This window comes from Vibrio sp. 10N.286.52.F8 (genome assembly GCF_041468745.1).
GTDB lineage: Bacteria > Pseudomonadota > Gammaproteobacteria > Enterobacterales > Vibrionaceae > Vibrio > Vibrio crassostreae_C.
In genome coordinates this window covers 117,371-175,041 of sequence record NZ_JBFRJF010000003.1, presented here as the reverse complement: position 1 = coordinate 175,041, position 57,671 = coordinate 117,371, and the positions used below count along the sequence as shown (strand labels likewise).

48 protein-coding genes, 1 tRNA gene and 1 riboswitch are annotated in these 57,671 nt (G+C 43.7%); of the genes, 25 read left to right on the top strand and 24 right to left on the bottom strand.

The genetic code is table 11. The features are described from left to right. Positions 1–4: 4 nt before the first annotated feature. Entirely contained in the window at positions 5–610 is a 606-nt protein-coding gene (gene cobO / locus AB4133_RS01105; RefSeq protein ID WP_017062158.1) for a cob(I)yrinic acid a,c-diamide adenosyltransferase, read from the top strand. Between the two features lie 223 nt (positions 611–833). Here the strand turns inward: cobO and AB4133_RS01100 are convergent, their stop codons facing one another. The 3 genes from AB4133_RS01100 to apbC form a co-directional block, all read right to left on the bottom strand. After that, positions 834–2,972, bottom strand: coding sequence for an AsmA family protein (locus AB4133_RS01100; RefSeq protein ID WP_102427874.1), 2,139 nt, complete (start codon positions 2,970–2,972; stop codon positions 834–836). 106 nt (positions 2,973–3,078) lie between these two features. After that, positions 3,079–3,720: a uridine kinase gene (gene udk / locus AB4133_RS01095; protein WP_004734002.1), complete on the bottom strand. Its 642-nt coding sequence runs from the start codon at positions 3,718–3,720 to the stop codon at positions 3,079–3,081. Between the two features lie 257 nt (positions 3,721–3,977). After that, positions 3,978–5,054, bottom strand: coding sequence for an iron-sulfur cluster carrier protein ApbC (gene apbC, locus AB4133_RS01090; protein WP_048613198.1), 1,077 nt, complete (start codon positions 5,052–5,054; stop codon positions 3,978–3,980). Between the two features lie 157 nt (positions 5,055–5,211). Here apbC and metG point away from each other — a divergent pair, with 157 nt between their 5' ends. Both metG and AB4133_RS01080 read left to right on the top strand, forming a co-directional pair. Then, positions 5,212–7,272: a methionine--tRNA ligase gene (gene metG, locus AB4133_RS01085; protein ID WP_017062160.1), complete on the top strand. Its 2,061-nt coding sequence runs from the start codon at positions 5,212–5,214 to the stop codon at positions 7,270–7,272. Between the two features lie 221 nt (positions 7,273–7,493). Continuing rightward, positions 7,494–7,973: a DUF1456 family protein gene (locus AB4133_RS01080; RefSeq protein ID WP_016783812.1), complete on the top strand. Its 480-nt coding sequence runs from the start codon at positions 7,494–7,496 to the stop codon at positions 7,971–7,973. A 194-nt stretch (positions 7,974–8,167) separates the two neighbouring features. Here AB4133_RS01080 and fadR read toward each other — a convergent pair whose 3' ends face one another. Beyond that, complete coding sequence (gene fadR, locus AB4133_RS01075; RefSeq protein ID WP_017062161.1) at positions 8,168–9,007, bottom strand: fatty acid metabolism transcriptional regulator FadR; 840 nt, start codon at positions 9,005–9,007, stop codon at positions 8,168–8,170. 640 nt (positions 9,008–9,647) lie between these two features. Between fadR and nhaB the strand changes: the two genes are divergently transcribed. Beyond that, entirely contained in the window at positions 9,648–11,240 is a 1,593-nt protein-coding gene (gene nhaB / locus AB4133_RS01070; RefSeq protein ID WP_136973544.1) for a Na(+)/H(+) antiporter NhaB, read from the top strand. A gap of 146 nt (positions 11,241–11,386) precedes the next feature. Further along, entirely contained in the window at positions 11,387–11,902 is a 516-nt protein-coding gene (dsbB, locus tag AB4133_RS01065; protein ID WP_029235613.1) for a disulfide bond formation protein DsbB, read from the top strand. A gap of 121 nt (positions 11,903–12,023) precedes the next feature. Here dsbB and AB4133_RS01060 read toward each other — a convergent pair whose 3' ends face one another. Then, on the bottom strand, positions 12,024–12,644 hold the full coding sequence (locus tag AB4133_RS01060; protein WP_372122663.1) for a YecA family protein: 621 nt from the start codon (positions 12,642–12,644) through the stop codon (positions 12,024–12,026). Positions 12,645–12,819: 175 nt separating this feature from the next. Here AB4133_RS01060 and dusC point away from each other — a divergent pair, with 175 nt between their 5' ends. After that, positions 12,820–13,776 carry a tRNA dihydrouridine(16) synthase DusC gene (gene dusC, locus AB4133_RS01055; RefSeq protein ID WP_017069187.1) on the top strand — a complete coding sequence of 319 codons (957 nt, stop codon included), beginning with the start codon at positions 12,820–12,822 and terminating at the stop codon, positions 13,774–13,776. Positions 13,777–13,914: 138 nt separating this feature from the next. Here dusC and AB4133_RS01050 read toward each other — a convergent pair whose 3' ends face one another. The 3 genes from AB4133_RS01050 to yfbV all read right to left on the bottom strand — a co-directional run bounded on the left by AB4133_RS01050 (position 13,915) and on the right by yfbV (position 17,353). Continuing rightward, complete coding sequence (locus tag AB4133_RS01050) at positions 13,915–15,381, bottom strand: sensor domain-containing diguanylate cyclase (RefSeq protein ID WP_017062166.1); 1,467 nt, start codon at positions 15,379–15,381, stop codon at positions 13,915–13,917. A 251-nt stretch (positions 15,382–15,632) separates the two neighbouring features. Beyond that, the gene (locus tag AB4133_RS01045) at positions 15,633–16,598 is read right to left on the bottom strand and encodes an ABC transporter substrate-binding protein (RefSeq protein ID WP_017062167.1); all 966 of its coding nucleotides are present in this window, start codon (positions 16,596–16,598) and stop codon (positions 15,633–15,635) included. 302 nt (positions 16,599–16,900) lie between these two features. Then, positions 16,901–17,353, bottom strand: coding sequence for a terminus macrodomain insulation protein YfbV (gene yfbV / locus AB4133_RS01040; RefSeq protein ID WP_017062168.1), 453 nt, complete (start codon positions 17,351–17,353; stop codon positions 16,901–16,903). Positions 17,354–17,694: 341 nt separating this feature from the next. On the opposite strand from yfbV, the gene AB4133_RS01035 reads away from it, so the two are divergent. Together AB4133_RS01035 and pta are read left to right on the top strand one after the other, a co-directional pair. Continuing rightward, entirely contained in the window at positions 17,695–18,891 is a 1,197-nt protein-coding gene (locus AB4133_RS01035; protein ID WP_372223795.1) for an acetate kinase, read from the top strand. A gap of 147 nt (positions 18,892–19,038) precedes the next feature. After that, positions 19,039–21,204, top strand: a complete 2,166-nt coding sequence (gene pta, locus AB4133_RS01030; protein ID WP_017069189.1) for a phosphate acetyltransferase — start codon at positions 19,039–19,041, stop codon at positions 21,202–21,204. Between the two features lie 82 nt (positions 21,205–21,286). Here pta and AB4133_RS01025 read toward each other — a convergent pair whose 3' ends face one another. From AB4133_RS01025 to moaA, 11 genes are all read right to left on the bottom strand, one after another. Beyond that, positions 21,287–22,225, bottom strand: coding sequence for a glutathione S-transferase family protein (locus tag AB4133_RS01025; protein WP_065583982.1), 939 nt, complete (start codon positions 22,223–22,225; stop codon positions 21,287–21,289). A 198-nt stretch (positions 22,226–22,423) separates the two neighbouring features. Continuing rightward, complete coding sequence (gene oppF / locus AB4133_RS01020) at positions 22,424–23,410, bottom strand: murein tripeptide/oligopeptide ABC transporter ATP binding protein OppF (protein ID WP_017062172.1); 987 nt, start codon at positions 23,408–23,410, stop codon at positions 22,424–22,426. Further along, positions 23,407–24,378, bottom strand: coding sequence for an ABC transporter ATP-binding protein (locus AB4133_RS01015; RefSeq protein WP_012603544.1), 972 nt, complete (start codon positions 24,376–24,378; stop codon positions 23,407–23,409). The genes oppF and AB4133_RS01015 overlap by 4 nt, the downstream gene beginning before the upstream one ends. Positions 24,379–24,420: 42 nt before the next feature. Continuing rightward, on the bottom strand, positions 24,421–25,323 hold the full coding sequence (oppC, locus tag AB4133_RS01010) for an oligopeptide ABC transporter permease OppC (RefSeq protein ID WP_019823598.1): 903 nt from the start codon (positions 25,321–25,323) through the stop codon (positions 24,421–24,423). 15 nt (positions 25,324–25,338) lie between these two features. Then, a complete protein-coding gene (oppB, locus tag AB4133_RS01005) occupies positions 25,339–26,259 on the bottom strand; it encodes an oligopeptide ABC transporter permease OppB (protein WP_017067676.1) in 921 nt (306 codons plus the stop codon). Positions 26,260–26,362: 103 nt separating this feature from the next. After that, positions 26,363–27,994, bottom strand: a complete 1,632-nt coding sequence (locus AB4133_RS01000; protein WP_372223794.1) for an ABC transporter substrate-binding protein — start codon at positions 27,992–27,994, stop codon at positions 26,363–26,365. Positions 27,995–28,646: 652 nt separating this feature from the next. Next, positions 28,647–29,102 carry a molybdopterin synthase catalytic subunit MoaE gene (gene moaE / locus AB4133_RS00995; RefSeq protein ID WP_102321131.1) on the bottom strand — a complete coding sequence of 152 codons (456 nt, stop codon included), beginning with the start codon at positions 29,100–29,102 and terminating at the stop codon, positions 28,647–28,649. A 2-nt stretch (positions 29,103–29,104) separates the two neighbouring features. Next, positions 29,105–29,350, bottom strand: coding sequence for a molybdopterin synthase sulfur carrier subunit (gene moaD, locus AB4133_RS00990; RefSeq protein ID WP_055319720.1), 246 nt, complete (start codon positions 29,348–29,350; stop codon positions 29,105–29,107). Continuing rightward, positions 29,347–29,826 (bottom strand): cyclic pyranopterin monophosphate synthase MoaC, encoded by a 480-nt coding sequence (gene moaC / locus AB4133_RS00985; RefSeq protein ID WP_004734026.1) that lies wholly within the window; start codon positions 29,824–29,826, stop codon positions 29,347–29,349. Before moaC ends, moaD begins: the two co-directional genes overlap by 4 nt. A gap of 12 nt (positions 29,827–29,838) precedes the next feature. Then, positions 29,839–30,351, bottom strand: coding sequence for a molybdenum cofactor biosynthesis protein B (moaB, locus tag AB4133_RS00980; RefSeq protein ID WP_004734027.1), 513 nt, complete (start codon positions 30,349–30,351; stop codon positions 29,839–29,841). Positions 30,352–30,437: 86 nt separating this feature from the next. Next, on the bottom strand, positions 30,438–31,427 hold the full coding sequence (gene moaA / locus AB4133_RS00975) for a GTP 3',8-cyclase MoaA (RefSeq protein WP_009848642.1): 990 nt from the start codon (positions 31,425–31,427) through the stop codon (positions 30,438–30,440). Continuing rightward, positions 31,416–31,568, bottom strand: a riboswitch (molybdenum cofactor riboswitch). (Overlaps the previous gene by 12 nt.) A 194-nt stretch (positions 31,569–31,762) precedes the next feature. On the opposite strand from moaA, the gene AB4133_RS00970 reads away from it, so the two are divergent. Beyond that, complete coding sequence (locus AB4133_RS00970; protein WP_017062178.1) at positions 31,763–32,650, top strand: YvcK family protein; 888 nt, start codon at positions 31,763–31,765, stop codon at positions 32,648–32,650. Between the two features lie 74 nt (positions 32,651–32,724). Here the strand turns inward: AB4133_RS00970 and luxU are convergent, their stop codons facing one another. From luxU to uvrB, 3 genes are all read right to left on the bottom strand, one after another. Further along, positions 32,725–33,069, bottom strand: coding sequence for a quorum-sensing phosphorelay protein LuxU (luxU, locus tag AB4133_RS00965; protein WP_017062179.1), 345 nt, complete (start codon positions 33,067–33,069; stop codon positions 32,725–32,727). Between the two features lie 24 nt (positions 33,070–33,093). Beyond that, on the bottom strand, positions 33,094–34,482 hold the full coding sequence (gene luxO / locus AB4133_RS00960) for a quorum-sensing sigma-54 dependent transcriptional regulator LuxO (protein WP_004734031.1): 1,389 nt from the start codon (positions 34,480–34,482) through the stop codon (positions 33,094–33,096). A gap of 302 nt (positions 34,483–34,784) precedes the next feature. Further along, on the bottom strand, positions 34,785–36,815 hold the full coding sequence (gene uvrB, locus AB4133_RS00955; RefSeq protein ID WP_372223793.1) for an excinuclease ABC subunit UvrB: 2,031 nt from the start codon (positions 36,813–36,815) through the stop codon (positions 34,785–34,787). Between the two features lie 508 nt (positions 36,816–37,323). Here uvrB and AB4133_RS00950 point away from each other — a divergent pair. The 16 genes from AB4133_RS00950 (at position 37,324) to AB4133_RS00875 (ending at position 55,027) form a co-directional block, all read left to right on the top strand. After that, a tRNA-Asn gene (locus AB4133_RS00950) sits at positions 37,324–37,399 on the top strand. A 487-nt stretch (positions 37,400–37,886) separates the two neighbouring features. Further along, positions 37,887–38,465, top strand: coding sequence for an electron transport complex subunit RsxA (rsxA, locus tag AB4133_RS00945; RefSeq protein WP_004734039.1), 579 nt, complete (start codon positions 37,887–37,889; stop codon positions 38,463–38,465). 2 nt (positions 38,466–38,467) lie between these two features. Then, complete coding sequence (gene rsxB, locus AB4133_RS00940; protein ID WP_102398539.1) at positions 38,468–39,061, top strand: electron transport complex subunit RsxB; 594 nt, start codon at positions 38,468–38,470, stop codon at positions 39,059–39,061. A gap of 7 nt (positions 39,062–39,068) precedes the next feature. Then, positions 39,069–41,504, top strand: coding sequence for an electron transport complex subunit RsxC (gene rsxC, locus AB4133_RS00935; protein ID WP_372223792.1), 2,436 nt, complete (start codon positions 39,069–39,071; stop codon positions 41,502–41,504). Beyond that, positions 41,504–42,550: an electron transport complex subunit RsxD gene (rsxD, locus tag AB4133_RS00930; RefSeq protein WP_017063459.1), complete on the top strand. Its 1,047-nt coding sequence runs from the start codon at positions 41,504–41,506 to the stop codon at positions 42,548–42,550. Before rsxC ends, rsxD begins: the two co-directional genes overlap by 1 nt. Positions 42,551–42,563: 13 nt before the next feature. After that, positions 42,564–43,193, top strand: coding sequence for an electron transport complex subunit RsxG (rsxG, locus tag AB4133_RS00925; protein ID WP_017061171.1), 630 nt, complete (start codon positions 42,564–42,566; stop codon positions 43,191–43,193). Then, positions 43,193–43,885, top strand: coding sequence for an electron transport complex subunit E (locus tag AB4133_RS00920; RefSeq protein WP_012603531.1), 693 nt, complete (start codon positions 43,193–43,195; stop codon positions 43,883–43,885). The genes rsxG and AB4133_RS00920 overlap by 1 nt, the downstream gene beginning before the upstream one ends. Positions 43,886–44,049: 164 nt before the next feature. Continuing rightward, positions 44,050–44,703 (top strand): endonuclease III, encoded by a 654-nt coding sequence (nth, locus tag AB4133_RS00915; protein WP_136973534.1) that lies wholly within the window; start codon positions 44,050–44,052, stop codon positions 44,701–44,703. Between the two features lie 107 nt (positions 44,704–44,810). Next, positions 44,811–46,136, top strand: coding sequence for a site-specific integrase (locus AB4133_RS00910; protein WP_136973533.1), 1,326 nt, complete (start codon positions 44,811–44,813; stop codon positions 46,134–46,136). After that, positions 46,126–47,778, top strand: coding sequence for a hypothetical protein (locus AB4133_RS00905; RefSeq protein ID WP_136973532.1), 1,653 nt, complete (start codon positions 46,126–46,128; stop codon positions 47,776–47,778). Before AB4133_RS00910 ends, AB4133_RS00905 begins: the two co-directional genes overlap by 11 nt. Further along, positions 47,775–50,096, top strand: a complete 2,322-nt coding sequence (locus tag AB4133_RS00900; protein ID WP_136973531.1) for a hypothetical protein — start codon at positions 47,775–47,777, stop codon at positions 50,094–50,096. The genes AB4133_RS00905 and AB4133_RS00900 overlap by 4 nt, the downstream gene beginning before the upstream one ends. A 10-nt stretch (positions 50,097–50,106) precedes the next feature. Further along, complete coding sequence (locus tag AB4133_RS00895) at positions 50,107–50,526, top strand: hypothetical protein (RefSeq protein WP_064354197.1); 420 nt, start codon at positions 50,107–50,109, stop codon at positions 50,524–50,526. A gap of 49 nt (positions 50,527–50,575) precedes the next feature. After that, a complete protein-coding gene (locus AB4133_RS00890; protein ID WP_045062732.1) occupies positions 50,576–51,013 on the top strand; it encodes a VPA1267 family protein in 438 nt (145 codons plus the stop codon). Continuing rightward, complete coding sequence (locus tag AB4133_RS00885) at positions 51,010–53,175, top strand: AAA family ATPase (RefSeq protein ID WP_136973530.1); 2,166 nt, start codon at positions 51,010–51,012, stop codon at positions 53,173–53,175. Before AB4133_RS00890 ends, AB4133_RS00885 begins: the two co-directional genes overlap by 4 nt. Positions 53,176–53,258: 83 nt before the next feature. Then, on the top strand, positions 53,259–54,275 hold the full coding sequence (locus AB4133_RS00880; protein ID WP_136973529.1) for an IS110 family transposase: 1,017 nt from the start codon (positions 53,259–53,261) through the stop codon (positions 54,273–54,275). 443 nt (positions 54,276–54,718) lie between these two features. Next, the gene (locus tag AB4133_RS00875; protein ID WP_016767808.1) at positions 54,719–55,027 is read left to right on the top strand and encodes a helix-turn-helix transcriptional regulator; all 309 of its coding nucleotides are present in this window, start codon (positions 54,719–54,721) and stop codon (positions 55,025–55,027) included. A gap of 1,205 nt (positions 55,028–56,232) precedes the next feature. Here AB4133_RS00875 and AB4133_RS00870 read toward each other — a convergent pair. After that, complete coding sequence (locus tag AB4133_RS00870) at positions 56,233–56,790, bottom strand: carboxymuconolactone decarboxylase family protein (protein WP_102366903.1); 558 nt, start codon at positions 56,788–56,790, stop codon at positions 56,233–56,235. Between the two features lie 18 nt (positions 56,791–56,808). Continuing rightward, a partial coding sequence (locus AB4133_RS00865) for a peroxiredoxin family protein (protein ID WP_206747370.1) occupies positions 56,809–57,671 on the bottom strand: 863 nt, incomplete at its 5' end.

Here is a 57,671-nt window from a genome sequence, read left to right as displayed (position 1 = left end):
TGTTATGTCGACTGAAGACAACAAAGAACAACGCCACAAAGCAAGACAACAGAAAGTAAAAGAACAAGTCGATGCACGTGTCGCTGCAGCACAAGAAGTAAAAGGCCTATTGCTGGTCATCACGGGTAACGGTAAAGGTAAATCAACATCCGGTTTTGGTACGATTACACGTGCAGTTGGTCATGGTAAGAAATGCGCCGTTGCTCAGTTTGTTAAAGGTACCTGGGATAACGGCGAAAAAAACGTTCTGCAAAAGCTTGATGTCGAGTTCCAAGTCATGGGCACAGGCTTTACTTGGGAAACTCAGAACAAAGCGCAAGATATTGAAGCTGCGCAGCGTGTATGGAAAGAGTGCCAACGCATGCTGGCTGATGAGTCGATCGATGTGATTCTGTTTGATGAACTGACTTACATGGTTAGCTACGGTTACATCGAACTCGATGAAGTGGTTGAGGCGTTGAATAACCGCCCGAAGATGCAGTCTGTCATCATTACAGGTCGTGGCGCGCACCGTACTCTTACTGAGATAGCAGATACAGTATCTGAAGTTCGCAATGTGAAACACGCTTTTGAATCTGGTGTTAAAGCGCTACAAGGCGTTGACTGGTAATCACCTTCAACCAGAGATCCCCGACTCGGTCATTCTTCCCTCTCGAGGATGACGACCACTAGGCCGTTACGCTCTTGAACAAAGGACGACGGCCTATCGTCATTCCCTAGAGCGAGGGACGAGTGTCATAGGGAATCTCTCTTGAGTATTATCGAGCCAAAAATAAAAAGCGCCATTCCTACAACAGGAGTGGCGCTTTGTTCATTTTTAAATGAGATGAAGACTAGTTAAACAAACCTTTTAGTAGACCGTTTACTGCGTCTCTTGTTTTCTCATCTTTGATCTTGTCACCGTACTTTTCGTCTAACTTTTCTAAACCACGATCAATTTCTTTCTGTGCTTTCTGTTTCAATACATCATCAAAAACAAGTGCAAATTTCGGGGCTGCCCACTGACCTGTTACCTTAATTGGGATAGTCACATCTTTCAGGTCGTCGATGCTCTTACCGCCCTGACCTTCAAGTGAACCCACAATTGATGTACGCACAAGGAAGTCGACCGTTTCATTGATGAAGTTTGCTTTACCTTGACCTGTCACACGTAACAGTGGCGACTGTGCTGATAAGTCGTTAGTTGAAACCCAACCTTTATCCACTTTCAGCGTCGCTTTCATTGCACTGAAGTCCGTTTTTTGAGCTTCATTTGTGCTTTCAACTTTCTCGCCCTTGATCTTAGCGTAGTTTTCTCGAATCAGTTGAGCTACGTTGATGCCGTTAACTGCACCATCTTCAAAGTTAATCGCGATAGTACCGACTAGGTTTTTCTTGATACCCGTCGGAGTTAGACTCTTACCTTTCACGTTGACATCAATATTACCGGTACCTTCCAGCATATCGTTATCTGCAACATCAACCAGTAACGGTTGTACTTTCACGCCTTTGATTTTCTTCTTAGCCGTGTAAGTCGCTGGTGTTTTACGAGCGTCTAACTTTGCAGTAGCAGAAATAGAACCTTGGTAAAGATTCGAGGTGAATGAGGTTAGCTCTGCGATACCACGGTTAACCGAAAATGCGGTTTTAACATTCTGCATCTTCGCGTTGTTCGCCTTGAACTTATCAATCGTGATGTCACCTTTCACGTCTAACGTTTTCAGAGCCGACAGATCAGGTTCCACTTCTTTAGCTGGATCTGAACTACCAGAACTTGACGTTGAACCACCAGCAGAACCAGAAGGCGCTGTGCTCGCTGTTTCTGTTGTATTGCCTAAGCCTAAGAATTCATCTAAATCAATATTCGGGCTATGAAGAGAGAAACGAACCTTTGGTATTTCAGATAGGATTACGTCTGCTTTACCGTCTAATGCAATAGCGTTAGCTTGTAGCTTCTCTAACACAAAGCTCAGGTGGCTCTTGTTAAGATCGAAGCTTAAGTCAGACAGCATGTCGACTTTCATTGGAGACTGAGGAAGCGTGTCGCCTTTGAATGTTGAGTCTAACGTTAACTTGTTCAGCGTTACTTTTGAAATCGCGCTATCAACAGTAAGTTCACCGCCACCTTTAAGATCAAGGTCAAGGCCAGCTGCATTACCGATTACAGCGTAAGTCAGTTGGTTTACCTTATCGAACTCAAACGTATTCAAGCCAATTTTTGCTGACTCAATCGACGTCGCTGGATCATTGAACTTAGCGTTTAAGTCGATATTACGAAGTGCGTAACTTGCAAAGCCTTCAGCTAATTTGAATTCTGCACTGCCTTGTGCAGAGAACTTCTGTTGATTGTTCTCACCAGAAGCCGCAAATGTCGCGGTTGTCCATGTATCAACGGCAAACTCAGAAAGATTCAAAGACACATCGTATAGCTTAGTGAATGAACCCGCTTGCTTGTCGTCCATTTCAAACAATGCGTTTGATACAGTTACGCCTGCAAGGTTGATCGTCCAACCCGATGCGTCTGTGGTAGTTTGCTCTTGAGGGGCAGGCGCTGATTCAGAACTTGTGCCTGCTGCAGGCTCAGATTCTTGAGGCGCTGACGCTTGCGTTAGTGCATCAATGTTCTTGCGACCATCTTTAAGCGTTTCTAAATAGAATTCTGCACCATCTAGAGTAATGTTGCCGATCTCTAGTTGGTTGCTAAATAGCGGAGTAACCGAAACGTCAACGCCAACGGTATCAACCTTAAATAGGTTAGGTTGCGTAAAACCTTCAGGGTTGCGTAATTCAGTTTGACCAAGTTCAAAGCCAATGGATGGGAAGAATTGCCAGCTGATATCACCCTCGATCACTAGCTCTAGGCCTGTGTGTTTTTGGGCTTGTTCGACAATTAATGGCTTAAATTGGTTGGGATTCACTAACAGCACTAGTGCCAGAATTGCTGCAACGACAACAAACACTGGTACAGCTATGAAAATGAGTAGTTTCTTCATCCGCATATTCCTTGCTTAGATTCCAAAAGAAAGTGGCACTATAAAAGTGCCACTGATTCGGTAAAAAATAAAGCCAAGTGAGTCACTTAGGCAAAATTTTATTCGATTAAGACTTCAACAACTTCGCAATGTGCGCTTTTAGCACATCAATCGCAATACGGTTTTTACCACCACGAGGAACGATGATGTCTGCATGTTGTTTTGAAGGCTCGATAAACTGCATGAACATTGGACGTACTGTTTCTTGGTATTGCTTAAGTACAGTGTCCATTGTACGACCACGCTCTTCTACATCACGCTTAACACGGCGTAATAGACAGATGTCTAATGGTGTATCCATAAACACACTTGCGTGCATTAGTTTACGAAGACGCGGGTCTGTTAGAAGCAGAATACCCTCTAAAATGATCACTTTCTTTGGAGTAAGTGTAGTCGTTTCAGAAGTACGTGTGTGCTCTGTGTAGCTGTATTCAGGAACTTCTACGGCGTTGCCACTCATTAGCTGCTGTAGATGTTCACATAAAAGATCATGATCTAGTGCATTTGGGTGATCGTAGTTAGTTTTAACACGCTCTTCCATACTCAAGTGGCTTTGGTCGCTGTAATAGCAATCTTCCGTGATAACACCAATTTGATGGTCGCCTACTTTTTCGCGCAATTCATTATAAATTGTACTAGCAATCAGACTTTTTCCTGAAGCTGAAGCGCCAGCGATACCTACGATGACACATTGATTATTATCAGACATTAATTTTGCACCCGATATGGTTTGGTGGTGGGAAGAGATAAACCGCCTGATTATAGGGGCTAAAGCACATAGATTCTAGTCGCCATTTTAGCTAATTGCAGTCAAATTGATGATATCAATGCATTTAATGAATGCAATCGTTTGCTTTCAAATAACTTGCCTACAACTATTTGCACAACCCCAATGGCTATCAGCCTAAATCCAACCGCTATTTATCTAATCCAACATGATTAACACAACTTTTTGATTATCTTTCGCTATTCAACCAAAGAAAAGTTAATCGCTTCTGGTCTCGCCTTGCCGGTCCAGAACATCTTCGCAGCCACATTCTCTGCAAGCTCTAAGTAGTGACGTGTATGTTCACTATCTGGACGACGAATCACCGTCGGGCAACCTGCATCGATATCTTCTCGCACATCAATATGAAGAGGGATCTGTGCCAAAATATCGAGGTAAAACTCTTCTGACATAGCTTCGGCACCACCAGCACCAAAGATATGCTCTTTCTCACCACAGTGACTACAAATATGATAGCTCATGTTTTCAACTAAGCCTGCGACTGGCACACTCACCTTATCAAACATCGCTACGCCTTTACGTGCATCCGCTAGCGCCAAATCTTGAGGAGTGGTCACCACTACAGCCCCGGTCACTGGGATCTGTTGCGATAACGTCAGCTGAATATCGCCCGTGCCCGGTGGCATATCAATAACTAGATAATCCAACTCTGGCCATACGGTTTCGTTAACAAGCTGACCTAAAGCCTTGGCCGCCATTGGACCGCGCCAAATCGCAGCGTCATCTTTCGACACAAGATAACCGATAGAGTGAGTGAAAATACCGTGCGCTTCGATTGGCATCATCCACTTGTTATTCTGGACTTCTGGTTTCGCATCTAATTGGCCAAGCATCATAGGTACAGAAGGACCATAGATATCCGCATCCAACAAACCCACTTTTGAACCAGACTTAGATAAAGCCAAAGCAAGGTTGACTGAAGTGGTCGATTTACCCACCCCACCCTTTGCAGATGTCACGGCGATGATGTTCTTCACCCCCTTCAATGGTGTCGCAACCGTGGTTTCTAACGCAGACGGCTTCACCTTCACTTCAAACTGAAAAGCGCTAACAAGCTGTTGTTCAATCTGAGAGTGAATCCACTGTTCCAATTCAACCGCAAGCTGATTAGCGGCAAAAGGTAAGGTGATAACAAATGATCCACGCGGATCAACCGATACAATATTTTGGTGTAGCGCCCACTCTGGGATGAGGATTGGTGACTCGAACTCATTCAACCATGAACAGAAATCTTGCTTAGAAGTAAAGTTACGCATTGGGACTCCTTTTTTTATTTATGCTATCACCCACGAGATGAAGACTGAACCCCTAAAAAACTAGGGGAATCCTTAGTCTGATACCTTGGCGTATCACACGTTATAAAGTAGTATTACCTCTCAAATTTATACCTATCAAAAAAGCGAATTATTAAGTATGGCAACTGATCCAAGACAACTTTTGGTAACTTGTGCGCTTCCGTACGCTAACGGCTCTATTCACCTTGGCCATATGCTTGAGCATATCCAAGCTGATATCTGGGTTCGATACCAGCGTCTACGTGGCAACACTGTAAACTTCATCTGTGCTGACGATGCTCACGGCACGCCAATTATGCTTAAAGCTCAACAGATGGGTATCACGCCAGAAGAGATGATCGCTGCTGTTAGTGAAGAGCACCAAAAAGACTTCGCTGGCTTTGATATCAGCTTTGATAACTACCACAGCACACACAGCGAAGAGAACCGTGAACTGGCTTCTCACATCTACTTAGAACTTAAAAAGAACGGCTTCATTTCTAGCCGCACTATTTCTCAGCTTTTCGATCCTGAGAAAGAGATGTTCCTACCAGACCGCTTCGTAAAAGGTACTTGCCCTAAGTGTAAGTCAGAAGACCAGTATGGTGATAACTGTGATAACTGTGGTGAGACATACAGCCCAACTGAGCTAATTAACCCTAAATCAGCGGTTTCTGGCGCAACTCCAGTAATGAAAGACTCTGAGCACTTCTTCTTCGACCTACCTCAGTTCGAAAGCATGCTTAAAGAGTGGACTCGTTCTGGCTCTCTACAGAATGAAACTGCAAACAAAATGCAGGAATGGTTTGAGTCTGGTCTGCAACAGTGGGATATCTCACGTGATGCACCTTACTTCGGCTTTGAAATCCCAGGCGAAAAAGACAAGTTCTTCTACGTATGGCTAGACGCACCTGTTGGCTACATGGCTTCTTTCAAGAACCTATGTGACAAACGTGACGATCTAAACTTCGATGAATACTGGAAGAAAGACAGCACAACTGAGCTTTACCACTTCATCGGTAAAGACATTGTTTACTTCCACAGCCTATTCTGGCCAGCAATGCTAGACGGCGCAGGTTTCCGTAAGCCAAACAACGTATTCGTACACGGCTACGTAACAGTGAACGGTGCGAAGATGTCTAAGTCGAAAGGCACATTCATCAAAGCAAGCACGTACCTAAACCACCTAGACCCTGAGTGTCTACGTTACTACTACGCTGCGAAACTAAACAGCCGCATCGATGACTTAGATCTTAACCTTGAAGACTTCACTCAACGTGTAAACGCTGACGTAGTAAACAAGATTGTTAACCTAGCTTCTCGTAACGCTGGCTTCATTACTAAGCGTTTTGAAGGCAAGCTAGCTGCTGAATTTGCAGAGCCTGAGCTATACAACGAATTCGTTGCTGCTGCTGAGCGTATCGGTGAGCTATACGAAACTCGTGAATTCAGCCGTGCTATCCGTGAAATCACTGCACTAGCGGATAAAGCTAACCAGTACATCGACGAAAAAGCACCTTGGGTTCTTGCAAAAGAAGAAGGCAAAGAAGCTGAGCTTCAACAAGTTTCTTCTGTAGGTATTAACCTATTCCGCGTACTGATGGCTTACCTGAAACCAGTGATGCCAGAGCTTGCAGCTCGCACTGAAGCTTTCCTAAACGAAGAGCTAACGTGGGAAGCGATTGCTACTCCGCTAACTGATCACGAGATCACTAAGTTCAAAGCGCTATTCAACCGCATTGACCCTAAGAAAGTGGAAGCAATGGTTGAGTCTTCTAAAGAAGATGCAGCCGCTGAAGCAGCAGCGAAAGAAAAAGCAGAAGCTGAAAAAGAGCAAGCAAGCCAAACTGAGCTAGACAAAGAGCCAATCGCAGACGAGATTGAGTTCGATGCCTTTGCAGCAGTAGACATGCGTATCGCTCGTATCATCTCTTGTGAAGAAGTACCAAAAGCGAACAAACTACTGAAGTTCCAACTAGACATCGGTGGTGAGACTCGCCAAGTATTCTCTGGTATCAAATCAGCATACAAACCTGAAGAGCTAGAAGGCAAGCTAACTGTAATGGTAGCAAACCTAAAACCTCGTAAGATGAAGTTTGGTATGTCTGAAGGCATGATCCTAGCAGCGGGCCCTGGCGGCAGCGACCTATGGATCCTTGAGCCACACGAAGGTGCTCAACCTGGTATGCGTGTAATGTAATTCTGACTCCAGTCAGATAACAAGCACCCATCACTAAATCCCTAATGCATTTTTGACTTGAAAGAGTTAATCAGCATTGGGGATTTTTTATATCTACCGAAAATTAGCGTTCTCTGTTAGAGTCGCCGTCAACTATGCTATGTAGAGTAGAAATTGGTTCGTCGACAAAAATAGGCTAAACCAACACCTCTTTACTCTAAAACCCTTTTTAGGAATCCCCAGTGACTAACAACGAAATCTTGCGTCGTATTCAACACGCACTAAACCTTAAAAATGCACAAATCATCAAAGCTATCGAACAAGCTGATGTGACTGTTGCTCATGACCAAGTGATTAACTGGCTAAAAGATGACAACGACAAGTCATGCTCTAAGATGAAAGATAAAGAGTTAGCGGTATTCCTAAATGGTTTCATCAACCTTAAGCGTGGCAAAAAAGAAGGCGAGCAACCTAAACCTGAAGTTGCACTGACGAACAACATGATCTTCATGAAGCTTCGTATCGCATTAAACATGAAAGCAGAAGATGTTTTGGACGTACTAGAAGTGGTTGGCATTAGCTTGAGCAAGTACGAAATCGGCGCTTACTTCCGCAAGCCAGAAAACAAAAACTACAAAGTGTGTGAAGACCAACTACTTTGCGATTTTCTAAACGGTGTGCAATTTACCAACCGTCCAGACTCAGAAGAGTTTACGGGTTAAGTTACTACTCCTAGATAAATTTTAAGTTGCTACACATAGATAAATTACTCGTCATAGGTAAGTAACTGACCCACTGATAATTTTCTAGTAACGACAGATAAATAAAAAGCGGCGAGATAATTGAATTATCTCGCCGCTTTTTCGTTTTCTTTACGTCACTGACTAAACAGGAACAACAATAGTAAACCTATGGCTTAGCTGTCGTCTTCAGTGAAGTTCGTCGGCAATGTCGTTTTCATTTCATTCCAAACTTGTGCACTTGCGATACCGTAGTTACGAATCACTAATGGCAAAGTTTCGCGCTCGCCACTTTCACAGATAATGAACAACTCTTTATAAAAGTCCATCGCTAAACGTCGTGCTTCTGGGTTAGAGAAGTAGTAGCTACCGATACGGTCATAAAGTTTACGCACACCGTTAAAGATCAGGCCGTAAATCTGGTTGCCTGAGTGGAATGCCAAACGTTGGAAAAGCATGTAATCATAGAAGTTGAAAGTCTTCGCGATTAAGATCGTCTGACGTTTCGCTTCATCTTTTTCTGAATCTTCTTTTACCGCTTGTTTGATCTTGTCAGCGTATGGCGACGATTCTAGGAACTCATCCCAAGTTGGTGCCGCAAGTAGCGCTTCACAAGATTCAATCACGTTACTGATAGTACGCTCTGAAGCTTCTTTGTTTGCTTTGAATGCATAACGCATAAAGATCGGGCTAATATTAGTACGAGCAGCAAGCAGGTCTTCTACCATTTTGCTTGCGTTATCAACGTCCAACGTCATTAGCGTATCAAGGATATGAAGACCTGAGGTTTCCATAAACTGGTTAACTTTAGTTGGTTTGCCATGTTGGATTGTCAACCAACCATCACGAGCAAGACGTTGTAGTACTTCACGAAGCGTAGTACGTGTAACACCAATCAGCTCAGAAAGCTCACGCTCTGCGGGCAAGATAGAACCTGGAGGGAAACGGCCATTCCAAATACTTTCAATGATATACTTCTCTGCAAATCCTGCCGGGCTCTTCGCCTTAATGACCATCTACACTTCAATCCAATTTAATTATTCTGTTCTAATTTACTCATCATACCACTAGTTCACACCTAGCGGAAACACCCTCAAAAATTTTACTCACCCTAAACACCGTTAGAGTTATAACTCTAAAGTTCAGCACACGTTTGCACCTCAGGTTTGTAAAGCAAGCGACTCTAAACCACCATTTAAACAAACCGTTAACACAACAATTTTTCTTTAAAATCAATGGGATTGGTCATATTTTTAAAGCTATTAATTTGCAATATTAAGTTGTAATAATCATATATAAGCCGTCGTTATTCTGTAATTTTCAATCATTTCGCTGAAATATTGATTCTAGTCGGTTTTTATCACATTTTAAGTGGTATGCTTGCGCTACTTTGATCGCGTTTCTCAACAAAAAAGAGGTATTTTTAGGGCTACAGGGCTTTTCCTGTTGACTAAATGTTATCTAAGAGTAAAGTTGCGCTCAAAAATAAGCAGTGCTTGAGTTTCTAAGGGAGTGACTTGGCAAGACCACAGAACATTACATGGAATGTAGTTTTTCTAAGTCACTGTTAGTTATAGTTTTTAACAATTTCTATAGCTCGATTCTCAAAATGTTGTATTGCTTGTCTATTCATAATCAACATAAAAGAGTATTAACATGCCGATGTCTCTCGGAAACGCTTTTATCAAGAACTTCCTTGGTAAAGCTCCTGATTGGTATAAACTTGCCATCATTTCCTTTTTAATCATCAACCCGTTTGTTTTCTTCCTAGTTGACCCATTTGTTGCGGGCTGGCTATTGGTGGTTGAGTTTATTTTCACTCTAGCTATGGCTCTCAAATGCTACCCACTTCAACCGGGTGGTCTATTAGCTATTCAAGCAGTCGCCATTGGCATGACCAAACCAGAAATGGTTTATCACGAGCTGCAAGCAAACCTTCCTGTATTACTCTTGCTCGTATTCATGGTTGCTGGCATTTACTTCATGAAAGAACTGCTTTTGTTCATTTTCACGAAGATCTTGCTTGGCATCCAATCTAAAATTTTACTCTCCGTTGCCTTCTGTGTTGCTGCCGCTTTCTTATCAGCATTCCTAGATGCACTAACAGTAATCGCCGTAGTTATTAGCGTTGCGGTCGGCTTCTACTCTATCTACCACAAGGTTGCATCAGGCAAGGGCACAACGTCTTCGCACGATCATACTCATGATGAAGAGATCTCAGAGCTAACTCGTGATGACCTAGAAAACTACCGTGCTTTCCTACGTTCACTGCTAATGCACGCTGGTGTGGGTACAGCACTGGGTGGTGTAATGACCATGGTAGGAGAACCACAAAACTTGGTAATTGCTAAGCAAGCAGGTTGGGAGTTCGGTGAATTTATCATCCGTATGCTGCCAGTAACACTACCTGTTTTCTTCTGCGGTATTTTAACTTGTGCACTTGTCGAGAAATTCAAAGTGTTTGGTTACGGTGCTCAACTACCAATGAATGTTCGCCAAATCTTAGTTGAGTTTGACAACAAAGAACGTGCAAACCGCACAAAGCAAGACGTAGCAAAACTATGGGTTCAAAGTGCAATCGCAGTTTGGCTTATCGTCGGCCTTGCACTTCACGTTGCTGAAGTAGGTTTGATTGGCCTGTCTGTGATCATCTTAGCTACAGCATTTACGGGTGTTATTGAAGAACACTCTATGGGTAAAGCCTTTGAAGAAGCGCTGCCATTTACTGCACTTCTTGCCGTTTTCTTCGCTGTTGTTGCTGTGATCATCGACCAAGCTCTATTTAAGCCAGTCATCGATGCAGTACTTCACGTTGAAGATAAAGGCGCACAGCTCGCACTCTTCTATATTGCCAACGGTATTTTATCGATGGTTTCAGATAACGTGTTCGTCGGTACGGTTTACATTAACGAAGTGAAAACTGCACTGGTTGAAGGCATCATCACTCGTGATCAGTTCGACCTACTTGCTGTTGCTATCAACACTGGTACTAACCTACCTTCTGTTGCAACGCCAAACGGCCAGGCTGCATTCCTATTCCTATTAACATCAGCACTTGCTCCGTTAATTAGATTGTCTTACGGTCGCATGGTTATCATGGCGTTGCCATACACCATCGTATTGGCACTGGTTGGCCTTGCTGGTATCGTGTTCTTTGTTGAGCCGATGACCGCTTGGTTCTACGATGCAGGTTGGATCATTCAGCGTACTGGTGAGGTTGTCGCTCCAGTTATCTCTGGTGGTCACTAATCCGATTTTGTGTTGCGAAACACAATAAGTGTATCTAACTAATCAAAAATATTAGTTGATTAGGAAACTTATCCAAGATAAAAAGCTCTGAGTAATCAGGGCTTTTTTATTTTATAGACAGGATTCAATTCGTGAACTTTTTAGCAATGATCAAAGACTTCTCTAAGGGACGTTTATCTTGGCTTTTACTGCTGGCTTTTATTGTCTTTTTTGAAGCGTGCGCTCTCTTCTTCCAACACGTGATGATGCTTGGTCCTTGCGTGATGTGTATCTATGAGCGCGTTGCTATGCTCGCTATCGGTGTTGCCGCCATGATTGGTGCGATTGCCCCGAATAACCCAATATCACGCTGGTTAGGCCTTGCTAGCTGGGGATTTGGCGCATACAAAGGTTTGATGCTTGCTTTAGAGCACGTCGATTACCAGTTCAATCCGTCCCCTTTCGCAACCTGCGACTTATTCGTAACCTTCCCTAGCTGGGCGCCTTTAAACCAATGGGCTCCGTGGATGTTTGAGGCTTACGGCGATTGCAGCAAGGTTGTGTGGCAGTTCTTCGATCTTTCTATGCCTCAGTGGCTAGTAATTATCTTTGCAGGTAACTTGGTTGCTTTCGGTATTGTGGTTATTTCTCAATTTGTGAAGTCGAAAAAGGACTTGCAGTAAGCCGTTGACACTTGGACAACAAAAAAGTCGACCACGAGGTCGACTTTTTTATTACTTAAGCTTTTGAACATATTAAGAGAGTCTGTTATTCACACAAACTAAGTTGCTCAACAAGCCGTGATTAGCTGCTTTTACCGCAGCATTGTTTAAACTTCTTGCCGCTTTCACAAGGGCAAAGGTCGTTTCGACCAATATCTTTAAACGGGTTCACGCTCTGGGACTTATTGCCCAACATAGCTTCATCCGCTGCCATTGCCACTTCTGAGATCATCAGATCGACTTGACCCACTAAATCGGCAAGCGATGGTGGGTTAGTAAGCCCTGCAGCGATCATTTGTTGTTGAGTTTGCTCTTCATCAATCGCAAGCATCAAGGTGGTTAAGAGCGCTTGCAACATGCGCAGAGTACCATCCGCGACTGTCACGCTCTGCCACTGCTCTTCCACTGTTGGCCAAACCATCATGAAGCCTTCAGAAAAATCAGCGAACTGTTCGTTAAAGTCACCTTCAGCCAGTACTTCTGTTAATAGGTATTCATTACGCTGAATCAGGTTGTGCTGGCGATTAATCTGTTCTGTCACCGTTGTTACCAGCTCTTTACCCGCTTCAGGCGCAACGATAACCAGCCACTCTTCTGGATCGAGTGGTTTGGTCGCTAAGTTAGAGGCAAGGATTGCACCTTCCATAAACTGCGGAGTAATGTCAGTGATTGATTCTGGTAGGCTTAATAATTGATATGTCATGAAAGCTCTGGATATTGGGCATTTTCGATATTATAACGCCATCCTCCCAAAGATGTCGCTATTAAGAGACGAAACCATCATTAAGACATGCACCACACTCATAGTGACAATTCTGTAAGCACACCGTACAATCACGCCTCGAATTTTTCGGTTCATTCAGTTTTGGTAAAGCAACATGCGCGTAATACTTGGCCCTATGGAGGGCGTTCTAGACCACCTAATGCGTGAAATTCTCACAGAGATTAATGATTACGATCTCTGTGTGACAGAGTTTGTGCGCGTCGTAGATCAACTTCTTCCCCCGCATGTGTTCCACCGTATTTGCCCTGAGCTACATCAAGGCTCTCAGACCATGGCTGGTGTGCCAATCCATCTGCAACTTCTAGGGCAACACCCAAATTGGATGGCCGAGAATGCTTTTCAAGCTGCTAGCTTAGGCGCGAAAGGGATCGATCTTAATTTTGGTTGCCCAGCAAAAGCGGTCAACAAAAGTAATGGTGGCGCTTCATTGCTAAAAGAGCCAGAGCTCATCTATCAAGTGGTGAACGCCTGTCGAGAAGCGGTACCGGCACACATTCCTGTGTCCGCAAAGATTCGATTAGGTTGGGAGCATCCGGAAGAGTGCTTTGAAATCGTCGATGCCATCGAACAAGCCAAAGCTGACGAACTCACCGTGCATGCAAGAACCAAAGTTGGCGGCTATAAAGCCAGCGAAATCAAATGGGACTTCATCAATCAAATAAGAGAAAAAACATCTCTGCCGTTGATTGCTAATGGGGAGATCTGGAACTATCAAGATGGTCAAGATTGCATAGAAGCAACAGGCGTCGATTCATTAATGGTCTGCCGTGGTGCTTTCAATATTCCAAACCTTGGTAACGTCGTTAAGCACAACCACCAGAAAATGCCGTGGGATAAAGTCATTGAACTTTTGCTGCGCTATTCAGAGTTTCAAATTAAAGGGGACAAAGGCATGTACTACCCCAATAGAGTGAAGCAGTGGTTTGTTTATCTAAGTAAAGGCTACCCTGAAGCGAACGAACTGTTTAAAGAAATTCGTACTTTCAAAAAGGCGCCACCGATTGTAGAACGCCTTCAGCGTTATCAAGAAGAACGCCGCCAACCTGTTTAAGATTATGTTTAGGGTTAAATACCCAACGCTACAAACGTGTTTACCGGTGCAAATAAGCTTTGCTTGGTAGACACGTTCGCTCTTCCCTCTTTCATTTTCATTCTCATTTTCATACAAAGCATCGATTCAATAACGTGGTTAAAATTTAAGACGGTCTTTGCCCGTCGTCTTAGCCACGTACAGCTTTTCATCGGCGTACTTAAATATCTCATCGAAGTTAAGTTTACTTTGCTCAGTTTCAACAATGCAGACACCGCCAGACACCGTAAATCCATTTGGAATAATGTCGGCTGAAGTGGAACAAATCGCATTCTTCACTCGCTCTAATGTTCTCATCAAAGTTTCACGATCTTCGCCTTTCATATAAACGACAAACTCTTCACCGCCAAACCGTGCTGCAACGTCACTGCTTCGAATACTGTTGCTGATCTGACGCGACATATAACGAATCACATCATCCCCCTTATCGTGGCCGTAGGTGTCGTTAATTGACTTAAAATCATCAATATCGAAGACGGTTAATGCAAACAGTTGATCGTGCTCTACACTGCGCCAGAACGCTTCTAAGCCACGACGATTCAATAACCCTGTCATAGGGTCTTTGGCTGCGAGATCTTTGAAGTAACCACGTTCAATATTGGAATTGACGTAGAAGAAGATGGTTACTGAGAACAGATACACAATGATGGCAACAATAAGGCTGTCTTTCTCGTAGACGAAAAAGTGCTCAACCTCTTTCGCGATGTCTAATTTGTAATACATCGCATGGTGAGACGAGACACCATCCAGTTTGATCTCGTGATAAAAAGCCGCAGAATCTACCGGAGTCGCTAAAGTGGTATCAATGATATCGATCCGACCTGCAAGATGCTCATTCGAGTTTGCGAGCAGCTTGTCAGCATTAATATCCACCGACAGCATCCCTTGGTGAACGCCTTTATGGAATACAGGGATCGTCATACTGATTATACGGTCAAGGGAATCAAAACGATAACCAGGGCCTGAAAGGGTAAGTTGGTCAGGGTTGTTGGCTGTTTTCTGCCAATAAGGACGACTCTTTATGGTCGAGAGTAACTCTTTGCTCAGCCCTTTGGCAAAACCTTCAGGTGAAGAGATCACATAGCCGCTCGTATCAATAAAGTGCACGCCGGCATGGTATTCATCAAGCTGGGATAAAAATGAAAGAATAGGAGCTAACGCTATTTTTTCTGACGCGCTCTTATAACTATCACTGCTTTCAGAACAAAGAGACTCTTGACCGATTAGCATATAGTCGATATCGACAGAGGGAATGTCTGAGGTTTTACCGTCGGCAAGTAGCAATACATCAATAGGCCAAATTTGGCAAAGACCATCCACAACTTGTTTGTTGTGCTCAAGAAAGAGAGGGCTTCCTGATTTGTAGTAGTTGGAGAAGCTGTAGTCTAAGGCTGTCACCACCTTTGTGGTTCGTTTGAACACCTCTTCAATACGCTGGAATTCACTGCCAATGTCTTTCTTCACCAAATCAAAATGATTCTTTCCTATTAGGCCAAGTAACATCGCGGCGATCACAGCGGGAAACCCGAAAACAAAGGTTAGGCTAAAGTGCCTATTTACTTTCATATAATGTGCTCTTAGCGTTCAGCTATTTTCATTTTCCCCATTAATATTATTACATTAATCGGCAATTCGCTCGACGTAAAATAATGTAAATTGATATTAACGACACACCTAACGGTCAAATAACCGCTTACAAATGAATAAAATAGAGAAGCGCCAACATATAGAGCAGGTGAGTTTGTTATCTGAGCCCATTTCAATGCTGTTAATAATATGACTTATGGCCTATTAGCTCACCTAACACCAAACTCAATTCACCGGCTAATGACCGCACGCTCAATCACAGATTGAGGCACTGTCACGCCAAGCTCACGAGCAGCATCTAGGTTGACCACCAGCTGAGAACTCTGCGCAGTTTTGACACTCAACTTCCCGGGCTTCTGTCCTTCCAGAATGGCTGCGACATAATCCGCGGTCTGAACCCCAACATCATAATAATCTAGACCTAAACCAGCAATCGCTCCCTTTCCGACATAAGATGTGGCGCCTGCGACGACTGGCGTATCTGCATGGTTAGCCGCTTTGATAAGACCCTCCATGCCGCTTGCAACCGTATTATCGGTCAAGGCATAGATAACATCGGACTTCTTAGCAATGGATTCTGCTTTTGCTTCGACATCGTCAACAGTCAGCGCTTTTTCGGTGTGAAGTGTATAACCGAAATCTCGAGTTGCCTTTCTCAATAACCCAACTAACGCAACGGCATTTGCTTCTGCTGGGTTGTAAACTACACCGATTGAATTAGCTTCAGGGAGCAGTTCTTTGATTAATGACACATGCTGAGTGATCGGAGATAAGTCAGAAAGCCCCGTGACATTACGCCCCGGCTTTTCTAATTGTTTAACGAGCCTAGCGCCGATAGGATCCGTAACCGCTGTAAACACGATAGGAATCGAGCGAGTCGCCGACACTAAGGCTTGTGAAGTCGGTGTCGCGATACCAACAAGTACATGTGGATTTTCACTGACGAGCTCTCTGGCAATCTTGGCTGCCTGAGCCGGGTTACCATTCGCCATTTCATAGGAGAATTCTAAGTTCTTACCGGGTTCATAACCATTGGCTCTCAATCCTTCAAGAAGCCCTAAACGTGTCGCATTCAGATCTGGATGGTCAACAACTTGTGAAACCGACACTTTGGCAACGTTTGCCATTGCATTGCCAGTCCATAGCAACATCAAGCAACTTAAAACCGCTGCCAATACCTTTCTTACAGAACTCATTATCGCTCCCTGAATCAAGCTCTACCCGTCATTACTCGCTCAAAGAGAACAACATCAAAATCACTATTGACATTATTACCAGTAACCATTGATAACTTGAAGTGATATTTAACAAAAATGCAACAAGGCTCGAGTTATGTGAGAAAGGTTATATTGACTTCGGAGGAAAGTAAGAAACCAAGTGAATAAGGACAGGTAAGCTAAACGGAAAGTAAGCGAGGTAACAAAAAGAGGAGCAAATCTGAGAACAAGCTATAGAAGATGAATAGTTGTTCTCAGACAAGAGGGAGAGCTGGGATTCTTTAGAACCAACGCTCCATTGAGGATTTATCTAACTGACGAAAGGCACGATTTAAAATGATTGCCAATTCTTTATAGCGAGGGCGCGGCTTCATAGGCTCTAACGCAAAACCCGTTTCAGTGATCTTTTCATGCAGTTCGCGGTACCACGATACTAGCGCCGGCGGAAGTTGTGTATTTGAGCGATTGCCCAACCACCACATACCTTGTAGCGGCAAGCTGATCGCAAACAAAGCCATAACCACAGCCTGTGGCATCGCTTGGTAATTATTAAAGACCATTTGTGTAAGAACACTGATAGCGGCAATCGCAGGCATCACTTTCACGCCAAAACGGGTCGCTTTAATAATGCGTTGCTCAGGGAAAATAGCGTTTAACTCTTTTCGGACGGGCCAGAGATCCATGTACTTTTGGCCATCTTTTAAACTACTAGCTAAACCAACTCTATTGCTCATATGAGTCTCCCATTAAAAAAAAGTTGAAATCATCAACTAAAAACACAAAAATTTGACGAAAAATAATATTCTTTCAAATTTTTTTGTTATATTTGCACAATATCGCTATTATTTGCAGACCTCAATCTCATTGTTGCCCTTATTTACAATTTAAGCAACTTTGAGAAGACTTCTGCAAGGAATGCACAAGCCTCTTTTTGATAAAGAGCGCTTTCACTTTATACGGAAATTAACGTTTTTTTGACCAAGGTTAGTACGCAAGCCTATGTGCTTCGACTATTCTTGAGATTAATTTTCATCCTTAACTGATTTCGATCAGAAAAATAAACAGGTAGTCATTAATGTCTAAGCTAGTTTTAGTTTTAAACTGTGGTAGTTCTTCTCTTAAATTCGCTGTTGTTGATGCAGAAACAGGTGCAGAGCACCTAACTGGTCTTGCTGAGTGTCTAGGTCTTCCAGAAGCTCGTATGAAGTGGAAACTTGATGGCAAGCATGAAGCACAACTAGGCGCGGGCGCAGCTCACGTAGAAGCACTATCTTTCATGGTAGAAACTATTCTTGCTTCTAAGCCTGAGCTTAAAGCTAACCTTGGCGCTATCGGTCACCGTATCGTACACGGTGGCGAGCAGTTCACTTCTTCTGCACTTATCACTGATGAAGTTCTTAAGGGTATTCAAGACGCTGCGACTTTCGCACCTCTTCACAACCCTGCTCACCTTATCGGTATCGAAGCGGCTCAACAGAACTTCCCTGGTCTACAAAACGTTGCTGTTTTTGACACTGCGTTCCACCAAACAATGCCTTCTGAGTCTTACCTATACGCTCTACCGTACAAGCTGTACAAAGAGCACGGCATCCGTCGTTACGGCATGCACGGTACTTCTCACCTATTCATCACTCGTGAAGTTGCAGGCCTACTAAACAAGCCAGTTGAAGAAGTTAACATCATCAACTGTCACCTAGGTAACGGCGCTTCTGTATGTGCAATCAAGAACGGTAAATCTGTAGACACTTCTATGGGTCTTACTCCTCTTGAAGGTCTTGTAATGGGTACTCGTTGTGGTGACCTAGACCCTGCAATCATCTTCCACCTACACGACGCACTTGGTTACTCTGTTGAAGAAATCAACAACATGCTAACTAAAGAGTCTGGTCTTGCTGGTCTAACTGAAGTGACTTCTGACTGTCGTTTCGTTGAAGACAACTACGGTGAGAAAGAAGAAGCAACTCGTGCAATGGACGTGTTCTGTCACCGTCTAGCTAAGTACGTAGCTGGTTACACTGCAACTCTAGAAGGTCGTCTAGACGCAATCACTTTCACTGGCGGCATCGGCGAGAACTCAGGCCCAATCCGTGAAATGGTTCTTAACCGCCTAGGCATCTTCGGTATCGAAGTTGACGGTGAAGCTAACCTTAAAGCTCGTTTCGGCGGCGAAGGTACTATCACTACAGCTAACAGCCGTATCCCTGCAATGGTTATCTCTACTAACGAAGAGCTAGTAATTGCTGAAGACACTGCGAAACTAGCAGGTCTTTAATTGATTTTCCTGACTAGCTTCATTCGAAGCTAGTCAGTTTTTCATATCAAGAAAATGGGGCTCAACTTCTATTCCTACCCCAATTTAAATATCGGTGGGAATAGCAGTTGAGCTTTTTTTATTTCCAATAGTCAAAGGTGTTCGTCAATGTCACGTACTATTATGCTTATCCCTACAAGCGCTGGTGTTGGTCTTACTAGTGTTAGCATGGGTGTTCTTCGCGCTATGGAGCGTAAGGGCGTAAGTGTTTCTTTCTACAAGCCAATCGCTCAGCCTCGCAGCGGTGGTAACCAACCAGATCTAACGTCTACTATCATCAGCGCAAACAGCGACATTAAGATTGGTGAGCCAATCGCAATGACTAAAGCTGAAGCTTTGATCGGTAGCGAAAAAATGGACGAGCTTCTTGAGTCTGTTGTTGAGCAATACAACAAGATCAACAAAGACGCAGAAGTTACGCTAATCGAAGGTCTAGTACCTACTCGTAAGCACCCATTTGCTAACCAAGTGAACGCGGAAATCGCAAAAACACTTGGCGCGGAGATCGTATTCGTTGCGACTCCTGGTACTGACAACCCTACGCAGCTTAAAGAGCGTATAGAAGTAGCATGTTCTAACTTCGGCGGTACTAAGAACAAAAACATCAAAGGCGTAATCATCAACAAGCTTAACGCTCCTGTTGATGAGGCTGGCCGTACTCGCCCTGACCTATCTGAAATCTTTGATGATGCAGACAGCGCTCAGCAAGCGAACCTTGAAGTAATGCAAATCTTCAACTCTAGCCCTATCCGTGTTCTTGGCTGCGTGCCATGGAGCATCGATCTAATCGCAACTCGTGCGGTTGATATGGCTAAGCACCTTAACGCTGAAATCGTTAACGAAGGTGAAATCTCAACTCGTCGTATTAAGAGCATCACTTTCTGTGCACGTTCTCTACCGCACATGATTGAGCACTTCAAACCAGGCTCACTGCTAGTAACTTCTGCAGACCGTCCTGACGTTATCGTTGCTGCGGCTCTTGCTGCGAAAAACGGTGTTGAGATTGGCGCAATCCTGCTTACTGGCGGTTACGACATTCCAGAAAGCATTGCTAACCTTTGTGCACCAGCATTCGCTTCAGGTCTACCGATCTTCAAGGCTCAAGGTAACACTTGGCAGACATCTCTAAACCTACAGAGCTTCAACCTAGAAGTTCCTGCAGACGATAAAGAGCGTATCGAGTTCGTTAACGATCACGTTGCAAGCCACATTGATGGCCCTTGGATTGATTCTCTATCTGAAGGTACTCAAGGCATCCGTCGTCTAAGCCCACCAGCATTCCGTTACCAGCTAACTGAATTTGCTCGTAAAGCGGCTAAGCGCATCGTTCTTCCTGAAGGTGATGAGCCACGTACAGTTAAAGCTGCGGCTATCTGTGCTGAGCGCGGTATCGCAACGTGTGTACTTCTAGGTAACCCTGAAGAAATCCGTCGCGTTGCAGCGCAGCAAGGTGTTGAGCTTGGCGCTGGCGTTGAGATCATCGATTCTGCATCAGTTCGCGAAAACTACGTAGCTCGTCTAGTAGAACTTCGTGGCGCTAAAGGTATGACTGAAGTTGTTGCTCGTGAGAAGCTAGAAGATTCAGTATTCCTAGGTACTATGATGCTTGAAGCTGGCGAAGTTGACGGCCTAGTTTCTGGTGCTGTTCACACAACGGCGAACACTATCGTTCCTCCGTTCCAGATCATCAAGACTGCTCCTGATGCTTCTATCGTATCTTCGATCTTCTTCATGCTTCTGCCTGATCAAGTTCTTGTATACGGTGACTGTGCGATCAACCCAGATCCAACAGCTGAACAGCTTGCTGAAATCGCTATCCAATCTGCAGATTCTGCTGCGGCATTCGGTATCGACCCACGCGTTGCTATGATCTCTTACTCTACTGGTGAATCTGGTAAGGGTGCAGACGTAGATAAAGTACGTGAAGCAACGAAACTTGCTCAAGAGAAGCGTCCTGATCTAGTGATCGACGGTCCTCTACAGTACGATGCAGCAATCATGGAAAACGTAGCCGCTTCTAAAGCGCCTAACTCTCCAGTTGCAGGTAAAGCGACAGTATTCGTATTCCCAGACTTAAACACGGGTAACACGACTTACAAAGCTGTACAGCGTTCAGCAGATCTAGTATCTATCGGTCCAATGCTTCAAGGTATGCGCAAGCCAGTAAATGACTTGTCTCGTGGCGCTCTAGTAGACGATATCGTTTACACAGTAGCTCTAACGGCTATCCAAGCAGACCAAGCTGCACAAGCTGAAGAAAAAGTAATTAACTAATTTTTCTTTTGTAAAAAGCAAAAACCCTAGATGTTTATCTAGGGTTTTTTTATGTCTGGAGTAAAGGAACTACTTGGTAAGCCTAGCCTCGACCATGTGGTGATTCTAAGTCTAGCTCTGGTCCTTTGGGTACAACTTGAGTCGGATTGATACCAGTGTGGCTGTAGTAGTAGTGACGCTTGATATGATAGAAATCGGTCGTCTCTTTAATACCCTCTATTTGATAGAGCTCTTTTAGATAACCTTGGATATGTTTGTAATCCGCAATTCGTTGCTTGTTACACTTGAAGTGACCCACATACACAGCATCGAATCGAACCAAGGTCGTGAACAACCGCCAATCCGCTTCAGTAATCTGCTCTCCCGCTAAATAACGTTTCTCACTAAGATGCGCATCCACTTTATCTAACGCTTCAAATAACGCTTCATACGCCTCTTCGTAGGCTTCTTGTGTTGTCGCAAAGCCGGTTCGGTATACGCCGTTGTTGATGTTTGGGTAGATATAATCATTCCACTCATCAATCTTCTTGGACAACTCCCACGGGTAGTAATCATCGGTGTTACCCGTTAGCTCGTTAAACTCTGAGTTAAACATGCGAATGATTTCAGACGACTCGTTACTCACAATGGTGTTGGTTTTCTTATCCCACAGCACAGGTACCGTTACTCTACCCGAGTAGTCAGGCTTGGCTTGAGTGTAGATTTGGTGCATGCGGGTATGGCCAAATAGAGGTTCAGGTAACCCCATTTGCCAACCTTCACTCATCATGTCTGGGCAAACAACCGTCACGTCAATGTGATCGGTTAGGTCTTTCAGCTCACGGAAGATAAGGGTTCGGTGCGCCCAAGGGCAAGCCAATGATACGTATAAGTGATAACGGCCGCTTTCAGGCTCAAACTGCGCGCCCGGTTTGTTCTCTATCCAGTGACGAAAGCCCGCATCTTCACGAACAAACTTACCACCGCTTTCTTTGGTGTCGTACCACACATCATGCCAAACACCTTCAACTAACTTACCCATATCCAAACCTCTGTCATCGAAACTTTTCTCTAGTATAAAAAAAGCCAACTTTTTCAAAACTAGAAGAAGTTGGCTTAGTTGTTCGAATATTTTGATGAAGCTTGTTGAGCGAACCAATAAGCCTAAGACAAAAAAAGCGCGACTCTAATAACTAGTCGCGCTTAAGCCTGTCACAGGCTGAACCGTTTTAAATAGGCTCTAGACTTGTACGTGCAAGCAAGATACTGCGTGAACGTCATCGCCTTGAATCGTTGGCTTAGTTTGCGCACACGCCTCTGTTGCTTGTGGGCAACGAGTACGGAACACACAACCTGATGGCGGATTGATTGGCGATGGGAGATCACCTTCCAACATCTGAATGGTTTTGCTGCGCTCTAAGCGTGGGTCTGGAATTGGAACTGCAGACATCAACGCTTTGGTGTATGGGTGCTTAGGATCAGAGAACAATGCATCTGATTCGCCAAGTTCTACCGCATTACCTAGGTACATCACCAATACGCGATCAGAGATGTGTTTAACAACCGACAAATCGTGCGCGATGAATACCAAAGACAAACCTAGCTCTTTTTGTAGCTCCTTCAGAAGGTTAACTACTTGAGCTTGGATAGATACATCCAGTGCAGAAACAGGTTCATCACAGATGATCATCTTAGGTTTCAAGATAAGCGCACGTGCAATACCAATACGCTGACACTGACCACCAGAGAATTCATGAGGGTAACGGTTGATTACGTTGGGTAGTAGACCAACCTTTGCCATCATCTCTTTAACTCTGTCCTTCACTTCTTGTTTAGAAAGTTCAGGGAAGAAAGTCTCTAGAGGCTCAGCAATAATATCGCCTACTGACATACGTGGGTTAAGCGATGCTAGCGGGTCTTGGAAGATCATCTGAATCTCTTTACGAGTCTCACGACGCTTCACTTCCTGCATCTTAGTTAGGTCTTGACCTAACCACATCACTTGACCTTCAGTCGCTTCAACCAAGCCGATAATCGCACGGGCAAAAGTCGACTTACCACAACCAGACTCACCTACTACACCCAGAGTCTCTCCTTCGTAAAGGTGAACATCAACACCATCAACCGCTTTAAGGTTTGATGGTTTTGCCCAAGGCCAAGCAGACTTAGCTGCAATGCTAAAGTGAACTTTCAGGTCTTTAATATCTAATAGTAATTCTTTACTCATTTTGTCCAAGTCTCCCAATCTGAAAAACAAGCACGCTGACGGTCTTTAGCAAATGGCTGCAAAATCGGTGCTTCTTGCTTACAACGGTCCATTACACGGTGACAACGGTCTTGGTAAGGACAACCTGTTGGTAGGCGAAGTAAGTTAGGTGGGTTACCTGGAATCGTCGGTAGAATTTCACCTTCGGTATCCAAACGAGGAATCGCTTTAAGCAGGCCTTCCGCATATGGGTGGCTTGGCTCGTAGAAGATTTCATCAACCGTGCCGTACTCCATTGTACGACCCGCGTACATCACAAGTACTTTGTCACATGAGCCAGCAACAACACCCAAGTCATGGGTGATCATGATGATTGCCGTATTGAACTCATCTTTAAGTTCGTTCAGCAATTCCATGATTTGCGCTTGAATGGTTACATCCAGTGCCGTTGTTGGTTCATCAGCGATAAGTAATTTAGGACGACACAGCAGTGCCATTGCGATCATCACACGCTGACGCATACCGCCAGAAAATTCGTGTGGGTACATGGTGATACGCTTACGTGCTTCAGGGATTTTAACCGCTTCAAGCATGCGTACTGATTCTTCAAACGCCTCTGCTTTACCCATGCCTTTGTGCAGCATAAGTACTTCCATCAACTGATCACTTACTTTCATGTAAGGGTTCAGTGACGTCATTGGATCTTGGAAGATCATTGCGATCTGTTCAGCACGAACCTTGTTCAGCGCTTTTTCAGGCAGGTTGAGGATTTCATTGCCTTCAAACTTTGCACTGCCTGAGATGATGCCGTTTTTAGCCAGCAGCCCCATCAGTGCAAATACCGTTTGTGATTTACCTGAACCCGACTCACCAACAATACCCAGCGTTTCGCCTTGGTTAAGTGAGAAGTTCAAGTCGTTTACTGCGGTTACGATACCATCTTGCGTGGTAAATTCGACGCGCAGATCTTTGACATCTAATAAGCTCATTATTGCTTCCTTAATCTTTTATAGCTTTTAATTGCTATTTCGTTATCTGTCTTTTGGATCAAGCGCGTCGCGCAGACCATCACCTACGTAGTTAAAGCAGAACAGCGTAACTACCATGAATGCCGCAGGGAATGTTAATTGCCAGATTGCAACTTCCATTGTTTGCGAGCCTTCTTGAAGCAATGCGCCCCAGCTTGTCATAGGCTCTTGAACACCAAGACCAAGGAAAGATAAGAATGATTCTGTAAGGATCATGCTTGGAATAAGCAGCGTAGAATAAACCGCTACGATACCCAGTACGTTCGGTACGATGTGACGTGTAATGATCTTCCATTTGCTTACACCACATACGTGTGCGGCTTCAATGAACTCTTTACTACGCAAGCTCAGCGTTTGACCACGTACAATACGCGCCATATCTAGCCAAGCAATCGCACCGATAGCAACGAAGATTAGGATGATGTTACGACCAAAGAACGTTACCAGGACGATTACTAGGAACATAAATGGCACTGCGTACAAGATCTCTAGGATACGCATCATCACTCGGTCAGTACGACCGCCGATGAAGCCTGAAGCTGCACCGTAAAGCGTACCAATCAGTACCGCTACGAAGGCACCCATCACACCAACCATCAATGAGATACGACCACCGATAAGAGTACGAACGTACAAATCACGGCCTAAGCTATCAGTACCAAACCAGTGGTCCGCGCTTGGCGCTGCATGCATTGCGTACCAGTCAGTATCATCATAAGTGTACTGAGCAAGCATCGGTAAGAAGATAACCGCCAGTACCATAAGCGTAAGAATAAACAGGCTTACCATTGCCGCTTTGTTTCGCATAAAACGAATGCGGGCATCCTGCCACAAACTGCGACCTTCAATCTCTAAGCTCTCAGAGAACTTTTCGATCGCTTCTAAATTTTCTTTTTTCTTCAACATAACCATGCGTCCCTGTTAGTAGCGAATTTTCGGGTCAATTAGCGCTAGCAAAATATCAACGATTGCGTTGAACAAGATGAATAGGAAACCAATCAAGATGGTTACACCCATTACTAGCGAGTAGTCACGGTTAAACGCGGCGTTAACAAACAGCTTGCCGATACCTGGTAGGCCGAAGATGGTTTCAACAACAACAGAACCTGTAATGATACCTACAAACGCAGGTCCCATATAAGAAACGACAGGCAGCAGTGCTGGCTTCAGTGCATGTTTTAGAACGATGTAACGGTAACTTAGGCCTTTTGCACGAGCAGTTCGGATAAAGTTACTGTTTAGCGTTTCAATCATGCTACCGCGAGTAATACGAGCAAATGTGGCTACGTAAAGAAGAGACATCGCGATAACTGGCAGGACGATGTACATATAAGTACCGCCGTGCCAACCACCTGCTGGGAATATGTTCCAGTGCAGAGAGAACAGGTAAATAAGCGCTGGAGCCAACACGAAGGATGGCATTACTACCCCGAGCATAGCGGTCGACATTATGGTGTAGTCAATCCAGGTGTTGTGCTTCAAGGCGGCAATCGTTCCGACCGATACTCCCATAATCAGGGTAAAGATAAAGGCAATAAAACCTACCTTCGCAGATACTGGAAGTGCGACTGCGATCAGCTCATTTACGGTGTAATCTTGATATTTGAATGATGGACCAAAGTCACCTTGAACGATGTTAGTCAAGTACGTGGTGTACTGTTCAAATACAGGTTTATCTAAGCCGTATTTAGCTTCGATGTTAGCCATAACTTCTGGCGGTAATGGGCGTTCGCTCGAAAACGGGTTACCCGGTGCAAAACGCATGAGAAAGAAAGATATAGTGATCAACACCAACATGGTTGGAATCGCTTCGAATATCCTTTTCATAATGAATTTAAGCATAAACTCACTCTTTTCAGTCTGTGACAATTAAAAATTAAATAGACACTGCGTGCGATTTCTCGCACACAGGTCTAAGTTAGTTATATTTTATTTTTATAGGAGGTTATTTTGCTTTGATATAAAGATCTTTTGAATAGATCTTATCTTCGGCGTTACCTTCTGGGTAACCACCTAGCTGAGGTGATACAAGACGTGTTGTAACGTACTGGTAGACTGGAGCAATTGGCATGTCTTTAGCTAGCAATTTTTCTGCTTCGATGTATAGCTTAGTACGCTCTTCTTCTGAAGTAGAGCTTAGTGCTTTATCGATAATCTTGTCATAGTCTGCGCTCTTATAGTGCTGACCAGCAGTTGTATTTTGGCTAACCATCAATGTTAGGAATGAAGATGCTTCATTGTAGTCACCACACCAACCTGCACGAGCAACGTCAAAGTTACCAGTATCTTTACTGTCTAGATATGATTTCCACTCTTGGTTTTCGAGTTTCGCGTTAATACCAAGCTCTTTCTTCCACATTGATGCGATTGCTACAGCAAGCTTCTTGTGGTTTTCAGACGTGTTGTAAAGCAGGTTGAATTCAAGTGGGTTGCTCTTCGTGTAGCCCGCATCTTCAAGAAGACGCTTCGCTTCAGCAATACGCTCTTTTTGAGAAAGTTGACCATACTCTGGAGTTACCGGGTCAAAACCAGCAGTAATTTCAGGAGTCAAGAAGTAAGCTGGTTTTTGACCTTGACCAAGAATCGCTTTCGTCACGATGTCACGATCCATCGCATAAGACATTGCTTTACGAACACGTACGTCGTCGAAAGGTGCTTTCTGAGCATTAAATTGGTAGTAATAAGTACACAGGTTACCCTTAATGTTTACATCTTCTGGGTATTCTTTCTGTAAGCGACGGAAGTGCTCATTAGGAACTTCGTATGTGAAATCTAGTTCGCCAGAGAGGAAGCGGTTCATTTCCGCTACTTGGTTTTCGATTGGTAGGAATGTTACTGTGTTAAGAACTGTATGTTCGTTATCCCAATAATTTTCGTTGCGTACTAGTTCAAGACGCTCGTTAACTACCCATTGATTTGGAACAAACGCACCATTACCAACAAAGTTTTCAGGCTTAGTCCACTGGTCACCGAATTTTTCAACAGTTGCTTTATGTACTGGCTTCACTGTTGTGTGACCCATCATCATTACGAAATATGGGACAGCTGTATCTAAAGTCACTTCTAACGTGTAGTCATCTAAAGCTTTAACGCCTAGTTCACTCTTGTCTTTCTTACCCGCAACGATGTCTTTCGCATTCGCCATCTTGGTATATTCCATGTACCAAGCGTATGGAGAAGCAGTTAAAGGATCAACCGCACGTTGGAAGCTGTAAACGAAGTCATTTGCCGTTACAGGATCGCCGTTAGACCATTTAGCATCTTTGCGCAGGTGGAATGTGAATGTTTTGTTGTCTGTCGTTTCCCAGCTTTCAGCTACTCCTGGGATAGTATTGCCGTCGCCATCTTGGTTCACTAAACCTTCTAGAAGGTCACGAATTACGTGAGATTCTGGTACACCTTGAGATTTGTGAGGGTCGAGTGTTGCTACTTCAGTACCATTACCGCGAACCAGTTCCTGAACTTTTGCCAGTTCTGTGCCTGCTGGAACTTCAGCAGCGATAGAAAGAGTAGAAGAGGCAGCCACTGCCAAACCAGCACCTAGAAGAAGGGCCTGAGTGATTTTATTCTTGTACATTTAATAAACTCCAAGTTTTATGTATTGCATCCATGACTTCTTTGCTTGGTTCACTGAACGGCAGTGATTTAGATTTATTTAGCTCAAAATTTAAGCATAAAAATCTAAAGCCTTACAAAGATTGAGGCACACACTATCAACCATTGAAGTAATTTGCCACAAACAAGTCGCAAAAAATCGGATAATTCTCCGAAATACTTAAGGTATCAGTGTAAATATCTAAAAAATCCCAAATCAGTAGTGACTTGCATAGAGGGATTAATTAAAAAACAGCCTTTAGTGTTGATGTGTCTGTGTTGATGCTTTTTTTTAGCATCTTATGCTAGAACACTGAGCGCAAATTAACATTAATGCCACATGAAATCTAATTGCACATCACATATCACCTAAACCGTCTACACTATTTGTGAGGATAATCACTTTATACAAGACAGCATAATGCTCTGCACCAAACCGGGTTATCCAATGCACCAATCAAGACAAAATTACGCGCTGAATTTATATGCAACCACAATGAATTATCATTTATCAAATCAATGATTATCTATAAATAGATTTATAGCAGGTACAAAAAAACCGACCTAAGTGGTCGGTTTTTGACTGTCTCATATACAAATGAGTAAATGCTGAAGCAACATCACTTTAAGAGAAATTACTTCTCCCAGCGTTCCGCTGCTTTCGTGTCTGAATCACGAGAATCAACCCAACGCGTCGTTTCGGTCGTGCGTTCCTTTTTCCAAAAGGGAGCCTTGGTTTTCAGGAAGTCCATAACGAATTCACAGGCTTCAAAGGCCGCACCGCGGTGTGCACTGGATACACCAACGTAAACAATCTGGTCACCGATATCTAGGTCACCAACACGATGGATAACTCGCATCTTTTGGATTGGCCAGCGTGCCTCAGCTTGATCACAGATCTCGCTCAGTGATTTCTCTGTCATACCCGGGTAGTGCTCCAGAGACAAACCTATCACATTGTCGCCAAGGTTCATGTCGCGCACTTTACCAACGAACGTCACAATCGCTCCGGCAGCTGTACCTTGAGCCAAGTAGTCGTATTCGTCGCCTACATAGAAATCCTCAGCTGTCACTAATACTCTTGGATCCATGCTTAGCCTCCAGTCACTGGTGGGAAGAAAGCAACTTCATCACCGTCTTTCACTTCAGTCGTCAAAGGCACGATAGATTGGTTAAGCGCAGCCAGAAGCTTGCCCTCTTCCAAAGCGATATCCCATTTGCCTTCTTGTTCTACAAGGTGGCTGCGAATCGCTTCAATCGTTTTGAACTGTGCATCAACTTCAACGCTGTCCACACCAACAAGTTCACGAGTTTGAGCAAAGAAAAGTACTGTAATCATGATTCCACCTTGAAGTGACCAGATTTACCACCCGTCTTCTCTAACAGGCGTACATTCTCGATAACAATGTCTTTCTGAACAGCTTTACACATATCGTAAATCGTTAACGCAGCAACAGAAGCAGCCGTTAGCGCTTCCATTTCTACGCCTGTCTTACCAGCAAGTTTACAAACAGATTCGATGCGAACCTTGTTTTCAGACTCGATAGCTTCAAGCTGCACTTCTACTTTAGTTAATAGCAGAGGGTGACACAGTGGAATCAGATCCCACGTCTTCTTAGCCGCTTGAATACCTGCGATACGTGCCGTTGCGAAAACATCACCTTTATGGTGGCTACCAGAAACAATCAGCTCTAGCGTTTCAGCAGACATTTGAACGAATGCTTCCGCTCTCGCTTCGCGTACTGTTTCCGCTTTAGCCGATACATCGACCATGTTTGCTTCGCCAGACGCGTTAATGTGTGTAAATTGGCTCATGCTCAAACCGCCTTATACAGAAAGATGTGGCATGAAGTTGCAAGGACGGTGGCTAGCATCCATCTGTTGCTTGATGATCTTAGTCCAACCAGTACGACAAGCACCTGTAGAGCCTGGCATCGCAAAGATTACTGTGTGGTTAGCAAAGCCCGCAATCGCACGAGATTGAATGGTCGATGTACCGATCTCTTCGTAAGATACTTGACGGAATAGCTCACCAAAGCCTTCTACTTCTTTGTCGAATAGTGGCTTAAGCGCTTCAGGCGTGCTGTCGCGAGAAGTGAAGCCCGTACCGCCAGTGATCATGATCGCTTGTACGCTTTCATCAGCGATCCACTTAGATACGATCGCACGGATCTTGTACATGTCATCAATAACGATTTGCTTATCAACCACGTTGTGACCCGCTTCTTTAGCATGCTCTGCTAGGTAACCGCCTGAAGTGTCGTTTTCTTCTGTACGAGTATCTGAAACCGTTAGTACTGCGATGTTTGCTGCTTGGAATTTGCTTTCTGCGTGACCCATTTGTTCACCTATATAAATTTTTCATTAGACTGATTCGCCCAGCCTGAAGAAGCTGAGCGATAAAATGCTTTAGAGTGTGTAGCGGGTTAACCGCCGATTGACGCCAAGTTTGGAGTCATGCCGCTGTTGCCATCGTGTAAGAAGTGGCTAACGGACTTGGTTTGAAGCTGAGCCTGAATTCGATCAATGAGTTCTTGCTCTTGTTGATCTTCTTGAATCAGATCTCTCAGTTCAACACCATGGTCGCCAAACAGACATAAGTGAAGTTTACCGGTCGCAGAAACGCGCAGTCGGTTACAACTCTCACAAAAGTCTTTCTCGTAAGGCATGATCAAACCGATTTCACCCTTGTAGTCTGGGTGGACAAACACTTGCGCCGGGCCATCGTTAACGGCTTTGACTTTTAACAGCCAACCATTAGCAATAAGCTGGTTGCGAATCGCAACGCCAGACACATGATGTTTATCGAACAACTCGTCCATCTCGCCGGTTTTCATCAGCTCGATAAAACGTAATTGAATAGGTTTGTCTTTGATCCAATTAAGGAAGGCTGGTAATTCCTGACTATTGAGGTCTTTCATTAATACGACGTTGACTTTGACTTGTTCAAAGCCAACCTCAAACGCTTTATCAATGCCTCGCATAACCTCAGTAAACTTATTCTCACCAGTGATCTGATGGAACATGCGCGAATCTAAACTATCCACGCTCACGTTTATATGGGTTAAACCAGCATCACGCCATTGCCCTACTTGTTTCTCCATGCGGTAGCCATTCGTTGTGGTGGCTACTTTTTCGATGCCTGGAGTAGAAGCAACGGTATGTATGATTTCAGGAAAGTCTTTACGCAGACTCGGCTCTCCGCCTGTAATGCGGATCTTTGAGGTACCACAATCTGCAAACGCTTTAACAACGCGTTTGATCTCGGGAACACTTAAAAAAGACGAGTTTTTTTGCCCTGACGGTTTGTAACCATCTGGTAAGCAGTAAGTACATTTAAAGTTACAGACGTCTGTAACCGACAAGCGCAAGTAATAAAACTTGCGATGGAATCTATCTTCGAATTGTTGCGCCACGGAACACCTTTCCAAACACGGGAGGCATAATCATTTCCAATTAAGCCCTTGTGACAACATGTCACTGGCTCTTGATGCGTATCGGTACAGCAAATACCACTGTGCGACTTAGCATGCGAGAGCTCGGAGTTATGGCAACTGAGCGTTATATTCACACGCGCAGTAGCTGAGTAATAAAATACTTAATATTTGTACGTGAATCTAGCTCTGATGGTAAAAAACGGGTCACATCGGCAAAAAAAACGTATCAAACGCTCAAAATAACTCTTGTTGAGTATATAGCGAGAAGCATTTAACCTAAATTATAGTTGGTAATAACCTAACAAGAACAATAAATGAATATTTACTCTTCAAAGAAAGTCGTAGCAATCGGCGGTGGCCATGGCTTAGGTCGCATGTTAGCTGCATTAAAAGACTTTGGTAACAACGCAACTGGCATTGTTGCAACGACAGATAACGGCGGTTCCACCGGACGTATTAGAGATTGCCAAGGTGGCATCGCATGGGGAGATACACGCAACTGTATCAACCAATTAATCACAGAGCCTTCAATCAGTTCGATGATGTTCGAATACCGCTTTCGTGGTCAAGGTGAGCTAGACGGTCATAACTTGGGTAACCTAATGCTGACGGCGTTAGACAACCTTTCCGTTCGCCCATTGGAAGCAATTAACCTGATTCGAAATATGCTCAAGGTCGATGTCAATATCGTGCCGATGACTGAGCATCCTTCAGACCTCACGGCTCTATCAATGGACGGCCGCTGGGTTACCGGCGAAACCAACGTTGATGACATGACGGAAAAGCTGCGCATGATGGACTTGTCTCCAGAAGTGCCAGCAACCAAAGAAGCCGTTGCTGCCGTTGAGCAAGCAGACTGCATTGTCCTTGGCCCTGGAAGCTTTTTAACCAGTGTGATGCCCCCTCTTCTCCTTCCAGAGATTGGCAAAGCAATCTCTGAGAACACCAAGGCAAAAGTTATCTTCGTTGAAAACCTTTCACCAGAGCACGGTCCCGCAGGGAAAATGACGCTTCAAGAGCAATTGGAGTGGTGTGAACGTACCTGTAAGGCAAGGAAAATAGACATCGTGTTAGGCAATGAACCTCACCCGGAACTAGAAGTGCAATGGAATTGTGTGACCACAGATCTTGCATCGGCAAACCGAGATTGGCGACACGACCGTGTGAAGCTTCAACAAGCCATTGAAGCCCAGTTGGCGTAGCCATAGGTTCAAGCGACAAACAACAAAAAAGGAGCATGCTGCTCCTTTTTTAATCTCAGTAATAACTCGCTGTTTTAAAGGTCCGTCATCAACTGCTGATATTCAGTGTACGTCGATAACAGGAGGTCTTGCATATCTTGAAAATCAATCTCGGTTACAGGCAACGCTTGCTTCACTTTTGCGTCTAAGCTAATCGCAAAACTACACAAAGAATCCGCACCAAAGCTTGCTGCGCTGCTCTTAAGCGCATGACTGATATCAGCCAAGTACTTAGAGGTATCCGACTCTTTATTTATCTCTAGGTGTTCGTAGTAGCCTTTCAACTCACCTAAAAAGATTTCCAGTAAAACCGGGACATTCTCTTGGCCTATTTCGCCGGCAAGCTCATCAACTTTTTGCTGATTTAATACTTTCGTCATTATTATTTTCTTATTGTTTGTTGATTACTGCTTCGCATTCCACGTTTGCAACTTACGGTATATCGTCGATGGACTGACATCTAAGAAACCTGCCGCACGAGGGATGTTGCCATCACACGCTTTAATGGCCTGCTCGATAGCCGTTTTCTCAGTGATCCACAATGGGAAAATATCTTTTACCGTGATGTCTTCATTCTGCTTCTCTTTCAATCGCAGACTGTTTTCAATCGGTTGGTTCAACGGTGGTGGAAGCATGTTGAGAGTAATCTCTTTGCCGTTATTCAAAACCACCACGTTCCGCAACACGTTTTGTAGCTGACGAACGTTACCCGGCCACTCATATTGATTAAAGCGATCAAGTACTTCCTGAGCAAAACGTACAAACGCCTTCCCCTCCTCGACCGACATATAGCCTAGCAGAGAATACGCGATCTCGATGACATCTTCACCACGCTCACGCAATGGCGGCAAGTGCAATGGAATCACGTATAAACGATAGTATAAATCTTCTCTAAAGCGACCTTCTTGTACTTCTTTCCAAGGGTCACGGTTGGTCGCACACACAAAACGAACGTCGACACTCTTCATCTTCGAAGAGCCGACTTTTTGGAAAGTACCGGTTTGGATAAAGCGCAGCAGCTTGGTTTGCAGCTCTAAGTCCATTTCGCACAGTTCATCAAGGAACAGTGTTCCACCATCAGCAAGCTCAGCAGCACCTTGGCGATCGGTCGCAGCACCGGTAAAGGCACCTTTAACGTGGCCAAACAGCTCACTTTCAATCAGGTCTTTAGGGATAGCGGCACAGTTAATCGCGATGAACGGCTTATCGCCACGCTTACTCGCCGCATGAATGGCTTCTGCACATACCTCTTTACCGGTACCACTTTCACCAGTAATGAAAATGCTCGCCTTACTCGATGCAGCAGAATCGATAGTTCGGTAAACCTGCTGCATGGTTTGGCTGCTGCCGATAAAACCTTGGTAGTTCTGGTTTCCCGGGTGTTCCGAGCTATTTTTAAGTTTGGTGGCTTTGCGGATCGCATTATTCACCGTAATACGGAGTCGGTCGGCTTCACACGGTTTGATAAGGAAATCTTGAGAGCCATGACGCATCGCTTCTACAGCGGTATCGATAGAGCCGTGAGCCGTCATGAAGATAACTGGAACTTCAGGGTATTTTTGTTTTACAGCAAATAGTACGTCCATACCCGTCATATCAGGCAGACGTAGATCTAATAAAATAAGGTCTGGGATTCGATGATTCAAACTCTCGATTGCATCGCGGCCAGTGCCGACAATGTTGATATCAATTTCGAGCGGTGTAAGATACGAGCGATATAAAGCTGCTACCGAAGCGGTATCCTCTACCATCAACAAATACTTCGATTTGTTATCTAGCGTTTTTGATTGCATATCCTAGCCATTTATAATTTGCATTTCTTATTATAGTCGCATTCCGCTTTGCATTATGCAAATTAGCCACAGTATTTGTAGTGTGTTTTTTTACTTGCTTCAAACAATCAATGTTTTATCTATCTGGCACGAACGATGCAACGGTATAAATGACCTTCGGGTCACCTAGCCAACTGACGTTGTTAGTGGACCGATTGTTCACAAACGTAAGCCAGTAGAACATTTACTACTGGCTGTTTTTTTGTCTGAAACACTCTCAATTCTTGTGTTGAGGGGGATCAATTCTCGAGCGAAAAGTGAGATTAGCTGTTGGTAATAAACTGCTTTCTTAACTGATCAATTTCATCACGCTTCTGTGCGGCCAATTCAAATTCCAGATTCTGAGCATGCTGATACATCGCAGATTCTAGCTTGCTGATCTCTTTATCAAGCTGTTGCGGCGTAAGTACTGCATAACTTTCAGAAGGCTCTGCCACCTTAGATAGTGGAACTTGTTTCGATTGGCGCTGCTGCTTCGACTTGGTTAGATCACCCAGTTCCATAATGTCTTTGATATTGCGTTTCAACGCTTGCGGAGTGATGCCTTGCTCTTCGTTGTAGGCTTGCTGTTTCTCGCGACGACGATCGGTTTCATCAATCGCTTTTCTCATCGACTTAGTAATTGAATCACCATAAAGGATTGCTCGACCTTCCAAGTTACGAGCAGCACGACCAATGGTTTGAATCAGAGAACGCTCAGAACGCAAGAAGCCCTCTTTATCTGCATCAAGAATCGCCACCAGCGACACTTCAGGCATATCCAAACCTTCACGAAGTAAGTTAATGCCCACTAACACATCGAACTTGCCCAAACGTAGGTCTCGGATGATCTCTACACGCTCAACGGTATCGATATCCGAGTGCAAGTAACGCACTTTAACGCCGTGCTCACTTAGGTATTCGGTTAAGTCTTCTGCCATTCTCTTGGTCAACGTGGTAACCAAAACACGCTCTTCTTTCACTGAACGGATTCTGATTTCAGACAGCAAGTCATCCACCTGCGTCGCGACAGGTCTTACTTCGATGATTGGGTCTAACAGACCAGTAGGACGTACCACTTGATCAGCAATCTCGCCATCTGATTTTTCAATCTCGTAATTACCTGGTGTTGCCGACACAAAAATCGTTTGTGGGGCTATAGACTCAAATTCTTCAAACTTCATTGGACGGTTATCCAATGCAGAAGGCAGTCTAAAACCAAACTCGACCAAGGTTTCTTTACGAGAACGGTCACCTTTATACATCGCACCAATTTGCGGCACAGTCACGTGTGACTCATCGATGATCAGCAAACCATCATCAGGCAGGTAGTCAAATAACGTTGGCGGCGCTTCCCCTTCCGCACGGCCGCTCAAGTATCGTGAATAGTTTTCGATACCGGAACAGAAGCCAAGCTCAGTCATCATCTCAATATCAAACTGAGTTCTTTGAGAGATACGCTGCTCTTCCAAAAGCTTATTGTTGTCTTTTAAGTATTGAGCACGACCGCGCAGTTCGTCCTTGATGTTCTCAATCGCCTCAAGGATTTTTTCTCTTGGCGTTACATAGTGAGTTTTTGGATAAACCGTAAAGCGCGGCAAGTCTCTTTGTTTCACCGCACCAGTCAGAGGATCAAAAATACTAATGCAGTCCACTTCGTCATCGAACATCTCAATTCGAACCGCATCTTGGTCAGATTCAGCCGGAAAGATATCAATCACCTCACCACGAACACGGAACTGACCACGTTCAAAGGCGACATCGTTTCTTGAATATTGCAGCTCAGCCAATCGACGCAGGATGTCTCGCTGATCCATCACCTCGCCACGACTCAAATGAAGCATCATCTTCAAATAAGACTTAGGATCACCCAGACCGTAGATAGCCGACACAGAAGCCACAATGATGGCGTCTTTTCGTTCTAATAAGGCTTTGGTTGCCGAAAGCCTCATTTGTTCGATATGAGCGTTCACAGACGCATCTTTCTCGATGAACGTGTCCGTGGTTGGAACGTAGGCTTCAGGTTGGTAGTAATCGTAGTAAGAAACGAAATACTCAACGGCATTGTTTGGAAAGAAAGATTTCATCTCACCGTAAAGTTGAGCCGCCAATGTCTTGTTAGGCGCTAACAGAATCGCAGGTCTTTGAGATTGGGAAATGACGTTGGCAAGGGTAAAGGTTTTACCTGAGCCCGTTACCCCTAGTAGAGTTTGATGTGCCAAACCAGAATCTAATCCGTCTAGTAATTTGGTTATCGCTGTCGGCTGATCACCGGACGGGCTGTAGTCCGATACCAAGTCAAAGAGTTTACTCATAGGTCGCCATTTCCATACTGTTTTTTTAATCAGGTCATTGTCACTCTAGGAGGAGTGTCGTTGCAACAATTATCTAGAGAAATGCATCTTAAGATCAGAGATCAGTTATAGCTTTTATTTTTAGAACTTGGTATTATCCGTGCCCTGCAAAGTTTCCCCAGCTAAATTACTCGAATTTTAATCCACTACTTTTCCCCAAAAAACCTAAAAATACCGCTTGTTTTACTGTTCGTTTTATAATCTACAAAAGTTATACAATTGCGACATTTTGCTATAAATCCTTTAAATACATTACGTTAGATAAGGTTTTTACATTTTTCGATTTATCCCGATTATTGTTGTTAAAGTTTCACACACACACTTATCCACAATTTTGGTGGATAACTAAAGCAAAGCTAAATCCTATAAGGCGTTCAAGAAAGTAAAGTTTTTTATCTTACTTTTTTCTGATATTTTTTATTGACAGAAATCCGGACAATTATTAGAATTCGCGTCGCTAACAAGCAATTCCCCTTTAGTTCAGTTGGTAGAACGGCGGACTGTTAATCCGTATGTCGCAAGTTCAAGTCTTGCAAGGGGAGCCAAATTCAGAAAAAAGCTCAATCGAAAGATTGGGCTTTTTTCGTATATAACTGCGACTAACTTGTTCCAAGTTAATGTCACAAACCTAGCCGCCCGCGTTCAAGTCTCGACAAGGGGAGCCAAATTTAAAAAAGCCGCATCACTCGATGCGGCTTTTTGCGTTTTAGTGCTTTGGGAACGTATTCGACTCGCAACTTTCCTTCTCTTTTTGATAGTTCTGAGCACCAAAATCCACAAATATGACCCTATTCTTAGGAAGCAAATCGAGCTCAATTCAAGAATGATCTTATGAAAGATCCAATTCAACTACTCCTACAAACTTGTCTCACGAAGTAAAAATTGGCCGTCTATACTTACGGTAACTTTAATAATCAATCGATTACCTGATGTTTTTTTCACCAAGTGTCTAAATCCCTAGTGATCCTTGGTTGTTATTAGGTAAGCAAAGCAGGATAATATCGGGATCGGAATTTCAAGAATTAATCCATTATGACCGAATACCTTTTGTTGTTGGTTGGCACAGTGCTGGTCAATAACTTTGTGCTAGTGAAGTTTTTAGGACTATGTCCATTTATGGGAGTCTCCAAGAAACTGGAGACTGCGATTGGCATGGGCCTCGCGACGACTTTCGTTCTGACGTTAGCGTCGGTCTCTGCATACCTAGTAGAAACCTACATCCTTACCCCTCTGGGTATTGAATACCTGCGTACCATGAGTTTCATCTTGGTTATCGCGGTGGTTGTTCAATTTACGGAAATGGTCGTTCACAAAACCAGCCCGACTCTTTATCGCCTGCTGGGTATCTTTCTGCCTCTTATCACCACCAACTGTGCGGTATTAGGTGTGGCACTTCTGAACATCAATGAAAACCACAACTTCATTCAGTCGATCATCTATGGTTTCGGCGCAGCGGTGGGTTTCTCTCTTGTATTGATCTTATTTGCTGCAATGCGTGAACGTATTGCGGTTGCTGATGTTCCAATGCCATTCAAAGGCGCATCGATTGCGATGATCACAGCAGGCCTAATGTCTCTGGCATTCATGGGCTTTACTGGGTTGGTGAAATAAACATGAGTACCATTTTAATTGCGATCATTGCGCTAGCCGTTTTAGCCGCTGTTTTTGGCGCTATTTTGGGCTTTGCTTCTATCCGTTTTAAAGTTGAAGCTGATCCTATCGTCGATCAAATCGACACCATTTTACCGCAAACTCAATGTGGCCAGTGTGGCTACCCTGGCTGTCGCCCATACGCAGAGGCGATCGCTAACGGAGACAAGATCAACAAATGTCCTCCGGGCGGCCAAGCAACCATTGAGAAGCTAGCAGATTTAATGGGCGTAGAAGTTGAAGACTCCGCTCATGACTTAGATAACAAAGTAAAAACCGTTGCCTTCATTCACGAAGATATGTGTATCGGCTGTACCAAGTGTATTCAAGCCTGCCCTGTTGACGCCATTGTTGGTGGCACCAAGGCACTGCACACAGTAATTAAAGATGAATGTACAGGTTGTGATCTATGTGTCGCACCGTGCCCTACTGACTGTATTGAAATGATTCCAGTGGCAACAACGACTGAAAATTGGAAATGGCAGATGAACATCATCCCTTTTACTGATATCACTAACCAAGCGACTGATGCGACTGCGTCAGAGCCTAAAGCATAGGGTTAGTATGATCTCTTTAATTGAACAAATTCGCACGGGCTCTATTTGGAATTTCCCTGGTGGCGTGCACCCTGCTGAAAACAAGAAACAGTCGAATACTACTGATATCGTCCATGCAAGGCTTCCAGAAGAAATCGTTCTTCCTGTGAAACAGCACATCGGTAAGCCGGGGAACCTATTGGTTGCTGCTGGCGACACTGTGTTAAAAGGTCAGCAACTTACGGCCTTAGACACAGGTTTTACTTTGCCAGTACACGCACCAACATCGGGTGTGATTACCGCTATCGAACCGCGAACTACCGCTCACCCTTCAGGCTTGAGCGAAATATGCGTGGTTATTAAACCTGATGGCCTAGACACTTGGATTGAAAAAAATCCAGTTGAAGATTTTTCGACAAAGACTTCTGACGAACTGCTTGATGTGATTCGCCAAGCTGGTATTTCAGGCATGGGCGGCGCAGGTTTCCCTACGGCTAAGAAGCTTCAATCAGGCTTAGGTCGTACCGACATTTTGATCGTCAACGCTGCGGAATGTGAACCTTACATCACCTCTGATGACAAGTTGCTTCAAGAACATGCCGACGAAGTATTAAACGGCATCGAAGTGGTTGAACACATTCTTCAACCAAAGCTGACGGTTATCGGCATTGAAGACAACAAACCAGATGCGATAAAAGCACTTGAGATTGCAGCGAAAGACAAAGATATCGTCATTCGCGTTATCCCAACCAAATACCCTTCTGGTGGTGAGAAGCAACTTATCAAGATCCTCACCAACAAAGAGGTTCCAGCTGGCGGCATTCCTGCAGACATTGGTGTTTTGGTTCAGAACGTCGGCTCTCTTTACTCGATTAAGCGAGCGGTAATTGACGGCGAACCTGTGGTTAACCGCGTTGTGACATTAACCGGTAAAACCTTTAAGCAACCTCGTAACGTTTGGGCGCTATTAGGCACACCAGTACATGAGTTACTTGAAGAGTTTGGCTACAAAGCAGATAAAAAACTGCCGCGTTTAATTTTGGGCGGCCCGATGATGGGCTTTACCTTGCCGCATGCCAATGTGCCAATCACCAAAACGTCGAACTGTATTTTGGCGCCAACGCGTCGTGAGATCTCACCAAGCACTTACGAGATGGAATGTATCCGTTGCAGCGCATGTGCTGAAACTTGCCCTGCGTCTCTACTTCCTCAACAACTGCAATGGCACGCCAAAGCCAACGAGTTGGATAAGTGTGAAGAGCTAAATATTAAAGACTGTATTGAATGTGGTGCATGTGCATTTGTCTGCCCAAGCGAAATCCCTCTTGTTCAGTACTATCGCCAAGCAAAAGCTGAAATCAAAACTCGAAAAGATGAAGCCGCTGCTGCAGAACGCGCCAAGATTCGTTTTGAAGAGAAGAACGCTCGTATGGAGCGTGATAAAGCCGAACGTGAAAACCGCTTTAAAAAAGCCGCAGATAACCGCCGTAAAGATATGAAAACATCCGGCGGTGATGATGCTATTGCTGCTGCGATTGCTCGTGTTAAAGCACAAAAAGCCGCTGCGGATCAGGCTCCGAATGAAGAACCAGCAGTGAAACCTGCGGTTGCTGCCGCTATTGCGAAGGCAAAAGCGAAACAAGCTGCAGCTCAAAAAGCGGAAGGCGCTGAACCAGACAACTCTGAAATGTCTAAACTGCGTGAAGAGCGCAAGCGTCAAGCGAGAGAGCGCAAGGCACAACAAGCAGCAGCCGATACTCCTGCAGAAAGCTCAGGCGATACGAAGAAAGACGCCGTTGCTGCTGCGATTGCTCGCGCTAAAGCGAAGAAAGCTCAACAAGCTGAATCAGCTTCTGAGGCTCCGGCAGAAAGCTCTGGCGACGCCAAGAAAGACGCAGTTGCTGCGGCTATTGCACGTGCTAAAGCCAAGAAAGTTCAACAAGCTGAATCTACTTCCGACGCTCCAGCTGAAAGCTCAGGCGATACGAAGAAAGACGCCGTTGCTGCTGCGATTGCTCGCGCTAAAGCCAAAAAAGCCCAGCAAGCGAAGCAAGCAGAAACATCTGAACCAGTGGTTGAAGTTGAAACCGAGACTCAATCGGAGCAAGTCGACCCTAAGAAAGCTGCTGTTGCTGCGGCCATCGCTCGCGCTAAGGCTAAGAAAGCACAGCAAGCGACACAAGAAACAACCGAAGCTCCTGAACCTGCAGTTGAAACTGAAGCTGGAAGTTCTGGCGATGCTAAGAAAGACGCCGTTGCTGCCGCTATAGCCCGTGCTAAAGCAAAAAAAGCACAGCAAGCTAAGCAAGCAGAAACATCTGAACCAGTAGTTGAAGTAGAAACTGATACTCAATCTGAACAGGTCGATCCGAAGAAAGCTGCTGTTGCTGCAGCTATCGCTCGTGCTAAAGCGAAAAAAGCCCAGCAAGAGCTAGATAAAAAGAACAATGAGGAGAAAGAGTAGTGGCCTTCTTTATCGCCAGCTCACCGCACGCGCATAGCCGTAGAAGCACCCCAGATCTAATGAAATGGGTGGCTATTTGTGCATTGCCAGGTCTACTAGCTCAAACCTACTTCTTTGGATGGGGTACCCTCATCCAGTTAGTATTTGCTATTGCACTTGCTGTTACCTTTGAAGCAGCCGTCATGCTATTGAGAAAACGCCCGCCAGTAATGGCACTGCGTGATTACAGTGCTGTTGTAACCGCTTGGCTACTGAGTGTCGCGATTCCCCCACACTCTCCGTGGTGGATCCTCGTCATTGGTATGTTCTTCGCTATTATTATCGCGAAACACTTATACGGCGGCCTAGGGCAGAACCCATTTAACCCTGCGATGGTCGCTTACGTTGTTTTGCTGATTTCATTCCCAGTTCAAATGACCAGTTGGAATGCTCCCGCGAGCCTGACAGCAGAAGCAACAAGCTTTATTGACTCATTCTTGATGATCTTTACTGGCTTCAATAACGAAGGTTTGTCTCTGCAACAAGCACGCCTTGGCATTGATGGCACCACAATGGCGACGCCGCTTGATGCATTCAAAACGGCATTAACGGCAGGCAATACTGCCTCAGAAGCACTATCTCAACCTCAATTTAGTTGGTTAGCTGGCGTAGGCTGGGAGTGGGTAAACCTTGCTTACCTAATCGGCGGTTTAGTGCTGATTAAGCAACGTGTTATTCAATGGTATATCCCTGTGGCTTTCATCGGCAGTCTTACTCTGTTTAGCTTAGTGTTCTTAGTGCTCACTCCTGGTGAAACCGCTTCTCCAACCATTCACCTTCTGTCTGGCGCGACTATGCTTGGTGCATTCTTTATTGCAACCGACCCAGTTTCAGCATCCACGACAGTCAAAGGTCGCTTAGTGTTTGGCGCTCTGATCGGCGGTTTAGTCTTTATCATTCGCAGTTGGGGTGGTTTCCCTGATGGCGTGGCGTTTGCTGTATTGTTAGCCAACATGTGTGTTCCACTGATTGACTACTACACCAAACCTCGCACATACGGTCACTAAGGGAGCGGATACCATGCTAAATGCAATTAAGAAAAACGGCCTTGTACTCGCGATTTTTGCGTGTGCTTCGACGGGTTTGGTCGCGGTAACTCACTACCTGACCAAAGATCAGATCAAACAACAAGAACAGGCTCAGTTACTGTCTGTTCTTAACCAAGTGATCCCACACGATCAGCACGACAACGAGCTGTTTTCGTCTTGTACTTTGGTTCAAGCAGAAGAGCTTGGTACTGAGCAAGCGATGCCGGCTTACATTGCTAAGCTTAATGGTGAGCCAAGCGCGATTGCGATCGAAGCGATTGCACCAGACGGCTACAATGGCGCGATTAAAGTGATTGTTGGAATGAAAACTGACGGTACTATTTTAGGTACTCGCGTGCTTTCTCACCAAGAGACTCCGGGCTTGGGTGATAAGATTGATCTGCGTGTGAGTGATTGGATTCTTTCGTTTGCAGGTAAGCAAGTGACGGATTCTAATCTAGACCGTTGGAAGGTTCGTAAAGACGGTGGTGATTTTGACCAGTTTACTGGCGCTACTATCACGCCAAGAGCAGTCGTGAAGTCAGTCAAACAAGCGGTCCAGTACGTTAACCAAAACAACCAAGCATTGCTTGCTCAACCTCTAAATTGTGGTGGTGAATAATGAGTGACCATAAAACATTGATCAAAAATGGCATGTGGGCCAATAACCCTGCCCTAGTGCAACTTCTTGGGTTATGTCCGCTGCTGGCTGTATCGTCAACAGTCACTAACGCACTTGGGCTAGGCATTGCTACCTTGCTTGTACTGGTCGGCTCAAACGTTTCTGTTTCTTTGGTTCGTAATCATGTGCCAAAAGAAGTACGTATCCCAGTATTCGTAATGATCATTGCCTCGCTAGTAACCTGTGTTCAATTGCTGATGAACGCTTACGCCTATGGGCTTTACCTCTCTTTGGGTATCTTCATCCCGCTGATCGTAACCAACTGCATCATCATTGGTCGTGCGGAAGCCTTCGCTTCAAAAAATGAAGTGCTACCAGCGGCTCAAGATGGTTTCTGGATGGGTCTAGGCATGACATCAGTATTGGTCGTGTTAGGTGCGATGCGTGAGATTATTGGTAACGGGACCCTATTTGATGGCGCAGACCTGCTGCTTGGTGACTGGGCTTCGGTGTTACGAATCCAGATATTCCAATTTGATAACAGCTTCTTGTTAGCCCTGCTTCCACCGGGTGCCTTCATTGGTGTTGGTTTCTTAATTGCTTTGAAAAATATCATCGATAACCAAGCAAAATCTAGACAACCAAAACAAGAAAAACCAGTCATTGAACGCGCTCGCGTTACCAATGCCTAATAAGTTAAATTAGCTTAAACCTCGCTGAGTTAGCTCAACCACTCAGCGGGGGAAATCAGATCTAAACAGTACATATAATAATGACGCTCATAAGAGCGCGTAACCGATGATAAAGCAGAAGCAATCCAAGCTTCATGCCCTAACTATTTGAAAGTAATGTCGCTATGAACAATGTAAAACGAGTAGAAATACTTGAGCGTTTAAGAGAAAACAATCCAAAGCCAGAGACTGAGCTTAACTGGAACAGCCCATTCGAGCTGCTGATTGCCGTTCTATTGTCTGCACAAGCAACCGATGTCAGCGTGAACAAGGCGACGGATAAGCTGTACCCTTTAGCCAACACTCCGCAAGCAATTTTCGACCTAGGTGTTGATGGCTTAAAAGAGTATATCAAGACCATCGGCCTATTTAACTCAAAAGCAGAAAACACCATCAAAACGTGTCGTATGCTGCTTGACCTACATAATGGTGAAGTACCGGAAGATCGCGCTGCATTAGAAGCCCTTCCAGGTGTCGGTCGTAAAACAGCAAACGTAGTGTTAAATACCGCATTCGGTTGGCCAACCATTGCCGTTGATACTCACATCTATCGTGTATCAAACCGCACTAAGCTAGCGATGGGTAAAACCGTCGACGATGTCGAAGCAAAACTACTTAAAGTTATCCCAAAAGAATTCAAACTGGATGTCCACCATTGGCTCATTCTTCATGGACGTTACACCTGTGTCGCACGTAAACCACGCTGTGGCAGCTGTATCATTGAAGACCTCTGTGAATACTCTCCACCAAAAGAAAACGTAAAGAAAAAGAAGAAATAAATACGTTTAAATCTATAAAGGCTCTTAAATGAGTCTTTTTTTTTGCTTTACAAAATCATTATTTGTCGCTATGTTAGATTTATGTGTAACTGATTTATGATTTTGTAATGAATGAATTAAGTGAAAGTGTTGCAGTAAAAATCTATAAAGATGCCGATGGGTACAGCTTTCCCCTTGTTGTAAGATCTGGAGTATTTCCCGTTTGCTTGTACCTTAATGCTTATCTTAACGGTAACCATAACTCCCCACTTTCGGCGGGAAAGAATAAAGCAAGCTCTCAAGCCCCAGCTTTTCATACACTAAGAAAATATGCCTACGAACTAAAATTTTTATACTGTTATTTTATCGAGCAAGGTATCGATCTTGTTGAACGTGTCAGCTCTGGTGAGTTTCTTTCAAGGCAAGAGATCGATGATTTTGTTAGAACGTGCAAGCTTTATGCTGATGAAGGCACTATTGATGAAAGTAATGTTGTAGCAATTTCTGACAAGCGCATAAGAGATGCCATCCATGCAACTTCACATAGCCAACCACAAGTTTCTGCACACACATTACGTCAACGCTTAATTCGACTTAGAGCTTATATCGAATACTTATTCGTTTGCCACCACTATGATCAAGAACCAACTGATACGCAAGCCAGAGTTGACGACCAATTCAACAAGTTTAAGTTATACATCAATACGTTTATTAGCGGCACACGTAAAAATAACACCATTGTTAAAGATGCATTTGAGTCGGTAATACCTTCAGATAAGTTTTTTTATTTGCTTGAAATCATCAAAGAGAGTTCACCTGAGAACCCATTTAAATCCAGCAAATTAAGAAACCAACTCATCATGCAAATCCTAATTAACACAGGGGTTCGTGTTGGTGCTGTTTTAAAGCTAAAAGTCACTGACTTGATTGACGATTGGGATAACCCTCGCTTCTTATTGACCAAAACTCCCAATGATCCGACTGATCCAAGGTTAGAGCGTCCATCGAATAAAACCAAAGCGCTATCGGTTTCTATTTCCTCAGAGTTAATGAAGCTTATCAAGCTCTACATACAAACTGTGCGAACAGAAAACCCAGCCGCCCGTGAACATGACTTTGTGTTCATCTCAGAAAAAGGAACAACATCAGGGCAGCCTCTCACTTATAAATCCATTCATAAAATCGTAGATAAATTTGGTGAGGCATTAGGTATCAAGCTCCACCCTCACAAACTTCGTCATAAGTGGAATGAAGTTTTTGAAGATAAGGCGAGAGAGCATGGGTTAACGCCTGAAAAAATTGAAGATTTACGCAAATATGCAATGGGTTGGGTTGAAGACTCGAAAATGGCATCCGTCTATAACGAATATCAACTGGCGGTCACTGTGGCTGATATTTCCGCTAAAACTCAATCTAAAGCTGTTCCGAGGTTAGGAGGTGGTCATGAGTCATAACCATATCGCAACGTTAAAAAAGGAGTACGATGGGCAGCGCATATTCAATGCAAGAGAAGATGGTTACTCTTTTGATGTGCTTTCAGATACGTGGGAGCTTGGTTATAAATCCTATTTGTATCTAAATTGGCTGAATGAACTAAATATTGATACTAATACTTATCTGGACTTAAAATTAGCAATAGCTCATACAGCAAAGTATTACGCTTATCTCTCTCTAAACGGTCACGTTAGTAGCCTCAAAAGTATCTTAGCACACCTCGACATTTACGATTTTCAGGCATGGTGGCTAACACTAGATACTTACAAGAAAAATGTCAGAAATAGCTTATACGCCCTATGCCACCCAAGAAATGGTTATACCTGCCATACTCTCCAACCACTATATGACACAATTAAAGATGAAAATTTAAAGCGCCAAGGTGTAATGAAAGGCATTCTTGACCCAAAAACTGGTGCTTACAGTGAAGTTGAGCACGACAATATTCTTGAAAGCTTAAGAATTGAAACGCAGCGAGTATTAGAAGGGGAAATACTATCGCAACAAAAGTTTACCGCACTACGGAATGTCATAGCCAGTCAGTTACTTCTCGCCCTAATAAGACGACCAACCCAACTTGTGCAACTTAAATGGTGTGATGTCTTACCTGTAGGCGAAACCTTTTTATCTCATAAAGAACCAAACCTTAACTGGAAACCCGTTACTCAACACTTGTTCTCAGATGTTGAGCAATTGCACGTTCGCACCTTTAAAGGCAAGGATGGACAATTTCGCGGTGATGCGGAATCACGCTCACACCGCCTAGAGTCAGACTTTTCTCGATTGCTTTTGCGTTACTATCAGGTTTATGAAAACTACCTTTTACATTCGCTGCCTATGCAATACATCACATTAAGTGAAGATGAAACAAAAGAACTCATAAGACGCCTACCTGTATTGCCTGACCAAAGCTTATTTCACTCTAATTTTGAATCCAAAGCAGAACTATTTACCTCCATCAGTGATACCTCAAAAGCCTACCATATGCGCTCGGACAACCTTAGAGCAAATATACAGCATTTATTCAAAAACAAACTCAAGCCAAACAGCGATAGATGTCCAAACGATTCTTTGCGACTTGGTAACAATCGCTGGCGACACACCATTCTCACCCAAGGTGCAAAATATGGGTTAAGCCCTGCCCACCTTGCTGCCATAACAGGCGTTACCATTGAAGCGATTACCCCCTATCTTGATTTGAAAACCTCAGAGCGAGTAAAAATTGATGAGGCGTATGCTGGGAATCATATCATCAAGCGATTTGATAGCCTGTCGGTAAAAGAGTTACAAACGCACGATGATTTCAAAGTAAAAAGCAGGTTTGATGAAGAAATTGGCCATAAACTCAATCCTGCTAACTGCTCCAGTTGCCAGTCAAAAGGCGGTGCGCCTATGGCATGTTATCCCTGCGACAACTTTAGACCTCTAGAAACGGCAAACCATCAACAATATCTTGATAAAGCAGAAAGAAAACTGGTGATAAACAGTCAATCAGCACACCCTGCCACAGTGAAACGTCTCAAGAAAATCATTCTTTACATCAAGGCGACTATAGCCATTTGTGAAGAGAAAAAAACTGTTAAGCTTGGAGGTGAAAAATGAATACAATCAACCGTTACATTACCAATCAACACGCATATATCGCCGAAAAGAAAAAACTGCCGTTACTTGGTTTTACCACGCCATCAGGAAAGCAAGCAACGTGGGAGGATATTGCTGTTACCTTTACCAGCAACAAAGGCATCCCTATTAACCTCCTTTTTAATAACGATAATCAACCCCACGCCAATATTAACTCCACTTTTTCCGATAAAGACAAGCTCGATGAACATACGCACCATCTACTCTTTGCCTTTGCTCTTGATGTACTTAAAGAAAATATTTCTAACAATTACAAGAGAGATAAAATCACTAATGCAAAAAAATTTCTTATTGCACTTGGTGAGAATGTCGCTTCTTCCAGTATGGATGAGATTCAAAACACCATCGATGAAATGAAGTATATCCAGAATCTTCCTGCATTTTGGGGATGGCTAAATGCCCATAAGATGCTTCCAGCGAGTATAACTCCGAACTTAACCAGGGAGAAAAACTCAACAAGAGCCAAAAGAGGTGATGACGCTATCGAGGCTGAAAGCAGTAAACTGCCTGATGAAAAGGCGTTATTGGCACTCGGGGCGATCTTTTATGATGCAATCCCGCCTTATCAAGACATCAAGAATAAAGAGAACACTAATTCTTGGGCTGAACTCATCCATCCAACAACGAGTCAACTCGATAGTTATGTTTGCACCATGTCAGCACTTGCGATGTCGTCCCCTAATCGAGCGGCAGCAGAGCAAGTGTTACTAACCAAACAACGAGTTAAAGATCATAATGAAGTGGTTAATAATAACATTAATACTGTCTACTACCTTAATTGGCGTGGGTCAAAAGGATATAAAGACTATCAAAATCATATCAATGCTGAAATGGCCGACAGCCTAGACCGAGCATTACATTATACCGCTCTTGTAACTGAGCCTGCGAGAGCATTAGCAAGATTTTATCAAAACCCAAACCTAAGCTTAAAAAAGGTGTTAGGTGATTTTAAGCCAAGTGCCAAAAACCTAGATGCACTCAAACCCAATGACAGTAAGCCGACCAACCTGATTCATCTTGGTTTTTTATTGGGATTTTATGATAACAGTGACGGCTATGCCCGTATTACGTGTGATACCAAAGGGGCTATTGATGCAACAAAACGTAAAAAATCCCCTTTATTTATCAAACACATCACCAAGCTGTTGCCACACGATAAACTAGAAATTAAAAGCCGATGTCCTTATGCATCCTTACTTGTTGGCGCTGCTGCCAACGACAAATCCCAATTGAGTAAATATTTCAATGGTCAAGCAGAAATAACGGTTGCAGAATTTCAAAACCATTACATTACAATTAATCAACAAACTATGTCCGGATACAATAAAGTTAAGTCCAAGCGTGTCAATTATGAGCAGGCTTTATTTACCTATACTGAAAAACAATTAAAAACTCAACAAGCCTCTCACTTTCTGTTAGTTCCCATCGAAGCTTTAGGTAATTATTTTGATTCAAACATCAAAAAACGAAAAAATAGTTACGCTACCATCTTTGAGCGGCATAGTTTCTCAACAGGTTTCGCAATCCCCCCCCACCATTTCAGGCATTGGCAAAATAACTACCTAGCCAATAAGGGGTTGCCCCACTTACTTATAACGATGCTGTCTGGTCGTAAAAACCCAGAGCAAACACTCACCTATATTCATACGACTGACGCCCAAAATGCCTCAGTTATCAGTGATATTTTATATGAAAAAGAAACCGAGGAAGAAGTACAAGTTAAGGTTAGCAAACGCGTACAGAGTAAAGCTCAATACGATGATGCCACCGACAACTTAAGCCCAACTTTTGTCAGTGAGGTCGGCTTTTGCACCCAAGATTTAACTTTAACCCCTTGCTCTTACATGACGGAATTTGAAACACAATGCACACTCTGTTCATCCTCATGTCATATTGCGCATGATAAAGATGCGATTGAACTGCTAAATAAGGATTTAACAATCCAAAAACACAACCTAAAGCAAGTTCAGGAGGCCATTAACTTTGCAACCAGTGAAGGAATGCAGCAATGGTATGAAACCCACTACCAAAATACTTGTATGCTCAAGAGTCTTATTGAAGTGCTATCAGACGACTCCATTAAAGAAGGGGCTATTGTTCGTTTTTTGACTCGTTCAAGTGTCATGCGCATTACAGATTTAGAAACCAAAACAGTAACAGAACGAAAGCTTTCGCTACCTGATGCGAAAGAAGCTCTTCAAGCGGCTCTTGCGGCAACAACCAAAACGAATAACGACTCAGCTAAAAATAACTTTTTAGGCTTTTTGGGATCAGTATAGGAAAGTACACATGGCAACTAAATCATTAGACACTGATCAACAAATCTCCATTCAAGCTTTAATTAGAAGTTGGGAGGGAAAGCTAACTTGGGATTTATTGGTAACCAAAATTGAGTCTAGCCTTGCGATCACTACTACGCGGCAAACACTTGATAAATATCTCAATATAAAAAATGAGTACAAGGATAGAAAGCGCTCACTCAAAGGGCAACCTGTTTCCACTGACAATACTGAGCTACTTATCTATCTACAAAAAGATATTGATCTAGCTGAAAAAGTGATTCAGCTAGAAGCCGAACTAAAAGTTGCAAAAGATGAAATCGGTTATCTGCAAACTTTTATTCAAAAAATCGTCAATATCGGTCAAAGCGATCCAAATGTAATGGCTATTTTTCAAAGGGCAATGCGGAGTATCGAGGAAAGTAAATAAAGACCTAAATGCAACTCTTTGTATTTTATAATCTAATTGAGGGCTTAAAATGGCAAGTGGTCAGCAGAAAGCGCAGCACAATCTTGAGGCATTTAAGGTTTGGGTAGCAACACAAAGCGATGATGATTTTAAACAAATTATCTACCGAGGCCAGCTCAATCGCATCGAAGTAGCGAAAGGGATCGGCTGCGGTAAATCTGCCCTTAACCAAAACCCTGCTCTCAAAGACGCACTCAAAGCATTAGAAGATGAGCTGCGTGATAGAAGCATTCTGCCACCTTTGACCAACTCAGCTAAGAAAAACGAAGGCAAACCAAAAGCCTATGACAATACCGCTAACCGCAAGCTACTCGACTCAAAACGAGTATCCTCATTAGAGGCTGAAAACATTGAATTAAAAGCCAAGGTAAAAGAGCTGGAAAAACGACTTGAGCGCTTTGGGGAGCTATCAGAGACCCTATCTGAAATGGGGTTGATGCCACGATGAATACTGTCCTACATGAAGATCAGATGCGCGTAACCAGCATTCCTTATCGCTCGACCAAGGTGGTGATATTCAGCGGTATACCGCTGGCGAAGGACTCTTACAAAATCAACAGTGGTAAGTATTACGTCACCATTAAAGCCGATCCTGATCGTATCCCTATTCAACCCATGTTAGGCCAACATTGGTCAGTCAAAGGCGCTCGCCAAATTAAAGCTGTTGAAACTGGCGATTATGTAATGCAGCAACACACGTATGAATCCCCCAAGCATATTGAATGCTCCCTGCCCGAAACAGGTGAGCAACTGATACGATTTATTGCTAAAGAAAATGACTTCAAAGGCATAGGGGAAAGCAAAGCCAGAGCGCTCTGGCAGCTCTTGGGGAAAGATTTCCATATCACCCTGAGAAATGACACCCCAGAGTCCAGAAAGCTTCTGACATCGATTCTGAGCGAAGATTCAGTAGAGGCACTCTTTAAAGGGTACGCCAAATATAAAAATCTGGCACATTGCAACTGGATGAGCGAGCACAACATCCCCGCCAGTGTGCAGCAACGGCTGCTCAAGCATCACGGTGAAGCCTCCATAGAGGTAATTAAGGATAATCCTTATGCTTTGATGGGTTTTGGTCTTTCGTTCAGTGCCATTGAAGATATTATCAAGGTAACGGATTTTAAGAGCGATGTTGCGAAGAATGACCCTAGAAGGCTCAGCGCTGCTCTGGAAATGGCGATTCGCAAGGAGATTGAAAAAGGTCACACCTATACCACTCATGCCAATGTGCGCCCTTACCTCAACAGGCTACTGAAAGACAAAACACTGGTCACTCAGGCGTTCCAATCAGGTCATAATAAAGCTCAGTACATTTTAAACCCCGACACAGGAACCTACCATCCAACTGCGCAACTTCTGATGGAAAGTGTCGTTGCCAAACGGCTAAATACACTGGTTCAGCGGAATGACTTGTTTGATGAAAACGCCAATGCTGCGTATTGCTCTGCGGCTGGCGAGCTTCCTTACGAATTAACTCCTAAGCAAATCGAAGCCGTAACAACGTGTCTGGATAATTCGGTAAGCTGTATTACGGGCGGTGCAGGAACAGGCAAGACAACGGTACTCAGAACGGCTCTCAGGGCTTACCATCAACTTGGATTTGAAATACACGCCGTTGCGCTCAGCGGTCGTGCTGCAATGAGACTTCATGAGTCCATCGGTTTTGTTACCTCAACCATTGCCAAATTGCTGCGTGAAGACCCCATAGAACCCAGTGTCGAGAAAACAAATCACCTACTAGTGGTTGATGAGGCAAGCATGATTGACTTGCCAACCATGTATCGTCTTGTTAATCACATTCACCCCTCTGTACGATTGATATTCACTGGCGATCCCGACCAACTTCCACCAATCGGCTGCGGCAAGGTGTTGGCAGACATCGTTGAAGCAAACACGGTGGCTAATACGAAGTTAGATATCGTCAAGAGACAGGATGGTTCAACGGGTATCCCCGAATACTCAAAGCTCATCAATCAAGGAGTGGTGCCTGATCGATTAAGTACGGGAGCAATACACTTTCACGAAACCAGTAAAACAGACATTGCCAAAGTCTGCTGTGAGCTTTACCAACAGTGTCCTGAAAATAGTCGCGTCATGGCTCCAACCAAGGCACTCGTATCAGAAATCAATAAACTCACCCAACAAGCCGTTAACCCAGATAGCACTAACCTTGAGTTCGAAATCAATGGTGATAAGTTCTTTTTACCACTTCGCATGAATGATGCCGTGTTATTCACGCAGAACCATTATGACAAAGGCATTCAGAACGGCTCACTTGGCACACTAACCAACGCTAAACCTTCTGGTGATAGTTACGGTGAAGTGACACTAGATACAGGTGAAAAGGTCGAGATTACACAATCTGTGCTCGATTGCATGGAGTTGGGTTACGCAATCACCCTACATAAAGCTCAAGGGTCACAGTTTCCACGTATCATCATCGCTCTACAAAAGGGCAGAATAGTCGATAGAGCATGGCTCTATACGGCAATTACAAGAGCAGAAAGCGAAATTCATATCGTTGGAAGTAGTGATAACATGAGGCAGATCACCGAGGTACCTAGTCACTCTCATAAGCGGAATAGCTACCTGAAAGAACTGTTGAGTTAGCAATTTCAAACTCGTTAATTAGATGGTACGCCCCACACCTACGCTAAACTCAGCATAGTCGATGAACATTTAGAGGTGCCATCATGTCAGCTATTAAAGTTATTGGTATAGATCTCGGTAAGTCTGTTTTCCATCTAATTGGCCACGACTACTCTGGCCGTGAAGTTTTCCGACACAAATTGACCCGAGCTAAGCTCATTCATTTTATCTCACAGCAAGAATCTACAACCATAGCAATGGAAGCGTGTTGTGGTGCGCATTGGTTGGCTCGAAAATGCCAAGAATATGCTCATAAGGTCAAGTTAATACCTGCACAGTATGTAAAGCCATACGTTAAGAGCCACAAGAACGATTTCATTGATGCTGATGCCATTGCCGAAGCTTCCATGAGACCTAATATGAGGTTTGTCTCTCCGAAAAGCGAACAAGCTCAAATTAGTACTGTGATTAGGAGAATCAGAACAGGATATATTCGCGAAAGAACCTCCTGTATGAATAGAATCGGGTCAATCTTGCTAGAGTTTGGCATTAGCTTCCCTCGCGGGCATGCCAATATGAAAATGCTGTTCCAGTGGTTAGCAGATAAAGAGGCTATAGTCCCACCACAGATCATTCTTGAGCTTCGTGACCAATTGGACTACTACAATCAACTAAACGAAAAGATTGTTGTTCAAGACCAAAAACTAGTCGAACTCAATAAAGAAAATGAACTATATCGCTTGCTTCAAACGATACCAGGCATAGGGCCTATGACAGCTTCGTGTTGCTTGTCTTCTGTCGGAGACCCAAAAGACTTTGCTAATGGGCGAAACTTTGCAGCATGGATAGGGTTAGTACCGTTTCAATATACAACGGGAGGAAAACCTCGATTGTTGGGTATATCGAAGCGAGGAAACAAAGAACTGAGAGAATTATTTGTTCATGCGGCTAGAGCTGTCATGTGGAGGGATAGCTCTGCGGAGCATTACTTCGGATCATGGCTTATTGATTTGAAGTGTAGAAAACCATTCAACGTTGCTGTTGTTGCATTGGCCAATAAATTGGCTCGCATAGCATGGTCAGTGATGAACTCTCACAAGGCGTTTGAATCAAAAGTATAACCAAAATTTGCATATGATAAATCAAGATGACAAAACGGTTAGACCACCAGATTGAAGACCTGAGGGGCAAAACAGCATTAAAAATGCTTTCTCGCTTATGAGGACAATCTGGCGCGGATCTCATCGTAGAGCTGGGGCTAATGTAAGTCTCAAGTAGACTCTGAATACATTAGCGCAAACCAACTCTGTTATTTTGCTTATTCACTTGCAAAACGGGGCGTACCATACATTTGCCCCAAACTTTGCTTGTGCCGGCTATCTATTTAACTCATATGAGACACAATTGACTTACTTTTGGTACTGTCGGTAATGTGTTTATGGGGACGCATGTATGAAGAAGGTATAATGTTACTGGTTGAGTTACTTACAACAGAACGTATACCTAGACCTTTAGTGAAACTACGCTTTCACATTTTGAACATTGATGGAGATATAGTTTCATTATGAGCTCACGTCGCAGAGCCGTGGTTTTTCCTAGACAGCAACGCATCCTCGAACAACTGGGTGAGAATATCGAGTTGGCGTTAAAGCGACGGCATATATCACAGGAGTTGTTACACCAACGAACGGCGATATCAAAACCGACATTACGAAGGATCATTAGAGGTGATTCAACAGTCTCTATTGGGCACTATATGATCGTTTTGTCAGTATTAGGCCTCGAAAATGACCTTGGTATGGTCGCCAGTGATCGTGAGCTAATTGGAAAACTAGAATCGATAGCGAAGCTTAAGAATAATTCAAAGACATGAAACATTGCTGTTTTAATTTCAAGCGAGTCTGCCCCATTTTTGCCCAAACTCTTCACAGATGGCGTTAAGACTAATGGTTTCTTGATAAGCTTTGGTAATGATTTTAGGCCCTAACTAGAAGTTGCTAGACTTGGGTAAAGAGCACATCATGGTGGACGAATGAACTACTTTGCACAGGCCCCCTTCTAGGTAATGTAAACCTGGAGGGTAAATGAAAAAACTAAAACGACAGTATCGAAGTTATGTCAAAGCGCAAGGGGATTATCTGTGGGATGTGTATCCTAGCGTACGCAGTGGAACTCACAAGCATTTTTCAACCAAGCAGGAGAAGAGCTACTATTTCCTCCATAAAGTTGAGTGTGGTGAATATCCTATCAAACTGCGAGCAGCTAGAGGAAGATCACTAGCTAACCCGTGGGATGATTACCCTGCACACGTATATGACGTTGCTAAGTGTTGGAAGCATAATTCGAAAAGACGTCACCAATACTACAAATGAACACCATCAAGCCTCGCCAATGCGAGGCTTATTTGTGTTCCGTCAGTTTGTTCATTAAAGCTTACTAACCCGTTAATTTGCCCACTTTCGAGTTAGACGCTCATTTCGCAGTGTGCGAATCGCAACCTGCGAAATGAACTTATTTCTCCCCTAAAGTGTTTATAAAATATGGATTTACGTGTCGAACACAAAGGAGCTAGCTTAGCTAAAGCACAGACACGACCATAACCACAAAAAGTAGCTCTATTACGCGCTACCAGTGATCAATAGTGGCAGATGTTGAGCTCTTTCAGTTCGGAATGCTTTTTCTAAAAAAAATGATAACTTTTGCAACCGAAATTAACCTTTATAAAACATAGGTTTAATAGGGTTTTCAGTGTCGGATTTTACGGTGAAATTGACAGATATTTCAGTAGGTTTGGAAGCTTTACTAAGCGGCTTTCCGACAGTCAACGTCATTCTCATTTTGCTGTTTTACGTGATAACTGTGATAACAAAGTTGTTTCGTAGGGGGCTAGCTTGGTTCTGCCCCATAACAAGCTAGAGCAGGAATGAGGCTATATTAAAGGTTCGTAATTTGACTTACTTTTCTTTATGCCTAGAGTTCTGACTATGTGGCCAAATTTACTAATCCACAACACATATACTTATGAAAATACACGGCCATTAAAAGAGAGTATCAGTAGATACTCTCTTCAGATTGATCTTACCTCTCTGAAGGGTGAGTCCAGTCAAAAGCCTTTAATGGGCCATCAACTGGTGTATGAGATAATGCATTGGTGAAATTTGAAATAAGTTTGCAAGCTAGGCCTGTCAACACTTCAAGCGCATGCCGCTCTGTGTATCCTACCGTTAGAAAGTTCTGCAACTTTTCATCACCTATATGACCACGATTATCTAGTAGCTCTTTAGTAAAGACATGCAACGCTTGTAGTTTGACATCAGGTAACTCATTTCCTTCCCGTAGTGCTTCAATAATGCTTTCTGGCATATTAGCTGATTTCATGATCCACGTATGACCAGGAACGCAATAGTGACAGTTGTTTTCAAAGTTTGATGTCATCAGAACCACTTGAGCTTCGAGTGGACTGAATAGTGTACTTTGCGTGAATAACTCATAAGTCTTCAAATAAGCTTGATAAGTTGCAGGAGCATCTGCTAGCACTTTATGTAAATTTGGAATTAAACCAAGTGATTTTTTAGATTGCTCCATCATTTGCTTTGATGCTTCTGGTGCTGTTTCAATATTGTGGTAGTTAAACATAATAATTCTCTCGGTTTATTATTTATTAATGGTGAAAACGTTGCGTAAGGCTTGAGTTAATCGTTCTTCGCTTGCTCTTAGTCGATAGTCTTCAGATTGATCTATCCATTGGATGACACCATGTTCATCAATTAAGATCGATGTTGGGATAGACATTGATTTGTATTCAAATGAAGTAGGAAATGGCAGCCCTAATACTGTTTTTGTTTTAGACGAGTCAGCCCCTAAAGCCTTGTGGTGTTCAACGCCGTATTGTTTAACTACTTTGAGTTCTGGGTCTGACAAAAGAAGAAGATCTAAACTATCTCGTTCGATGTGCATTTTTGCTTGTTCTGCCGTATCTCCCGACAACGCAACGACCTTAACTCCATATCGATCCAGAGTCGGTTTCATATCGTTAAACATTTTTAATTCAGCACTACAGTATGGACACCAAGCACCTCGGTAAAACTTAAGTAGAACACGTTGATTTTTTAGGTCATCAGTCGAATAAATCTCGTTGTCATATGTGGTTGATTCGAATTGTGGGAACTTATCTCCAATTGCAACCTCAATATCACCTAGAGGAGTATCTTTTTGACTGAATACCCAAATGAATTTACCACCAAGAAATATGGAAAAGCTGGACATTAAGACAACGAAAACAAAGCTCCAATGCATATTTATAATCCCACTGATAATTGCACCTAGCCCCAAAAGGACACCTGCGGCAAGTGCTAGCATAAGGATGATAGGATTTTTGGGCGGCTTGTTCTTTTTTACTTTTAGAAAGTAATGCAAACTTCCAATCACCGTTGTGGAAAATCCAAGTAGTGATAGTGCTATAGCTGAATACATCGTTTGTTCCTCATTGTTTTGCTTAATTGTACTAGTTAGTACAT

Excerpts from the sequence above, each read along its gene's own strand:
- cobO (WP_017062158.1), top strand. The coding sequence starts at position 5 with ATGTCGACTGAAGACAACAAAGAACAACGCCACAAAGCAAGACAACAG.
- AB4133_RS01100 (WP_102427874.1), bottom strand. The coding sequence starts at position 2,972 with ATGAAGAAACTACTCATTTTCATAGCTGTACCAGTGTTTGTTGTCGTT.
- udk (WP_004734002.1), bottom strand. The coding sequence starts at position 3,720 with ATGTCTGATAATAATCAATGTGTCATCGTAGGTATCGCTGGCGCTTCA.
- apbC (WP_048613198.1), bottom strand. The coding sequence starts at position 5,054 with ATGCGTAACTTTACTTCTAAGCAAGATTTCTGTTCATGGTTGAATGAG.
- metG (WP_017062160.1), top strand. The coding sequence starts at position 5,212 with ATGGCAACTGATCCAAGACAACTTTTGGTAACTTGTGCGCTTCCGTAC.
- fadR (WP_017062161.1), bottom strand. The coding sequence starts at position 9,007 with ATGGTCATTAAGGCGAAGAGCCCGGCAGGATTTGCAGAGAAGTATATC.
- nhaB (WP_136973544.1), top strand. The coding sequence starts at position 9,648 with ATGCCGATGTCTCTCGGAAACGCTTTTATCAAGAACTTCCTTGGTAAA.
- dsbB (WP_029235613.1), top strand. The coding sequence starts at position 11,387 with ATGATCAAAGACTTCTCTAAGGGACGTTTATCTTGGCTTTTACTGCTG.
- AB4133_RS01060 (WP_372122663.1), bottom strand. The coding sequence starts at position 12,644 with ATGACATATCAATTATTAAGCCTACCAGAATCAATCACTGACATTACT.
- dusC (WP_017069187.1), top strand. The coding sequence starts at position 12,820 with ATGCGCGTAATACTTGGCCCTATGGAGGGCGTTCTAGACCACCTAATG.
- AB4133_RS01050 (WP_017062166.1), bottom strand. The coding sequence starts at position 15,381 with ATGAAAGTAAATAGGCACTTTAGCCTAACCTTTGTTTTCGGGTTTCCC.
- AB4133_RS01045 (WP_017062167.1), bottom strand. The coding sequence starts at position 16,598 with ATGAGTTCTGTAAGAAAGGTATTGGCAGCGGTTTTAAGTTGCTTGATG.
- yfbV (WP_017062168.1), bottom strand. The coding sequence starts at position 17,353 with ATGAGCAATAGAGTTGGTTTAGCTAGTAGTTTAAAAGATGGCCAAAAG.
- AB4133_RS01035 (WP_372223795.1), top strand. The coding sequence starts at position 17,695 with ATGTCTAAGCTAGTTTTAGTTTTAAACTGTGGTAGTTCTTCTCTTAAA.
- pta (WP_017069189.1), top strand. The coding sequence starts at position 19,039 with ATGTCACGTACTATTATGCTTATCCCTACAAGCGCTGGTGTTGGTCTT.
- AB4133_RS01025 (WP_065583982.1), bottom strand. The coding sequence starts at position 22,225 with ATGGGTAAGTTAGTTGAAGGTGTTTGGCATGATGTGTGGTACGACACC.
- oppF (WP_017062172.1), bottom strand. The coding sequence starts at position 23,410 with ATGAGTAAAGAATTACTATTAGATATTAAAGACCTGAAAGTTCACTTT.
- AB4133_RS01015 (WP_012603544.1), bottom strand. The coding sequence starts at position 24,378 with ATGAGCTTATTAGATGTCAAAGATCTGCGCGTCGAATTTACCACGCAA.
- oppC (WP_019823598.1), bottom strand. The coding sequence starts at position 25,323 with ATGTTGAAGAAAAAAGAAAATTTAGAAGCGATCGAAAAGTTCTCTGAG.
- oppB (WP_017067676.1), bottom strand. The coding sequence starts at position 26,259 with ATGCTTAAATTCATTATGAAAAGGATATTCGAAGCGATTCCAACCATG.
- AB4133_RS01000 (WP_372223794.1), bottom strand. The coding sequence starts at position 27,994 with ATGTACAAGAATAAAATCACTCAGGCCCTTCTTCTAGGTGCTGGTTTG.
- moaE (WP_102321131.1), bottom strand. The coding sequence starts at position 29,102 with ATGGATCCAAGAGTATTAGTGACAGCTGAGGATTTCTATGTAGGCGAC.
- moaD (WP_055319720.1), bottom strand. The coding sequence starts at position 29,350 with ATGATTACAGTACTTTTCTTTGCTCAAACTCGTGAACTTGTTGGTGTG.
- moaC (WP_004734026.1), bottom strand. The coding sequence starts at position 29,826 with ATGAGCCAATTTACACACATTAACGCGTCTGGCGAAGCAAACATGGTC.
- moaB (WP_004734027.1), bottom strand. The coding sequence starts at position 30,351 with ATGGGTCACGCAGAAAGCAAATTCCAAGCAGCAAACATCGCAGTACTA.
- AB4133_RS00970 (WP_017062178.1), top strand. The coding sequence starts at position 31,763 with ATGAATATTTACTCTTCAAAGAAAGTCGTAGCAATCGGCGGTGGCCAT.
- luxU (WP_017062179.1), bottom strand. The coding sequence starts at position 33,069 with ATGACGAAAGTATTAAATCAGCAAAAAGTTGATGAGCTTGCCGGCGAA.
- luxO (WP_004734031.1), bottom strand. The coding sequence starts at position 34,482 with ATGCAATCAAAAACGCTAGATAACAAATCGAAGTATTTGTTGATGGTA.
- uvrB (WP_372223793.1), bottom strand. The coding sequence starts at position 36,815 with ATGAGTAAACTCTTTGACTTGGTATCGGACTACAGCCCGTCCGGTGAT.
- rsxA (WP_004734039.1), top strand. The coding sequence starts at position 37,887 with ATGACCGAATACCTTTTGTTGTTGGTTGGCACAGTGCTGGTCAATAAC.
- rsxB (WP_102398539.1), top strand. The coding sequence starts at position 38,468 with ATGAGTACCATTTTAATTGCGATCATTGCGCTAGCCGTTTTAGCCGCT.
- rsxC (WP_372223792.1), top strand. The coding sequence starts at position 39,069 with ATGATCTCTTTAATTGAACAAATTCGCACGGGCTCTATTTGGAATTTC.
- rsxG (WP_017061171.1), top strand. The coding sequence starts at position 42,564 with ATGCTAAATGCAATTAAGAAAAACGGCCTTGTACTCGCGATTTTTGCG.
- AB4133_RS00920 (WP_012603531.1), top strand. The coding sequence starts at position 43,193 with ATGAGTGACCATAAAACATTGATCAAAAATGGCATGTGGGCCAATAAC.
- nth (WP_136973534.1), top strand. The coding sequence starts at position 44,050 with ATGAACAATGTAAAACGAGTAGAAATACTTGAGCGTTTAAGAGAAAAC.
- AB4133_RS00910 (WP_136973533.1), top strand. The coding sequence starts at position 44,811 with ATGAATGAATTAAGTGAAAGTGTTGCAGTAAAAATCTATAAAGATGCC.
- AB4133_RS00905 (WP_136973532.1), top strand. The coding sequence starts at position 46,126 with ATGAGTCATAACCATATCGCAACGTTAAAAAAGGAGTACGATGGGCAG.
- AB4133_RS00900 (WP_136973531.1), top strand. The coding sequence starts at position 47,775 with ATGAATACAATCAACCGTTACATTACCAATCAACACGCATATATCGCC.
- AB4133_RS00895 (WP_064354197.1), top strand. The coding sequence starts at position 50,107 with ATGGCAACTAAATCATTAGACACTGATCAACAAATCTCCATTCAAGCT.
- AB4133_RS00890 (WP_045062732.1), top strand. The coding sequence starts at position 50,576 with ATGGCAAGTGGTCAGCAGAAAGCGCAGCACAATCTTGAGGCATTTAAG.
- AB4133_RS00885 (WP_136973530.1), top strand. The coding sequence starts at position 51,010 with ATGAATACTGTCCTACATGAAGATCAGATGCGCGTAACCAGCATTCCT.
- AB4133_RS00880 (WP_136973529.1), top strand. The coding sequence starts at position 53,259 with ATGTCAGCTATTAAAGTTATTGGTATAGATCTCGGTAAGTCTGTTTTC.
- AB4133_RS00875 (WP_016767808.1), top strand. The coding sequence starts at position 54,719 with ATGAGCTCACGTCGCAGAGCCGTGGTTTTTCCTAGACAGCAACGCATC.
- AB4133_RS00870 (WP_102366903.1), bottom strand. The coding sequence starts at position 56,790 with ATGTTTAACTACCACAATATTGAAACAGCACCAGAAGCATCAAAGCAA.